General features: G+C 70.9%; 53 protein-coding genes and 1 pseudogene (1 of these 54 running past the window's edge). 29 read left to right on the top strand and 25 right to left on the bottom strand.

All coding sequences use genetic code 11. From position 1 onward, the window contains the following. Positions 1–340: 340 nt before the first annotated feature. Positions 341–637, bottom strand: coding sequence for a hypothetical protein (locus V6V89_RS08840; RefSeq protein WP_334618499.1), 297 nt, complete (start codon positions 635–637; stop codon positions 341–343). On the opposite strand from V6V89_RS08840, the gene V6V89_RS08835 reads away from it, so the two are divergent. Continuing rightward, positions 621–1,532 (top strand): hypothetical protein, encoded by a 912-nt coding sequence (locus V6V89_RS08835; RefSeq protein WP_334618498.1) that lies wholly within the window; start codon positions 621–623, stop codon positions 1,530–1,532. The genes V6V89_RS08840 and V6V89_RS08835 overlap by 17 nt on opposite strands. Positions 1,533–1,676: 144 nt before the next feature. On the opposite strand, the gene V6V89_RS08830 is transcribed toward V6V89_RS08835, so the two are convergent. The 9 genes from V6V89_RS08830 to V6V89_RS08790 all read right to left on the bottom strand — a co-directional run bounded on the left by V6V89_RS08830 (position 1,677) and on the right by V6V89_RS08790 (position 10,932). Further along, positions 1,677–2,051: a metalloregulator ArsR/SmtB family transcription factor gene (locus tag V6V89_RS08830; RefSeq protein ID WP_334618497.1), complete on the bottom strand. Its 375-nt coding sequence runs from the start codon at positions 2,049–2,051 to the stop codon at positions 1,677–1,679. Continuing rightward, complete coding sequence (locus tag V6V89_RS08825; protein ID WP_334618495.1) at positions 2,041–2,472, bottom strand: SRPBCC domain-containing protein; 432 nt, start codon at positions 2,470–2,472, stop codon at positions 2,041–2,043. Before V6V89_RS08825 ends, V6V89_RS08830 begins: the two co-directional genes overlap by 11 nt. A gap of 93 nt (positions 2,473–2,565) precedes the next feature. Further along, positions 2,566–3,396: a DUF899 domain-containing protein gene (locus tag V6V89_RS08820; protein WP_442935098.1), complete on the bottom strand. Its 831-nt coding sequence runs from the start codon at positions 3,394–3,396 to the stop codon at positions 2,566–2,568. Positions 3,397–3,454: 58 nt separating this feature from the next. Then, entirely contained in the window at positions 3,455–4,684 is a 1,230-nt protein-coding gene (locus V6V89_RS08815) for an MFS transporter (RefSeq protein ID WP_334618494.1), read from the bottom strand. Between the two features lie 46 nt (positions 4,685–4,730). Next, positions 4,731–4,925 (bottom strand): hypothetical protein, encoded by a 195-nt coding sequence (locus V6V89_RS08810; protein ID WP_334618493.1) that lies wholly within the window; start codon positions 4,923–4,925, stop codon positions 4,731–4,733. Between the two features lie 1,002 nt (positions 4,926–5,927). After that, a complete protein-coding gene (locus tag V6V89_RS08805; RefSeq protein WP_334618492.1) occupies positions 5,928–7,619 on the bottom strand; it encodes a cellulose-binding domain-containing protein in 1,692 nt (563 codons plus the stop codon). Between the two features lie 154 nt (positions 7,620–7,773). Next, positions 7,774–8,793, bottom strand: coding sequence for a LacI family DNA-binding transcriptional regulator (locus V6V89_RS08800; protein ID WP_334618491.1), 1,020 nt, complete (start codon positions 8,791–8,793; stop codon positions 7,774–7,776). After that, the gene (locus V6V89_RS08795) at positions 8,790–10,148 is read right to left on the bottom strand and encodes a GH1 family beta-glucosidase (protein WP_334618490.1); all 1,359 of its coding nucleotides are present in this window, start codon (positions 10,146–10,148) and stop codon (positions 8,790–8,792) included. Before V6V89_RS08795 ends, V6V89_RS08800 begins: the two co-directional genes overlap by 4 nt. Positions 10,149–10,164: 16 nt before the next feature. Further along, positions 10,165–10,932: a maleylpyruvate isomerase family mycothiol-dependent enzyme gene (locus V6V89_RS08790; protein ID WP_334618489.1), complete on the bottom strand. Its 768-nt coding sequence runs from the start codon at positions 10,930–10,932 to the stop codon at positions 10,165–10,167. Positions 10,933–11,073: 141 nt separating this feature from the next. Between V6V89_RS08790 and V6V89_RS08785 the strand changes: the two genes are divergently transcribed. Continuing rightward, positions 11,074–12,096 carry a UDP-N-acetylmuramate dehydrogenase gene (locus V6V89_RS08785; protein WP_334618510.1) on the top strand — a complete coding sequence of 341 codons (1,023 nt, stop codon included), beginning with the start codon at positions 11,074–11,076 and terminating at the stop codon, positions 12,094–12,096. Here the strand turns inward: V6V89_RS08785 and V6V89_RS08780 are convergent. Both V6V89_RS08780 and V6V89_RS41665 read right to left on the bottom strand, forming a co-directional pair. Then, positions 12,093–12,533 carry a CAP domain-containing protein gene (locus V6V89_RS08780; RefSeq protein ID WP_334618488.1) on the bottom strand — a complete coding sequence of 147 codons (441 nt, stop codon included), beginning with the start codon at positions 12,531–12,533 and terminating at the stop codon, positions 12,093–12,095. The two genes, V6V89_RS08785 and V6V89_RS08780, sit on opposite strands and share 4 nt — an antisense overlap. A 247-nt stretch (positions 12,534–12,780) precedes the next feature. Then, positions 12,781–12,984: a hypothetical protein gene (locus V6V89_RS41665; RefSeq protein WP_442935097.1), complete on the bottom strand. Its 204-nt coding sequence runs from the start codon at positions 12,982–12,984 to the stop codon at positions 12,781–12,783. A 10-nt stretch (positions 12,985–12,994) separates the two neighbouring features. Between V6V89_RS41665 and V6V89_RS41660 the strand changes: the two genes are divergently transcribed. Then, complete coding sequence (locus tag V6V89_RS41660) at positions 12,995–13,111, top strand: LPXTG cell wall anchor domain-containing protein (RefSeq protein ID WP_442935096.1); 117 nt, start codon at positions 12,995–12,997, stop codon at positions 13,109–13,111. A gap of 3 nt (positions 13,112–13,114) precedes the next feature. Here V6V89_RS41660 and V6V89_RS08770 read toward each other — a convergent pair whose 3' ends face one another. Beyond that, the gene (locus V6V89_RS08770; protein ID WP_334618486.1) at positions 13,115–13,900 is read right to left on the bottom strand and encodes a class I SAM-dependent methyltransferase; all 786 of its coding nucleotides are present in this window, start codon (positions 13,898–13,900) and stop codon (positions 13,115–13,117) included. Beyond that, positions 13,901–14,665 carry an SDR family oxidoreductase gene (locus tag V6V89_RS08765; protein WP_334618485.1) on the bottom strand — a complete coding sequence of 255 codons (765 nt, stop codon included), beginning with the start codon at positions 14,663–14,665 and terminating at the stop codon, positions 13,901–13,903. A gap of 232 nt (positions 14,666–14,897) precedes the next feature. Between V6V89_RS08765 and mshA the strand changes: the two genes are divergently transcribed. From mshA to V6V89_RS08750, 3 genes are all read left to right on the top strand, one after another. Continuing rightward, positions 14,898–16,253 carry a D-inositol-3-phosphate glycosyltransferase gene (mshA, locus tag V6V89_RS08760; protein ID WP_334618484.1) on the top strand — a complete coding sequence of 452 codons (1,356 nt, stop codon included), beginning with the start codon at positions 14,898–14,900 and terminating at the stop codon, positions 16,251–16,253. Then, positions 16,250–16,783, top strand: a complete 534-nt coding sequence (locus V6V89_RS08755) for a YbjN domain-containing protein (RefSeq protein WP_334618483.1) — start codon at positions 16,250–16,252, stop codon at positions 16,781–16,783. The genes mshA and V6V89_RS08755 overlap by 4 nt, the downstream gene beginning before the upstream one ends. Before the next feature lie 340 nt (positions 16,784–17,123). After that, positions 17,124–18,263, top strand: a complete 1,140-nt coding sequence (locus tag V6V89_RS08750) for a CaiB/BaiF CoA transferase family protein (protein ID WP_334618482.1) — start codon at positions 17,124–17,126, stop codon at positions 18,261–18,263. A gap of 68 nt (positions 18,264–18,331) precedes the next feature. On the opposite strand, the gene V6V89_RS08745 is transcribed toward V6V89_RS08750, so the two are convergent. Continuing rightward, positions 18,332–19,579, bottom strand: coding sequence for an MDR family MFS transporter (locus V6V89_RS08745; RefSeq protein WP_334618481.1), 1,248 nt, complete (start codon positions 19,577–19,579; stop codon positions 18,332–18,334). Positions 19,580–19,695: 116 nt separating this feature from the next. Here V6V89_RS08745 and V6V89_RS08740 point away from each other — a divergent pair, with 116 nt between their 5' ends. Continuing rightward, on the top strand, positions 19,696–20,445 hold the full coding sequence (locus V6V89_RS08740; protein ID WP_334618480.1) for a phosphoglyceromutase: 750 nt from the start codon (positions 19,696–19,698) through the stop codon (positions 20,443–20,445). Here V6V89_RS08740 and phoU read toward each other — a convergent pair whose 3' ends face one another. Further along, positions 20,446–21,093, bottom strand: coding sequence for a phosphate signaling complex protein PhoU (gene phoU / locus V6V89_RS08735; protein ID WP_334618479.1), 648 nt, complete (start codon positions 21,091–21,093; stop codon positions 20,446–20,448). Between the two features lie 134 nt (positions 21,094–21,227). On the opposite strand from phoU, the gene V6V89_RS08730 reads away from it, so the two are divergent. Both V6V89_RS08730 and V6V89_RS08725 read left to right on the top strand, forming a co-directional pair. Then, positions 21,228–22,523, top strand: coding sequence for a sensor histidine kinase (locus V6V89_RS08730; RefSeq protein WP_334618478.1), 1,296 nt, complete (start codon positions 21,228–21,230; stop codon positions 22,521–22,523). Between the two features lie 27 nt (positions 22,524–22,550). After that, positions 22,551–23,234 carry a response regulator transcription factor gene (locus tag V6V89_RS08725; protein WP_334618477.1) on the top strand — a complete coding sequence of 228 codons (684 nt, stop codon included), beginning with the start codon at positions 22,551–22,553 and terminating at the stop codon, positions 23,232–23,234. Here the strand turns inward: V6V89_RS08725 and V6V89_RS08720 are convergent. Then, a complete protein-coding gene (locus tag V6V89_RS08720; protein WP_334618476.1) occupies positions 23,231–24,046 on the bottom strand; it encodes a hypothetical protein in 816 nt (271 codons plus the stop codon). The two genes, V6V89_RS08725 and V6V89_RS08720, sit on opposite strands and share 4 nt — an antisense overlap. A gap of 39 nt (positions 24,047–24,085) precedes the next feature. On the opposite strand from V6V89_RS08720, the gene V6V89_RS08715 reads away from it, so the two are divergent. Continuing rightward, complete coding sequence (locus V6V89_RS08715; RefSeq protein WP_334618475.1) at positions 24,086–25,030, top strand: Ppx/GppA phosphatase family protein; 945 nt, start codon at positions 24,086–24,088, stop codon at positions 25,028–25,030. A gap of 46 nt (positions 25,031–25,076) precedes the next feature. Next, positions 25,077–25,883 carry a sugar phosphate isomerase/epimerase family protein gene (locus V6V89_RS08710; RefSeq protein WP_334618474.1) on the top strand — a complete coding sequence of 269 codons (807 nt, stop codon included), beginning with the start codon at positions 25,077–25,079 and terminating at the stop codon, positions 25,881–25,883. Here V6V89_RS08710 and V6V89_RS08705 read toward each other — a convergent pair. Further along, the gene (locus tag V6V89_RS08705) at positions 25,880–26,419 is read right to left on the bottom strand and encodes a CGNR zinc finger domain-containing protein (protein ID WP_334618473.1); all 540 of its coding nucleotides are present in this window, start codon (positions 26,417–26,419) and stop codon (positions 25,880–25,882) included. The genes V6V89_RS08710 and V6V89_RS08705 overlap by 4 nt on opposite strands. 131 nt (positions 26,420–26,550) lie before the next feature. On the opposite strand from V6V89_RS08705, the gene V6V89_RS08700 reads away from it, so the two are divergent. The 9 genes from V6V89_RS08700 (at position 26,551) to V6V89_RS08660 (ending at position 34,626) form a co-directional block, all read left to right on the top strand. Next, the gene (locus tag V6V89_RS08700) at positions 26,551–27,471 is read left to right on the top strand and encodes a proline dehydrogenase family protein (RefSeq protein WP_334618472.1); all 921 of its coding nucleotides are present in this window, start codon (positions 26,551–26,553) and stop codon (positions 27,469–27,471) included. 45 nt (positions 27,472–27,516) lie between these two features. Next, positions 27,517–28,800 (top strand): hypothetical protein, encoded by a 1,284-nt coding sequence (locus V6V89_RS08695; protein ID WP_334618470.1) that lies wholly within the window; start codon positions 27,517–27,519, stop codon positions 28,798–28,800. 1 nt (position 28,801) lies between these two features. Continuing rightward, entirely contained in the window at positions 28,802–30,142 is a 1,341-nt protein-coding gene (locus V6V89_RS08690; RefSeq protein WP_442935095.1) for an efflux RND transporter periplasmic adaptor subunit, read from the top strand. Beyond that, positions 30,139–30,807 carry an ABC transporter ATP-binding protein gene (locus tag V6V89_RS08685; protein ID WP_334618468.1) on the top strand — a complete coding sequence of 223 codons (669 nt, stop codon included), beginning with the start codon at positions 30,139–30,141 and terminating at the stop codon, positions 30,805–30,807. Before V6V89_RS08690 ends, V6V89_RS08685 begins: the two co-directional genes overlap by 4 nt. Further along, positions 30,804–31,988 (top strand): ABC transporter permease, encoded by a 1,185-nt coding sequence (locus V6V89_RS08680; RefSeq protein WP_334618467.1) that lies wholly within the window; start codon positions 30,804–30,806, stop codon positions 31,986–31,988. Before V6V89_RS08685 ends, V6V89_RS08680 begins: the two co-directional genes overlap by 4 nt. Before the next feature lie 204 nt (positions 31,989–32,192). Beyond that, positions 32,193–32,405, top strand: a complete 213-nt coding sequence (locus tag V6V89_RS08675; protein WP_265249796.1) for a helix-turn-helix domain-containing protein — start codon at positions 32,193–32,195, stop codon at positions 32,403–32,405. Positions 32,406–32,470: 65 nt separating this feature from the next. Continuing rightward, positions 32,471–32,572: a 30S ribosomal protein bS22 gene (locus V6V89_RS08670; RefSeq protein WP_007465623.1), complete on the top strand. Its 102-nt coding sequence runs from the start codon at positions 32,471–32,473 to the stop codon at positions 32,570–32,572. A 42-nt stretch (positions 32,573–32,614) separates the two neighbouring features. Beyond that, the gene (locus V6V89_RS08665) at positions 32,615–33,676 is read left to right on the top strand and encodes an NAD-dependent epimerase/dehydratase family protein (protein WP_442935094.1); all 1,062 of its coding nucleotides are present in this window, start codon (positions 32,615–32,617) and stop codon (positions 33,674–33,676) included. A gap of 137 nt (positions 33,677–33,813) precedes the next feature. Continuing rightward, a complete protein-coding gene (locus V6V89_RS08660; RefSeq protein WP_334618509.1) occupies positions 33,814–34,626 on the top strand; it encodes a lysophospholipid acyltransferase family protein in 813 nt (270 codons plus the stop codon). A 62-nt stretch (positions 34,627–34,688) separates the two neighbouring features. Here V6V89_RS08660 and V6V89_RS08655 read toward each other — a convergent pair whose 3' ends face one another. From V6V89_RS08655 to V6V89_RS08640, 4 genes are all read right to left on the bottom strand, one after another. Continuing rightward, positions 34,689–35,822: a hypothetical protein gene (locus tag V6V89_RS08655; RefSeq protein WP_334618464.1), complete on the bottom strand. Its 1,134-nt coding sequence runs from the start codon at positions 35,820–35,822 to the stop codon at positions 34,689–34,691. After that, positions 35,819–36,712, bottom strand: a complete 894-nt coding sequence (locus tag V6V89_RS08650) for an HAD family hydrolase (RefSeq protein WP_334618463.1) — start codon at positions 36,710–36,712, stop codon at positions 35,819–35,821. Before V6V89_RS08650 ends, V6V89_RS08655 begins: the two co-directional genes overlap by 4 nt. 110 nt (positions 36,713–36,822) lie before the next feature. After that, on the bottom strand, positions 36,823–37,890 hold the full coding sequence (locus V6V89_RS08645; protein ID WP_334618462.1) for a DUF5667 domain-containing protein: 1,068 nt from the start codon (positions 37,888–37,890) through the stop codon (positions 36,823–36,825). 190 nt (positions 37,891–38,080) lie between these two features. Next, positions 38,081–38,935 (bottom strand): ECF subfamily RNA polymerase sigma factor, BldN family, encoded by an 855-nt coding sequence (locus V6V89_RS08640; protein ID WP_334618508.1) that lies wholly within the window; start codon positions 38,933–38,935, stop codon positions 38,081–38,083. Positions 38,936–39,454: 519 nt separating this feature from the next. On the opposite strand from V6V89_RS08640, the gene V6V89_RS08635 reads away from it, so the two are divergent. Genes V6V89_RS08635 through V6V89_RS08625 form a run of 3 tightly spaced genes read left to right on the top strand, consistent with a single transcriptional unit; the run spans position 39,455 to position 41,925 of the window. Beyond that, complete coding sequence (locus tag V6V89_RS08635) at positions 39,455–41,011, top strand: AMP-binding protein (RefSeq protein ID WP_334618461.1); 1,557 nt, start codon at positions 39,455–39,457, stop codon at positions 41,009–41,011. Further along, entirely contained in the window at positions 41,004–41,252 is a 249-nt protein-coding gene (locus tag V6V89_RS08630) for a glutaredoxin family protein (RefSeq protein ID WP_334618460.1), read from the top strand. The genes V6V89_RS08635 and V6V89_RS08630 overlap by 8 nt, the downstream gene beginning before the upstream one ends. Before the next feature lie 31 nt (positions 41,253–41,283). Continuing rightward, complete coding sequence (locus tag V6V89_RS08625) at positions 41,284–41,925, top strand: HAD family hydrolase (protein WP_334618459.1); 642 nt, start codon at positions 41,284–41,286, stop codon at positions 41,923–41,925. On the opposite strand, the gene V6V89_RS08620 is transcribed toward V6V89_RS08625, so the two are convergent. After that, positions 41,914–42,558: a response regulator transcription factor gene (locus V6V89_RS08620; protein WP_334618507.1), complete on the bottom strand. Its 645-nt coding sequence runs from the start codon at positions 42,556–42,558 to the stop codon at positions 41,914–41,916. The genes V6V89_RS08625 and V6V89_RS08620 overlap by 12 nt on opposite strands. An 8-nt stretch (positions 42,559–42,566) precedes the next feature. Further along, positions 42,567–43,874 carry a sensor histidine kinase gene (locus tag V6V89_RS08615; RefSeq protein WP_334618458.1) on the bottom strand — a complete coding sequence of 436 codons (1,308 nt, stop codon included), beginning with the start codon at positions 43,872–43,874 and terminating at the stop codon, positions 42,567–42,569. 214 nt (positions 43,875–44,088) lie between these two features. Here V6V89_RS08615 and V6V89_RS08610 point away from each other — a divergent pair, with 214 nt between their 5' ends. The 6 genes from V6V89_RS08610 (at position 44,089) to V6V89_RS08585 (ending at position 50,502) form a co-directional block, all read left to right on the top strand. Next, positions 44,089–44,847 (top strand): redox-sensing transcriptional repressor Rex, encoded by a 759-nt coding sequence (locus V6V89_RS08610; RefSeq protein WP_334618456.1) that lies wholly within the window; start codon positions 44,089–44,091, stop codon positions 44,845–44,847. 52 nt (positions 44,848–44,899) lie between these two features. Beyond that, positions 44,900–46,255: a glutamyl-tRNA reductase gene (locus V6V89_RS08605; RefSeq protein WP_334618455.1), complete on the top strand. Its 1,356-nt coding sequence runs from the start codon at positions 44,900–44,902 to the stop codon at positions 46,253–46,255. Then, a complete protein-coding gene (gene hemC, locus V6V89_RS08600) occupies positions 46,252–47,181 on the top strand; it encodes a hydroxymethylbilane synthase (RefSeq protein WP_334618454.1) in 930 nt (309 codons plus the stop codon). The genes V6V89_RS08605 and hemC overlap by 4 nt, the downstream gene beginning before the upstream one ends. Then, positions 47,165–48,745, top strand: coding sequence for a uroporphyrinogen-III synthase (locus V6V89_RS08595; protein WP_334618453.1), 1,581 nt, complete (start codon positions 47,165–47,167; stop codon positions 48,743–48,745). The genes hemC and V6V89_RS08595 overlap by 17 nt, the downstream gene beginning before the upstream one ends. 13 nt (positions 48,746–48,758) lie before the next feature. After that, on the top strand, positions 48,759–49,742 hold the full coding sequence (gene hemB, locus V6V89_RS08590; RefSeq protein ID WP_334618452.1) for a porphobilinogen synthase: 984 nt from the start codon (positions 48,759–48,761) through the stop codon (positions 49,740–49,742). 250 nt (positions 49,743–49,992) lie between these two features. Further along, complete coding sequence (locus V6V89_RS08585; RefSeq protein ID WP_334618451.1) at positions 49,993–50,502, top strand: helix-turn-helix domain-containing protein; 510 nt, start codon at positions 49,993–49,995, stop codon at positions 50,500–50,502. 78 nt (positions 50,503–50,580) lie between these two features. On the opposite strand, the pseudogene V6V89_RS08580 reads toward V6V89_RS08585, so the two are convergent. Continuing rightward, positions 50,581–52,862: pseudogene (locus V6V89_RS08580) on the bottom strand (lamin tail domain-containing protein) (its annotated part continues 583 nt past the right edge of the window); the annotation flags it as partial.

Raw genomic sequence — 52,862 nt, 5'->3', positions numbered from 1 at the left:
CTGCCCCAAACCAGGTCAGACAGACGGCATTACCCGATCAACGTTCAAAGACGCGGCACTAGTAGCCAGTGACCTGGCCAAACGTGCCGGCAGCGGCTCACCGGTGACGGTGATGTGCGGTGTTCGCGGCGACGCGTCCGGCCCACGAGTGCGTCGCCGCGAGCCGGTCGCCAAGAGAGAACTCCGCCCCGACCGTTCGGTACTGCCGCGATCGGGGCGGTTGTGCATCTGCTGGCCACCGCCATCGAGGAAGGTCGGTGCCGACCCTCGATGAGCGGCGTGCCGGCCGGGGCCACCTACCGCTTGCTGCTGTCCTGACGGGCGGGGCCCCGGCCCGCGGCTAGCGCAGATGCCGGGCGAAGAACCCGGCCGCGTCCTCCCCTGCGAACTGCGGGACACCGGTGTGTCCGCCCATGTTGGCGTGCAGCGTTTTCTCCTTGGAGCCGAAGGCGTCGAACAGGTCCAGGGCGGCCTGCCGGTCGTTCCCTTCGTCATCCCACTGCAGCAGGACATGCAGCGGAATGGTGACCTGTCGGGCCTCCTCGAACATGGTGCGAGGCACGAAACTCCCGGCGAAGAAGCCGGCGGCCACGATGCGGGGCTCGACCACCGCAAGCCGGATGCCGACGGAGATCACTCCCCCCCGAGTACCCGACCGGGCCGCCGATCTCGGGCAGCGACAGGAGGGCATCCAGGGCTGCCTGCGATTCCGGGACCGCCTTGTTGACGAGCGGGAGGATGAGGGCGTCGATGATCTTGTCGCTGACCGGCTCGCCGGCCTCCAGCGCCCGGCGCAGGTCGGTGCGGGCCTGCTCGATGGCGGCCCAACGGGGCCGGTCACCGCTGCCGGGGAGCTCAATGGTGGCCGCGGCGAACCCCTCCGCTGCGGAGTGCCGGGCCCGAGCCACCAGACGGGGGTACATCTTGCGCAGTCCGAGCGGGGGATGGCCGAGCAGGATCAGCGGGACCGGTGCGGATGCGGATCCGGGCGTCCACAGGATGCCGGGGATCTCGCCGAGGGTGAATTCGCGTTCGAGGACGCCGGCATCGAGGCGCTGCTCAGTAGTGAATCGCATGGTCGTGCCTTTCGGGAGTGCTCGCTAACGGCGCTCCCGGACGACCTATCGCCCGACCATGACCCCAGAGGGGAGCACCCATGTCGAAACGTTCACGGGTACCACCTCCTCGGTCTCTCGCACGGCCTCCAGAAACTAGCAGCGGCCGCCGTGATCCGCCATCCTGCTGCTCTGACGTCACGCCGCCGGGCACCCTGGCGGGGTGGTCACCGCCGGATCTTCGGTATCAGCCGCGCCGGAAACGACCGGTCTTACCCGCGTAACGCGACGACGCGAGTCGGACGGCACTATTTCGGCACAAGGTCCATGACCGCGCGAACGGTCGCGAAATCCACCGGCAAGGAAACGTGCTCGTGGCTGATCAGCCATCCCTTGCCTGACCGCCCGCAGCAACTGGTCACCCGCGCCACGATCCGGCCTGACCGCCGTTTATCAGCGTTCCGCTTGCTCGGCTGAACCAGTGGGCCATCGCTGGGTCCCCGCTCACCATGATGGTCAGGTCGCGGACTTCGATGTCGATTCCGCCGCGCCAGCCGTCAAACCACCGCAGGAACCTGTCCCGCAGCGCGGCCGACCCGACGAACTGCCGGCGACGCGTAGTCATTTCGCGGTGTCGGGTAGCCGCGGGCCGCCGGCTTGCGTCCGTTGCTTGTTGAGGTGGTCGGTCAACGCGTCGAGGGGTTTGTCCCAGTCGCGGGCCAGCGCGGCCAGGAACTGCTGGGCCTGCTGCATCGGTGCGGACCGCAGCCGGTAGCGGACCCGGCGACGCTCTCCGGGTTCGGCGGTGACCAGGCCGGCGTCGGCCAGCAGGGTGAGGTGTTTGGCGATCGCCTGTCGGGTGATCGGTAGACGGCCAGCCAGGTCGGTGGCGGTGGCCGGTCCTCCCGCGGCGAGCGCGGCCAGGATGGTGCGCCGGGTTGGGTCGGCCAGGGCGACGAAGACCTGTTCGGCGACCGCTTCGATGTCAGACGGCATCGAGGTGCTCGACGAGTTCGCCAAGTTCGCTGGCCCAGCCCTCGGTGTGGGCGTCGTACGCCTTTTGGTAGGCGTCCGGCGGCAGTTGGGCGAAGCCGGTCTCGACAACCCGCAGCCGCGTGCCCGAACTGACCGGTTCGAGAGTGAACTCCACGTAGGTTCGGCGGGCATCGTCTTCGGGTAGCCCGTCTATTTGCCAGGTGAACCCGAACACGGTCGGCTCCTCGACACGTTCCACCCGCATGTTTTTGGTGGACCCGTCGGACCAGCGCATCCGGGCCGTCCCACCGGGGCGCAGGTCGATGGTTACCTCCTGGCCGAACCAGGCGGCCAGCCCTTCGGCCGTGGTGAGCGCCGACCACACGTTGGCCGGTGGGTGAGCGAGTTGGACCGTCCGCTCGATGCGATCGGGAAAACCCATGACAGCCTCCAACGAGCAGCAACCGGCAAGTTGCCATAGTATCAAGTTGCTCGAGTTCCGCTGCCGCGAGGCCGAAGCTCCGGCATCCTCGCGCTACGTCCCGGTCGGGTACTGGTCGTGGCGGTGCAGCCACGACATGGCGGCGCCGTCCGAACGGCCCACCGGCCGCTCCCAGTCCTCCTGCCGGCCCAGGGCGGTCAGGTCGAGCCAGTTGTACGTGCCGTAAAGAAGGTCGAAGCCCCGTCCGTACGTGGAGTAGGTGTGGAAGATCCGGCCACCGTTGGTGAGGAACGCGCTCACCCCGGGCTGTTCGCCGGTCCAGCCCTGCCAAGCCGGGTCGTCGGACATGTCGCGGTAGTTGTACTCGACGTGGCCGGAGGAGGCGTCGAAGGTGACGCCGAAGTCGAGGTTGAAGTCGCAGCGGCCCGAGGAGTACCAGTCGATATTCCAGCCCATCCGCTTCCGGTACGCCTGAAGGCGGTTCAGCGGTGCCCGGGAGACGACCGCGAGGGTGGTGCCGCGGGCGTTCAGGTGCGCCTGGTGTCCGACGTTGTCGATGACGTATGAGCAGGATGGGCAGCCCTCGGTCCAGTCCGGCTCGAACATGAAATGGTAGATCAGCAGTTGGCGCCGCTGCCGGAACAGGTCGGCGAGCCCCACCGGCCCGTCCGGGCTGTCGAAGACGTAGGGCTTGTCGACCTCGACCATCGGCAGCTCCCGCCGCGCGGCGTTCACCGCGTCCCGGTACCGGTTCAGCTGCTTCTCCTTGGCCAGCAGTTCCAGGCGCGCGGCCCGCCACGTCGCGGCGTCAACGATCTGCGGCAGGTCCATCGAGGCCGGGGGCGACGACGACGGTGACCCCACCGGCTGGCGGTCGGTGGTCGACGGCGTCGGCCGGGTGCGGTGCGTTGATTCATCGGTCATGGTCGTGTCCTCTCTGTGTGTCAATTTTGCTTGGCGTCGATTTTGTCTGGGTGGTCGATCAGGCCGGGATGCGGGCCGGTTCCGGCACCGCTGCCGGCGACGTGGCCGCGCCGACGGTCGGTGGCCGCAGGAAGCTGGCCGCCCAGGCCGCGGGGATGCCGAGCACGGCGATGACGAGTCCGGTGAGCACGGCTGTCGAGGCGGTGAAGGCGCCGATCGCCATGCCGCCGGCGAAGGAGCCGAGCGCGGTGCCCAGGCCGGCCGCGGAGGCGGGCAGCGACTGCGCCAAGGTATCGCCGGGGCCAGCCAGGCTGACGACGCGGTACTGCATGGACGGTGCCATGCCCATGGCGAACAGTCCCAGGGCCAGCAGCGCAACCGCCACCGGGACGGCGCTGGTGCCGGCGACGTACAGCATCAGCAGGCAGGCCGCGACGCCGGCGGTGCCGACGGTCAGGGTGCGTGCGGCGTTGGCGTCGGCGAAGCGACCGCCGCCGAATGAGCCGACTGCCGTGGCGACGCCGTACGCCAGCAGAAACACGCTTACCAGCGCGCCGGAGATGCCGGTGACGGACTGCAGGAACGGCACGATGTAGGTCAGCGGCGCGTACACCGCGGCGAACACCAGGACGGTCAGGCCGAGGACGGCCAGCACCCGGGGCGCGAACGCTGACCGCGCCTGGCGGACCGCGCCGTCGCCGGCTGACGGCGCGGACGGGACCAGCACCAGGGTGGCGACCAGCGCCGCCACGGCCACCCCGCCGACCGCGGTGAACGCGCCGCGCCAGCCCAGAGCCTGGCCGAGCAGCGTGCCCACTGGCGCGCCGAGCGCCCCCGACACTGCGGCACCCGAGATCACCACCGCCATCGCCCGGCCCGCGCGCGCCGGTGGGACGGCGGCGATCCCGGCCGCGAACGCGGCGGCGATGAACAGGCCCTCGAGCGCGCCAGTGACGGCGCGCGACGCCACGACGACTCCGTAGCTGGTGGTGAGCACCGTGATCAGGCTGCTCAGCACGAACAGCGCGAGCGCGCCGACCAGGACGGTGCGCCGGTTCAGGCGGATCGTCAGCGCTGTCAGGATCGGGCCGCCGATGGCCAGGCCCAGCGCGTACGCGGTGACCAGCGCTCCGGTCGCTGGGATGGAGACCCGCAGGTCGGCGGCGATGAGGTCGAGCAGGCCCACGACCAGAAGCTCGGTGCCGCCCATGACGAACATGCCGACAAACAGCGTGGCCAGGGCGAGATTCGCCCTGGTCGGGCTCAGTGATCCCTGGTGGGTACCCATGACTGAACGTCCTTCCGTTCGAATCGTTTGGTTCGCCTCGCCCCACTCAGGAGGACACCTGGCCGGCCACTCGCGAACTCGCGCGGGCGGTCCGGTCCAGCGCGGCGGCGACCGCCGAGCGAAGGGCGCGGGCGCGCGGCCGGCGCTCCACGTGCGGCACGATCGGGGCGCCCGGGCGGGCGCTGTACAGCTCGTCCCGCACGGCGTTCTGGGACATCACGAGCCCGACGGCCATCTGCATGGTGATCACTCCTTGGTCGAGTCATATAGCAACCGTTCAGTTGCCACTTTATGGCAACCGAATGGTTGCGTCAAGATAGCTCGGTGGAGGCTAGGGCCGGGCCGATTCAGTGCCAGTTGCTGATCAGGACCTCGCGCGGGTGTGGTGCGCCGGTGCCGGTCTCGACCAGCTGCTTGGGGCTGGTGGCTGCTGTGGTGGGCGCGGCGGTAGGCCCATGCCTTGGCCAGTGCGGTTCCTGCACCGGGCGGCAGCCGCCGGCAACTCCACGGCCGCCGCCAACCTCGGTGGACTGCTGATGATCGCCAGCGAGTTGGACAGGCCGAAATACGGTGCCGCCCGCCTTGTTGCCGCATGGCCGCATCTCCGGCGTCAGAACGGACGCACCCTCATCGGCAGATGTGGACGCCATCCAGCCGACCAGTTAGTTGCTCAGAGTGCATCGACGTCCTCTCGCCAATCGCGCTGACCGCAACTCTTTCCTCGTCGTCGTCACGATCGTGCTCGGCATTGCGATCAGAGCGTGGAGGACAACTCGGGCGGTGGACTCCGCAGCCTTCCTGGCCTGCTCGGGTAGCTTTGGAGGATCGTGTGCGCGTACTAGCGCGCCGACTGGCGGTCTCGACCCTCTCTGTGGCTGTTGCGGTGACGATGTTCGCCTCGCCGGCCCGCGCCGCGACGAACCCGTTCACCGCGGCGCAAGCCTGCAACAACGACTTCGCTGGCTCGTGGGCCTGGACGCCTGCGTCATGTACGTGGTGGGGGTACGCGTCGCAGGCGCGCACCGATCAAGGGGCATTGCATCGATCAAGGGCAAACGCACGTGGTTTTGAGATCGAACCACGTGCGTTTGCCCTTGATCGACGGGGAGAGCCGGCGAGCGGGGCGGGGCGGGCGAGCGGGGCGGGGCGGGCGAGCGGGGCGGGGCGGGCGAGCGGGGCGGGCGAACCCGGCGGGGCGGGCGAGCGGGGGCGGGGCGGGTGAGCGGGGGAGGGGGAGCGCGGTCTAGGTGAGGGGCATTACGCGGGCTATGCGGATTGACGTGTTGGTGGTGCCGGCCGCTGGGTAGGCGGTGCTGCCGTCGGCGTAGGGCTTGAAGGCCTGGTAGCTGTGGTCGGGCACGTTGATCGTGAACTGGCTGCCTACCGTCGTGCCGCTGCTCGCGTCATACACCTGCGCGGCCATCGAGGAGCCGGACTCCCAGGTCAGCAGCATCCGGCTGGCGCCGTAGCTGACCAGGTGGGGATGGCTCGATCGTGCGGCTGTCGTGATGGTGGTGTCGGAAGCGCCGGTGGTGAAGTGTTCGAGGCGGACCTGGCCGCCCTGGCTCCACGCGGTCCAGTAGCCGGGCTTGCTGGCCAGGACGAGATCGCCGCCGAACAGCGTGCCGTCGCAGGCACCGGCGGCCACCGTCCGGTACGGGTTCGGCTGAGCGATGCGGCAGGCGTTGTCAGTGGCGCAGACCATCGCGTACCGGCTGGTGCGTGGGTCCCACGCGATGCGTGACGTCCAACTGTGGCTGCACCCCACTTGGAAGCTGTCGCGGTGGTTGGAGACCAGTGTGCCGTTGGCGTCGACGACCTGCATGCGGTCGCCTTCGTGGATGTCGACGCAGTTGCCGTTCTGCACGGTGATGGCGACGCCGAAGTACGCGGCGAAGGTCTTGCCGTCGGACGCGAGCCGGCCGTGGTGCTGGTACCACCAGATGAACCGGGCGCCGTTGTCGTACCCGGAAAGGCTGTCGCTGAGGTTGGTGACCTGCCGCTCCCACACCTGCTGGCCGGAGTTGTCGAAGCGGATCATGTGCATGGTGTTGCACGGGCTGGACGAGCCGCCGCACAGGGGGCCTTCGCCGCACTCGCCGCGCCGGGTGAGCAGCAGGACTCCGCCGTTGGCGTCTGCCTGGACGTCCTGCAGGTCGATTCCCTCGAAGCTGGTTGGCGTGCCTACGAGCTTGTCGTCACAGTCGAGCTTGCCCAGGTAGACGCGGTTGTCGGTGCCCCGCCACGCCAGCCACGAGCCACCGGACGGCGTTGCTGCTATCGCCATGGGCAGCGGCTCGGTGTCGCCTTCCCGCCCGTACCCGGTCACCGGCACTCCGACGTTTACGTCGGTGACCTTCACGACCGGACCGGCGGCGGCCTGCCGCGCGCAGCCGTCCGACGACGACGCCGATGGCGTCGGGGAGGACGGTGAAGGAGAAGGTGATGAGGAAGGCGAAGGGGAAAGCGACGCGGAAGGCGACGACGAAGGCGAAGGCGGAGCTGTGGTCGCCGCCACCTGACCGGTGCAGAGCACGCCGTTGAGCGAGAAGTCGGTCGGGGTCGGGTTGCCCGAGCCGTTCCATGTGCCGTTGAAACCGAACGAGGCAGTGCGGTTCGTGCGGAGCGTGCCGTTCCACGACGCGCTGTTCGCGGTGACGGCAGTGCCGCTCTGGCTGACCGTCGCGCCCCATGCCTGCGTCACGGTCTGCCCAGCCGGGTAGGACCAGCGCACCGTCCAGCCCCGGACCGGATCGCCCACGTTGGTGACCGCCACGTTCGCGGAGAAGCCCGTGCCCCACTGCGACCGCACCGTGTAGCTGACCGAGCAACCGGTCGAGGCGGCGTGCGCGACCACAGCCGTGGCCGCGGCGGCAGCCACCGCGGCCGTACCAGCGGCTGCGAGCAGCACCGTGCGGATTCGTCGTTTGGGCATGGTCCGGGTCTCCTGTCGTGGACAAGGTCGAGCAGCCGCCCGATCCTATGGAGACCAATCGACCAGCGCAAATTTGCCTTAATAGACCATTAAGGGGACCAGAACGACGGGGAAGGTGTCGATTCCTATCCCGACGAGTGCGACGAATGAGAGATCAGGCGGATTCGCGGATGATTAGCTCGGTGGGCAGGATCAATGCGTCTTCGACGTCTTCGCCGGAGGCCTGTCGCAGCAACTGGCGCGCCATCTCGCGTCCGATCTGGACTATCGGCTGACGGACGGTCGTGAGCGGTGGATCGGTGTACTGGGCGATCTCGACGTCGTCGAAGCCGACCACGGCCACGTCGTCGGGCACCCGCCGGCCGGCTTCGCGCAGCGTGCGCAGGGCACCGTGTGCCATCAGGTCGGAGGCGGCGAACACGGCGTCGAGATGCGGGTCGTCCAGCAGCAGCTGGCGCATGGCCTGCGCACCGGACTCCCGGGTGAAGTCGCCGACGGCGACGATGGAGCGGCGGGCGGAGTCGCGCAGTTCGTTGCGGTATCCGGTGAGGCGGTCGACGCCGGCGACCATGTCCTGCGGGCCGGCGATGGTGGCGATGCGCTGCCGGCCGGTGTCGATCAGATGGCGTACCGCGTCGGCGGCGCCCCGGACGGAGTCGACGTCGACGTACGGCACGGTCGGGGTGATGCGTCCCAGGGGGCGGCCGCTGCACACGACGGGGATGCCGAGGCGGGCGAGGGTGCTCGGGAGCGGGTCGACGCCGTGCATCGAGGCGAACATGACGCCGTCGACGTGCCGGCCCGTGGTGTATCGCTCGACCCGGTCATAGCTTGCCGTCGAGCCGGCCATGATGAGCACGAGCTGCTTGTCGGCGGCCTCGAGCTCCTGGCTGACGCCGCGCACGATGCGAGGGAAGAACTGGTCGTCGGAGAACACCCGGGTGGCCGACTCGGGCAGGATCAGGGCGATCGAGTCGGTGCGCTGGGTGACGAGGCTGCGGGCGGCGAGGTTGGGGACGTACCCCATCTCCTCGACGGCCTGGCGCACGGCGTCGCGGATGGATTCGGCGACGGTGGTGGAGCCGTTGACGACGCGGGAGACCGTGGCGCGGGAGACGCCGGCGCGCCGCGCCACCGCCTCCAGCGTCGGCCGCTCCCGCGCCGCCCTGGTCATCGATCCTCGAGCCCGTTGCGCGCGATGACCGAGCGGTACCAGTGGGCGCTCTCCTTCAGCGTGCGGCGCTGTGTCTGGTAGTCGACGTGGACGATGCCGAAGCGCTTGGCGTATCCCTCGGCCCACTCGAAGTTGTCGAGGAACGACCACAGGAAGTATCCGCGTACGTCGACACCGCGTGAGATGGCGTCGTGCACCGCGCGCAGATGACCGTCTACGTAGGAGATCCGGTCGTGGTCGGGGCCGGTGTGGGGGAACGCCGCGCCGTTCTCCGTGATCATGATGGGAATGCCCGGGTAGTCGGCGTGGATCTGCTCCAGCAGCCCGGTGAGGCCGGCCGGCTCGATCTGCCAGCCCATGTCGGTCAGCGGGCCCGTCGGCGGCAGGAACTCGATGCCCTCGGTGCCCGGGTTGTTCGGGCCGCCGCCGGGGGAGCCCTTGCGCCCCGCCACGTAGGTGGGCGCGTAGTAGTTGACGCCGAGCAGGTCGATCGGTGCGGCGATGGTCTTGGCATCCTGGTCGTGGATGTGGCCGAGGCCGGCCAACGCTTCGATCAGCTCCATGGCCTCCGGCGGATAGGTGCCGGCCAGGATCGGGTCGTAGAAGATCCGGTTGCTGAGGGCGTGCACGACGCGCGCGGCCTCGACGTCCGCGGCATTGTCCGGGTCCGCCGGGCGCACCGCTGAGGGATTCAGCGTGATCCCGAGGGTCTGCGCACCCGCCGCGCGCAGCTCACCCACCGCGAGGCCATGGGCCAGGAGCAGATGGTGTACAGCTTTGAGCGCCGCCGCCGGGTCCTGGTGCCCGGGGGCGTGGATGCCCGAGGCATATCCCAGGAAGGCGGAGCACCACGGCTCGTTGAGCGTGGTCCACACCCGCACGCGGTCGCCCAGCCGCTGGTACACCGCCGCGGCGTACTCGGCGAACCAGGAGGCGGTCTCGCGCGCCGTCCAGCCGCCGCGGTCTTCCAGCGGCTGCGGCAGGTCCCAGTGGTACAGGGTCACCACCGGGTCGATGCCGCGCTCGTGCAGGGCGTCGACGAGCCGGTCGTAGAAGTCGAGCCCGCGCGGGTTGACCGGGCCGGTGCCGTCGGGCTTGATCCGCGGCCACGAGATCGAGAACCGGTACGACCGCAGCCCCACGTCGGCCATCAGGCCGATGTCGTCGGGGTACCGGTGGTAGTGGTCGCACGCCACGTCACCGGTGTGACCGGCGAACACCTTCCCCGGCGTACGCGAGAACGTGTCCCAGATCGACGGACCGCGGCCGTCGTCGCGGGCCGCGCCCTCGATCTGGTACGCCGCGGTCGCCGCACCCCATACGAATCCGTCCGGAAACCGCAGGCCTACCGTCATCCCCCAATACTAGGGATCAACCGGTGCGCAGGCAGTCCAGGAGCGTCGCGTCGCCGGTCACCTCGAGCACGTCGAACGGGACTCGCCCGAACAGGGCGAGCAGCAGGTCGCTCGCCGTGCCGGCCGCGTACACCCGGGCGTGGTGCTCGTCGCTGTCGAGCAGCGTGCCGGTGTCGAGCAGGGCGACGCCTTCGCCGCGCAGCCGCAGAAACCACTCCTGGCTGGCGTCGGTGGCCACGAGCTGCACCACGCCGTGGCGCGGGCCGGGCAGCTGGCGCCGGCCAGCGGGCAGCCAGGTGTCGAGCACCTCGCCAACGCCGTCGACCGCGAGCTTGGTCTCGACCGGCTCACCCGTGCCGATCGCCATCTGGGCGTCCCACCGGTGCACCGCCGTCTCTTGCGCCATTCGCCGGTGCCAGAAGCCGGCCTTCTTCGCCTGGGGCGCCCAGTTCCACGCGGGGAGTTCGGGGTCGAGCGCGTCGAGCGCCTCGACGAGCTGCTGGTACTCCTCCTGCCACCACTCGACGGCCGCCGGACCGGTCGGCAGGTCTTCCAGGAGGGGCGCCCGCCGCGACTCGGGTGGGGTGGTGACCCCTCGACCGGCGTGGCCGCGGACCCACCGGTACACGGAGCCCAGGTGGTGGACGAGGTCGGTGACGGTCCAGTCGGGGCAGGACGGGATCTCGGCGTCGGGCGGCGCCTCCGCGACCGCGGTGCGGAACGCCGGACCCTCGGCGCGCAGGCCGGCGATCCAGAAGTCTCTCGAGCCGTGCAGTCTGCTCATCACGATCCTCCCGACGCGACTAGACCGCCTCAAGGTGCACCACCGTAAGGTTGCCCAGTCTGCCTCCAGCCTAGGGTGAGTGGCGTGCGAGACGTTAGGGCGAAAGTGCCAGCCGCTACCGGTCCGACGGTTACCCGTTCGCTGGCCGCTTACACCACATTGGGCCTCGGCGGTCCCGCTGGTCACTTGATCACCGCTAGCAACGCGGAGGAACTAGTGCAAATCGGTCAGCGTACCGAGGAGCCGGTGTTCTTCTTGGCCGGCGGCAGCAACGTGGTGGTCGGAGACGCGGGGTTCCCCGGCACGGTTGTGCTGATCAGGTCACGAGGCGTGGCGGTGCGCTCCGAGGACGGCGGCACGGTAGACGTGACCGTCGAGGCGGGTGAGCCCTGGGACGACGTCGTGGCGGCCGCTGTCGACGCCGGGTGGTCGGGCCTGGAGTGCCTGTCCGGCATCCCGGGGTCCGCCGGTGCGACCCCGATCCAGAACGTCGGCGCGTACGGCCAAGAGGTCGCGGAGACGATCACGGCGGTGCGGGCGTACGACCGGGTGCGGGGTGAGCTGTGCACGATGACCAGCGATGAGTGCGGCTTCGCGTACCGGGCGAGCGTCTTCAAGCACAGCAGCCGCTGGCTGGTGATCTCGGTCGACTTCCGGCTGGTCAGGTCGCCGCTGTCCGGCCCGGTGCGGTACGCCGAGCTGGCTCGGGCGCTCGGCGTGGAGATCGGCGATCGGGTGCCGCTGGCAGACGCGCGCGCAGCCGTGCTTGCCCTTCGCGCCGGCAAGGGCATGGTGCTCGACCCGGCCGATCCGGACACCCGGTCGGTGGGGTCGTTCTTCACCAACCCCGTACTGGACCCGGCGGCGTACGCGGCGCTGCGGGAGCGAGCCGCCGGGATCGGCGAGCCGCCTTCCTGGCCGAGCCCGGACGGCGTGGTCAAGGTCAGCGCCGCCTGGCTGATCGACAAGGCGGGCTTCCAGAAGGGCCACCCGCGCACGGACGGCGTGGCGATCTCGTCAAAGCACACCCTGGCGCTGACCCACCGGGGCGGCGGCACGACGTCGGCGCTGCTCGCGCTCGCGGCCGAGATCCGCGATCGGGTTCACGACCGGTTCGGCGTGACCTTGCACCCCGAACCGGTGCTCGTGAACTGCGAAATCTAGACCCGACCGAAGTCCTGGGTCCAGAGAAGGGCGCCGTCGTGGGCCTTGGCCACTCCGATGCCGACCGCTTTGGCCGTGCAGTCGAGGATCGCGCTGCGGCGCGGCGCGCTGCCGAGCCAACCCTTGACCACGTCGGCGGCGGTCGGGTGGCCCTTCGCGATGTTCTCGCTCATCGCGTGGTCGTAGCCGGCCCGCTTGGCGCGGGTGCTGAAATCGCTCCCATCGCTGCCGGTATGGCTGAAGAAGTCGTTTGCCGCCATGTCGGCGCTGTGGCGGCGCGCGGCGGTCCTGAGCCGGCTGTCCTCGCGTACCGCCGGGCAGCCGTGGTCCGCCCGGGTGTCGTTCGTGAGGCGCACCACCTCGGACTCGGCGGATGCCGGCACGGCGAACCCGAGCACAGGGCTCGCGATGACCCCTACGGCAGCTGATTCGAACATCGCTGTCACCCCCATGAACTGCGTGCGGAGGGAATCCCGAAATTACCTATGAGTAAACAGCGTTGCCATTTCCCTTTATCCTCGTTGTCCGAAGTGTGTTGATCTCGACTAAAACGAGCGTCATTCGGCGCGTTTCGATAGCAGGTCTGCTCGTCGCCGGAATCACGACGGCCGTCGTCGCGTCGGCATCCGCCGTGCTGGCCGGCAATGGCGCGCCAAGTGTGGAGCGGACAAACGGCTACGGCGGTTACGGAACCCCGTCCGCGAGCGTGAGCGCGACCACCAGCCCGAGCCCGAGCGTGAGTTCCACGACGAGCCCCAGCCCCAGCGCCAGCCACACGAAGTCGCCCCGCCCAAGCCCGAGCGTGAGCACCACGTCGAGTCCGACGTCGAGCCCATCCGTCACGCCTTCCGCCACCACGTCGGTGACCGCCTCGGCGAGCCCGAGCAAGACGCCGGAGATGCCGCAGACCGGTAACGACGTCGCGCTGACCGCGGGGGCCGGCGCGGCCCTGCTGCTCGGTGGCGCGGGCGTACTGCTCCTCGCCCGGCGCAGGCGGAACCAGATCACGCCGTAGGTGTCAGGTGGCCGGCGCGACCGCCGGCCACGCCACCGTCACCTCACCCAGTCGCCAGCGGGCTGGCCGGTCGAGCACCGGCCAGCCCGCTTCGCGTACCGCCGACACGGCGCGCACCCACCGCTGGCGCGGGCCGAAGGTGGCGTAGGGCGCGGCGTCCCGCCAACCGCCGGACAGCGCGCCGACGAACTCGTGCACAGGCTCACCGGGCACGTTGTGGTGGATGAGCGCCTTGGGCAACCGCTCCGCGAGCGTGGCTGGCGTGTCGAGTGTGGACAGCTTCGCGGCCAGGGTCAGCGAGCGCGGGCCGGCGCCGTCGAGCAGTACCCACGACGCGAGGCGGCCCAATTCGTCGCAGGTGCCTTCGACGAGAACCCCGTCGGGCGCGAGCGCTGCGGTCATGGCGCGCCAGGCAGGGCCCACCGCCGCCTCGTCGTACTGCCGGAGCACGTTGAGAGCCCGCACGACGACCGGGCGCAGGCCAGCCAGCTCGAAGCCGCCCCGTAGGAAGTCGAGCCCCGGTGGATCGGCGGCAGGCGCGGCGGCGGCCACCCGGGCCGGATCGATCTCCAGCCCGACGACCCGTACGTCCGGCCGGACCGCGGTGGCCAGCCGGGCCCGCAGCTCCACTGTGGTCACCGGAGTCGCGCCGAAACCGAGGTCGATCACCAGCGGGTCCGGCGCGTCCCGGAGCAGGTCGCCGCAGTGGGCCGCGATCCAGTTGTCCACCCGGCGCAGCCGGTTGGGGTTCGTCGTACCGCGGGTGATGGCCCCGACCGGACGCGGCACCTACTTCACCCGGTGCACCTTGTGCTGCGCCGCCTGGGCGAGCGGCCGGACCACCAGCCGGTCGACGTTGACGTGGTGCGGCCGGGTGGCGGTCCACGCGATGCAGTCCGCGACGTCCTCGGCCACCAGCGGCTCGGCGACACCCTCGTAGACCGCCTCCGCCCGCGCCTCGTCGCCCCCGAAGCGGGTCAGCCCGAACTCGTCGGTCTTCACCATGCCCGGGTCGATCTCGACCACGCGGATCGGGTGCCCGCACAGCTCCAGCCGCAGCGTCTCGGCGAGCGCGGTCTGCGCGTGCTTTGCGGCCGCGTAGCCGCCCCCACCCTCGTACACGATCAAACCGGCGGTGGAGCTCAGCACGACGACGGTGCCCGCGCCCGACGCCTCCAGCGCGGGCAGCAGCGCCTGGGTCACCCGCAGCGTGCCGAGCACGTTCACGTCGTACATCCACTGCCAGTCTTCGACTCGCGCCGACCCGACCGGGTCCAGGCCGCGGGCGCCGCCGGCGTTGTTGACCAGCAGGGTGACGGGCTCGCCCAGCTCGGCCACGGCGGTCGCCAGCGCCGCCACCGACTCGTCGGACGTCACGTCGCAGGGCACAGCCGTGGCGATGCCGCCGGCCTCCGTGATCCCCTTGGCGAGCTCGTCGAGCCGGTCGACCCGCCGGGCGGCGACGACGACGTGGAACCCCTCGGTCGCCAGCCTGCGCGCGGTCGCCGCGCCGATGCCGCTGGACGCCCCGGTCACGATCGCAATCGGTGTCATGCGCCGCCTCCCGCAGCCGGCCCGGAGTCGAGGGAGCTGTGCCGGCGGCTTGCTAGCTCTGTCATGCCACCGATTCTCGCGCAGCCCCACATGTGATCGCCCCCACGTCCTGGACCTCGGAGTATGCGGGTATCGGACCAGAACGGGAAGATGGGGCACGACACGGGGGTTGATGTCTGAGGTTGCCTAGATGCAGCCGAGCGGTCACTCACCGTGGTGGAAGGAGCAAGGCGTGGCGCACACGCAGACAGGCGTGGTCCGGCAGCGACAGCCACAGCCGTGGCCCACGCCGCGGCGCATCGCCACCCTCTCAGTGCACACCTCGCCGCTGGACCAGCCGGGCACCGGCGACGCCGGCGGCATGAACGTCTACATCGTCGAGGTCGCCCGCCGTCTCGCCGATGCCGGCGTCGAGGTCGAGATCTTCACCCGCGCCACGTCGAGCGGCCTGCCTTCCCGGGTCGAGATGGCGCCTGGCGTGGTGGTGCGACACATCACATCGGGGCCGTTCGAAGGGCTGGCCAAGGAAGACCTGCCGGGCCAGATGTGCGGTTTCACGACCGGCGTCCTGCGCGCGGAGGCGGCGCACGCGCCCGGGTACTACGACATGATCCACTCGCACTACTGGCTGTCGGGCCAGGTGGGGTTGCTCGCCAAGGACCGGTGGGGCGTGCCGCTCGTGCACACCGCCCACACCCTTGCCAAGGTCAAGAACTGCCAGCTCGCCACCGGCGACCGCCCGGAGCCTCTGGGTCGGGTCGTGGGCGAGGAACAGGTCATCGGCGTCGCCGACCGCCTGGTCGCCAACACCCAGGTGGAGGCGCGCGACCTGATCGACCGTTACGACGCCGATTCGCAGCGGGTCTCGGTGGTCGAGCCCGGCGTCGACCTGGAGCGCTTCCGGCCCGCGACCGCCGGGCGCGAGGCCGCGGCGCGGCTCGCCGCCCGCCGTCACCTGGGCCTGCCGGAGCAGGGAAACATCGTCGCGTTCGTCGGGCGCATCCAGCCGCTCAAAGCCCCAGACGTACTACTGCGTGCCGTCGCCGCCCTTCGCGAGCGCGACCCGGCCCTGGCCAGTCAGGTCACCGTCGTCGTCTGCGGCGGGCCCAGCGGCAGCGGACTCGAAAGGCCGACCTCCCTGATCGAGTTGGCCGCCTCGCTCGGCGTCACCGACGCGGTGCGGTTCCTGCCACCGCTCACCGGTGACGCGCTGCCCGACCTGTACAGGGCCGCCGACCTGGTCGCGGTGCCGTCGTACAACGAGTCGTTCGGCCTCGTCGCGCTGGAGGCACAGGCCTGCGGCACGCCGGTGGTCGCCGCCGCCGTCGGTGGGCTCGTCACCGCGGTTCGCGACGGCGTGAGTGGCGTACTGGTCGACGGGCACGCGCCAGACGACTGGGCGCGGGTACTGGGAGCGCTGCTCCACGCGCCGGCACAACGGGAGGCGCTGGCACGCGGCGCGGTCGGACACGCCCACCGGTTCTCCTGGGAGCGCACCGCGTCCGGCCTGCTCGCCGTCTACCGTGACGTGATGACCGAGCACCGGGAGCAGATCGCTGCCGAACTCGCGCTCGTGGACTGCCTGTGAAACGGGCCGACATCGGGGCGCTCATCGAGCAGGTGTGCGCGGAGCGAGAGCTGCCCTGCGAGCCCACCGGCGAACTGTCGTACGCGGTGACTCTGCCCGGCACCCACAAGCTGAAGACGGTCTGCAACCTCATCGTGGGCGAGCACGCCCTGCGGGTCGAGGCGTTCGTGATGCGGCAGCCCGACGAGCGGCGGGAAGAGCTGTGGGCGTGGCTGTTGCAGCGCAACGCGCGCATGTACGGGGTCGCGTTCTCCATCGACAAGGTCGGCGACGTCTACCTGACCGGACGCGTGGGGCTCGCCGGCGTCGACGAGGACGAGCTCGACCGGTTGCTGGGTTCGGTGCTCACGTACGCCGACGAATCGTTCGACACGATGCTGGAGATTGGCTTCGGTACGGCGATCCGCCGCGAGTGGGAGTGGCGTGTCAAGCGCGGCGAGTCGGTGGCGAACCTCCAAGCCTTCGCCCATCTGAACCCGACGTTGCCACAGGGTAAACGCGCTGGTGATGTGATGGGCGAGACAGCCTAACCCGCTTGTGCCCTGAAAGCCTTGAGCCGTAACGTGATCAGCACGCGCCGCGCTTGGTGGGTTCGGGGGAACACCGGTCCGATTCGGACCGTGTACCGAGCGGGTGCCGGGGGATGGGTGGCACGTGGGGCCGTTGGGGGACGGTGCGGCCACCTGAAGACCGGCGGCGAATGCGGGCGACACTTACGGGGGTGAGTGTCGCCCGCCGCCGCCGGGCCGCAGCCCCGGCGGGGGTGAGTGTCGCGCAGTGCCCGTCACGAAGCCGCCGGGCCGCAGCCCCGGCGGGGGTGAGTGTCGCGCAGTGCTCGTCATAAAGCCGCCGGCCGCCTATTTTGGCCGCATGACTGGACCTCTGGCCGGGCTTACGGTTGTCGAGATCGCTGGGATCGGGCCCGCCCCCTTCGCCGGGATGGTGCTCGCCGACCTGGGTGCCACCGTCGTGCGGGTCGACCGGATCGGCGCCTCTTCGCTCCCGCTGCCGATACCGCCGCGGCACGACCTGCTGGGCCGGGGCAAGCGCTCCATCGGCGTCGACCTCAAACAGCCGCGCGGCGCCGCGCTCGTGCGCACCCTCGCCGCCCGCGCCGACGTGCTCATCGAGGGCTTCCGGCCCGGCGTAGCCGAACGCCTCGGCATCGGTCCCGCCGACTGCCACGCGGTCAACCCCAAGCTCGTATACGGCCGCATGACCGGCTGGGGACAGGACGGCCCGCTCGCGCCCACGGCCGGCCACGACCTGACGTATCTGGCCCGCACCGGCATCCTGCACGCGATCGGCCCCGCCGACGCCCCGATACCGCCGATCAACCTGCTCGGCGACTATGGCGGGGGCGGGATGCTGCTGGCTGCCGGGGTGCTGGCGGCGCTGTGGCACGCCGAGCGCACGGGCACCGGCCAGGTGGTCGACGCGGCCATCGTCGACGGCGCCGCGCTCCTGGCCACCCAGGTGTTCGGGATGCTCCATAGTGGAGCGTGGCAGGATCGGCGGGGCGCCAACCTGCTCGACGGCGGAGCCCCGTTCTACGGCGTCTACGAGACGGCCGACGGCAAGTTTCTCGCCGTGGGACCGCTGGAGCGCCGGTTCTATGCGCAGTTCGCCGAGCGGCTCGGCCTCGACCCGCACACCACGCCGGCCCAGCTCGACATCGCCTCCTGGCCGCGGCTGCGGGCTTTGATCGGCGCGCGCGTCGCCACCCGCACCCGGGACGAGTGGGTCGCGGTCTTCGAAGGCTCCGACGCCTGCGTGGCGCCCGTGCTGACGCTGGCCGAGGCCCCCACCGATCCGCACAACCAGGCGCGGGGCGCCTTCGTCGACGTGGACGGTGTCACCCAGCCCGCACCGGCTCCCCGCTTCTCCGGTACCCCGGCACCCACGCCGACGCTGCCGCCGCCGATTCCGGGCGAGCACACCCGGGAGATCCTCGCCGAGTACGAGATCGAGGACGCGGACACCCTCGTCGCCGACGCGGTCGTGGGCTGACCAGGCCCGTCACCACCGGATCGCCGCCTGGACCTCGCCTCGGCTCGACATGATCGACAGGACAGGGCCTAACCCGCGAGGGCTGGTTCGGGGGTCGTGACGGGCTCGCGAAGTGCCGCCGCGCGGCGCTCCCGCGCCGGCCCGGAGAGCAGGTGTCCCAGCCCGACTGCCACGCCGATCGCGGCGCAGCCCAGCCACAGCGCGGCGTTTCCCGCGTGCTGCATGACGAAGCCTCCCACGACCGGCGCCAGGAAGGCGGCCACCGACCAGGAGAGTGAGAAGACACCCTGGTACCGACCGCGAACGTCGGCGGGGGAGAGCTCGCCGATGAGCGTCGCGTTGGAGGGCGAGTTCAGCATCTCGCCGATGGTCCAGATCAGCACGGTCACCGCGTACAGGATGGCGGTGCCGGCGACCGCGGTGAGCCCGAAGCCCAGCCCGATGATCACCGAAGACAGTGCGAGCGTGTGCGAGCGGCTGCGCCCCTTTACCAGCCGCGGGATGAAGAGCTGCCCGAACACGATCAGCACGCCGTTGAGCGCGATCACGGTGCCGTATGTGGAGGGTCCCAGCCCGTCCTTGCCCATCGCGATCGGCAGCATCGAGATGTGCTGGAGGAAAACCATCGCGCTGAGCACGTTGAGCAGTACGAAGACCAGAAAGACCTTGTCGGAGAAGACCGTGCGCAGGCCGGCGGCGGGTGCGGCGGCGTCCCGTCGCCTCGCGAAGCCCTGCGGGCGCCGCACGTCGCGCACGCGCAGGAAGATGATCGTCGCGGTGATCAGCGTGGTGGCCGCGTCGACGACGAAGAGCAGCAGGAAGTCGGCCCGGGCGGCGAGACCCGCGAGCACGGCGGCGAACGCGAAGCCCAGGTTGATCGCCCAGTAGTTGAGCGTGAACGCGCGCAGCCGGTCGCGCTCGGGCACGACGTCGACCATCATCGCCTGGAACGGCGGGCGGACCGCGTCCATGAAGAAGCCCAGCGCGACCGCCGTGGCCATGATGGCCCACCGGTCGCGCACGAGGCCGAGCGTGAGCAGCAGCGCGGCCGTGCCGATATGTGCGGTGATCAGGGTCGGCCGGCGGCCCCACCGGTCGGCGAGCACGCCGCCGACTGTCACTCCCGCCGCGCTGCCCGCCCCGAAGAGGCCGATGACCAGGCCGGCCTGGGTCTCCGAGAAGCCGCGCTCGGTGGTCAGGTAGATGGCCATGAAGATCAGCACGAACGAGCCGAGTCGGTTGATCAGAGTGCCGGTCCACAAGTACCAGAACGTGGTGGGTAAACCACCGGTGGTATCCCGGAACCAGCTCCGCATCCCGTCCCCCGCGTAATGACCGGCCTACAAATCAACCCTTACCAACCTAGTGTGGTGGGTCATGTGGGGCATCCCGTTTTCCACGTGGTGGTCGTCACGGTGGCAGGATTGCGGCCATGAGTGTGGGGACGTTGGTGCTGCTACGGCACGGCGAGAGCGAGTGGAACGCGAAGAACCTCTTCACCGGCTGGGTCGACGTGGACCTGACCGCCAAGGGCGAGGCCGAGGCCAGGCGTGGCGGCGAGTTGCTGCGCGAGCAGGACCTGCTGCCCGATGTCATGCACACGAGCGTGATGCGGCGCGCGATCCGCACCGGTGAGCTGGCACTGCACGCGGCCGACCGGCACTGGATCGCGGTGCGCCGGTCGTGGCGGCTCAACGAGCGGCACTACGGCGCGCTCCAGGGCAAGAACAAGAAGCAGACCCTGGAGACGTACGGCGAGGAGCAGTTCATGCTCTGGCGCCGGTCGTACGACACCCCGCCGCCCCTGATCGCCGACGACGACGAATGGTCGCAGGTCGGCGACCCGCGCTACGCGACGCTGCCGCCGGAGCTTATGCCGCGCACCGAGTGCCTCAAGGACGTCGTGTCCCGGATGCTGCCGTACTGGTACGACGCGATCGTGCCGGACCTGCTCGCCGGTCGCACCGTACTGGTGGCGGCGCACGGCAACTCGCTGCGGGCCCTGGTCAAGCACCTCGACGGCATCTCCGACGAGGCGATCGCGGCGCTCAACATCCCCACGGGTATCCCCCTGCGGTACGACCTCGACGACCAGCTCCGCCCGGTCAAGGCCGGCGGCACGTACCTGGACCCGGAGGCCGCCGCCCAGGCAGCGGCCGCCGTAGCGAACCAGGGCCGGTAACTAGGAGGGCGTCGACTCGCCGGTCACCAGGTACACCACCTGGCGGCCGGCGTTTACCGCGTGGTCGGCGTACCGCTCGTAGAAGCGGCCCAGCAACGCGCCGTCGATCGCCGTCTCCGCCCCGTAGGGCCAGTCTTTGCCCAGCAGGATGCGGAAGAGCTCGCGCTCCAGGTCGTCCATCGCGTCGTCGTCGCCTTCCAGCTGCGCGGCGAGTTGGACGTTTTGCGTGGTGAGCACGAGGTTGATCTTTCCGGCGATCCGGTCGGCGACCTCCGCCATGCGGATGAACACCGGGCGCAGCTCGGCCGGCACCGCCGGAGATGGGTGCCGGCGCAGCGCGGTCTTCGCGACGTGTTCGGCGAGGTCGCCCATGCGCTCCAGGTCGATGGCCATCTGTAGGCCGGTGACCAGCAACCGCAGGTCGACCGCCACCGGCGACTGCCGAGCCAGGGTGTCGTAGACCCGCTCCTCGACCTGGCGGCGCAGGTCGTTTATCTCCGCGTCGCGCGCGATGACCGATTCGCAGGACTCCCGGTCGGCGGTCAGCAACCCGCTGGTGGCGCGGCTCATCGCGATGCGCGCAGCCTCCGCCATCGATACCAGCAGGCGGCCCACTTCGAGTAGGTCGGATCGCAGTTCCTCACGCATCACCCTTGATGCTAGGGCGGGCCCCTGCGCCCGAGTGAACGACGCTCAGCCGGATGGTGAACTTTCCTCGAACTGGGTGCGGTTTGTCCTATTGTGCGAATCGTACAGGTTAACAATGACCCTACGATCGCGACGTGGATTTGGCGGTCAGTGTCGGCGTGGTCGGCGGATTGGCGGCGGGCCTGCTGGCCGGCGCTACCGTCGGAGTGATCGCCGTACGAGGCCGCTGGCCCCGAGCGACGAGCAAGGGGCGCCCGCGAGCGAGTGCCCGCGACAACGGGAGGCCGGCGATCGGCAAGGAGCAGCACGGCTCACTCTCGGGGTTGGGCCGGAAGAGTCTCGACGCACTGCGGGTCGGGGTCGTGGTGCTGGACGCGGATGACGTACCCGTGCTGGTGAACCCGGCGGCGCGGGCGATGGGCCTGCTGCGCGCGGGCGCCGAGCCGGGCACCATCGCCGCGCACCCGCTGGTCCGCACGCTGGCCGGCCAGGTCCGGCGCACCGGGGTCCGGCGCGAGGTCGAGTTGGACCTGCCGCGCGGGCGCGAGGGCGGCCCGCAGTCCCCGTTGGGTGTGCACCTGCGAGCGGTGGCGATCGGCGGCAACTACGTCTCCGTCGAAGCCGCCGACGTGACCGAGTCGCACCGGGTCGACCGGGTGCGCCGCGACTTCGTGGCCAACGTCAGCCACGAGCTGAAGACGCCGATCGGCGCGCTTCAGCTGCTCGCCGAGGCGCTGCTCGACGCCACCGACCCGCACGCTGTGGCCACCGACCCGTCCGAAGACGTGGCCGCCGCCCGGCGCTTCGCCGAGCGCATCCAGACCGAGTCCACCAGGCTCGGCCGGCTCGTCAACGAGCTGCTGGAACTGACCCGCCTACAGGGGGCCGAGCCGCTGCCCGCGCCCGATCCGGTCTCCGTCGACTGGCTGGTGGCCGAGGTCGTCGACCGCACCCGCACGGCGGCCTCCGCGGGGAAGATCGAGGTGACCGTCACCGGGCTGCGCGGGCTGACCGTGTACGGCAGCGACAGCCAGATCGCGACCGCCGTGGCCAACCTGGTGGAGAACGCCATCGCGTACTCCGCCGCGGAGACCAAGGTCAGCGTCGCGACCAGCGCGGACGACGAGTGGGTCGAGATCGCGGTCACCGACCAGGGCATCGGCATCGGGCCGAGCGACCTGGACCGGATCTTCGAGCGCTTCTACCGGGCCGACCAGGCGCGCTCACGGGCGACCGGGGGCACGGGGCTCGGCCTTGCCATCGTCAAGCACATCGCGACCAACCATGGTGGCCGAGTGGGTGTCGCGAGCAAGCTGGGTGGCGGGTCGACGTTCACCCTTCGGCTGCCGGCCCGTCCGCCAGATGCCGTGCTGCCGCCACCAGAGTCGGTTGAGATCGAGGCCGGTCCGGTCCAGCTTCGGCGGACCTGACGGGGAAGAACAGGAAAGGACACTCAGTTGGCCCGCGTGCTTGTGGTCGAAGACGAGGAATCGTTCTCCGACGCACTGTCCTACATGCTCCGCAAGGAGGGGTTCGAAGTATCGGTCGCCGCGACCGGCACCTCGGCTCTGACCGAGTTCGACCGCACCGGTGCGGACATCGTCCTGCTCGACCTCATGCTGCCGGAAATGTCGGGCACCGAGGTGTGCCGCCAACTGCGGCAGCGCTCGCACGTGCCGATCATCATGGTCACCGCTCGCGACAGCGAGATCGACAAGGTCGTCGGCCTGGAGATCGGTGCCGACGACTACGTGACCAAGCCGTACTCGCCGCGCGAGCTCGTCGCCCGCATAAGGGCGGTGCTGCGCCGGCAGGGTGCCGAGGCGGTGGAGCTGTCGGCGCCGACGCTGGCCGCCGGCCCGGTCCGCATGGACGTCGAACGGCACGTGGTCACCGTCAGCGGATCTGCCGTGCAACTGCCGCTCAAGGAGTTCGAGCTGCTGGAGCTGTTGTTGCGCAACGCCGGCCGGGTGCTGACCCGGGGGCAGCTCATCGACCGGGTGTGGGGCGCCGACTACGTGGGCGACACCAAGACGCTCGACGTGCACGTCAAGCGGCTGCGGTCGAAGGTCGAGCCGGAGCCCAGCGCGCCACGATACATCGTGACCGTGCGCGGCCTGGGCTACAAGTTCGAGCCCTAGAGCTGAGCCTGAGCCTCGGTGGTGGCCGGGTGCTCGGCCACCAGGCCCTTTTCGATGCGCGCCGCGCACACCTCGGCCAGCTTGGCGTACGCCTTCTTGCCGACCAGCGCGGTCAGCTCCGGCTCGTACGACAGGTACATCGGCTCGGTGCCCACGTGTGCCTCCGGTGACGAGGTGCACCACCAGTCGAGGTCGTGACCGCCGGAGCCCCAGCCTCGCCGATCGAACTCGGCAAGCGTGGTCATCAGCACCTTGGTGCCGTCGGGGCGCTTGGTCCACTCTTGGTCGCGGCGCACCGGCAACTGCCAGCACACGTCGGGCTTGTACTCCAGTGGGTGCACGCCGTCGCGCAGCGCCTGCCCATGCAGGGCGCATCCGCCGCCCCCCGGGAAGTTCGCGTCGTTGAGGAAGACGCAGGGTCCTTCTTCGGACTGTGTCGCCGTGCGGCGGGCCGGGTTCTTGCCGTCGATGGAGTCCATCTCGGTGTAGTTCTTGAACCCGCGCCGGTAGTGCTGCCACGTGGCCGGCGTCAGCCGTTTGGCGGCAGCCTTGACCCGCTGCTCGTCGTCGTCATCGGTGAAGAACGCGCCGTGCGAGCAGCAGCCGTCGGCGGCGCGGCCGGCGATGATGCCGTGGCAGCCCTTGCCGAACACGCACGTCCACCGGGACAGCAGCCAGGTCAGGTCGGCGCGGATGACGTGCTTCGGGTCGTCGGGATCGGGGAACTCGATCCACTCCCGTGGAAAATCGAGACCGACTTCCCGGCTGCGGGGGTCACCCGGGTCATCGACGAGGACATGCAGGCTTGCCACCCGGCCAGCTTACGCGTGTGCTGCGCTTATGGTTTGCGTATGCGGTTGGGTGTTCTCGACGTTGGTTCAAACACTGTGCACCTCCTGGTCGTGGACGCCCACCATGGCGCCCACCCGTGGCCCGCCCATTCGGAAAAGGCGGTACTTCGCCTCGCCGAGCAGATCGGCAAGGACGGCGCGCTCACCAAGGCCGGTGCCGACGCTCTCGTCAAGACAGCGGCCGACGCGATGGCGTCCGCGGCCCGGCTCGTGACCGACGACCTGCTGGCTTTCGCGACGTCCGCGGTCCGCGACGCCACCAACTCCGCGGCGGTCCTGGCGCGCGTCCGCAACGAGACGGGGGTACGCCTTCAGGTGCTCTCCGGCGCGGACGAGGCGCGGATGACGTTCCTCGCGGTGCGCCGCTGGTTCGGGTGGTCGGCCGGGAGGCTGCTGGTGATGGACATCGGCGGCGGTTCGCTCGAACTGGCCGCCGGCATCGACGAGGACCCGGATATCGCGATGTCGCTGCCGCTCGGCGCTGGGCGGCTGAGCCGCGAGCGGCTGCGCCTCGACGGTCACACGTCCGCGCCGCCGCCGGCGCACCACGTGGAGGAGCTTCGCGAGTACGTCGAGGAGGCGCTCGACCCGGCGGTGGCGAAGCTCTCCGAGTTTGGCTGGGACCGGCCGGTGGCGACGTCGAAGACGTTCCGCACGCTGGCCCGGCTGACGGGCGCGGCGCCCTCGGCGGCTGGCCTTTGGGCGCCCCGGCGGCTGCACCGCGGCGGCCTGCGGCAGGTGCTCGGCTTCATCCGGCACATCCCGCCAAGCGAGTTGCCGAGCCTGGAGGGAGTCAGCGCGAGCCGCGCGCACCAACTGCTCGCCGGTGCGGTCGTTGCCGAGGCGACCATGAGACGGCTCGACATCGACTACGTCGACGTATGCCCGTGGGCGCTCCGCGAGGGCGTGATCCTGCGCCGCCTGGACCAACTAGAACCGGCATGATCGGGGATAAAAGGGACGACTCGGCGCCGTGCGATACGCTGAGGGCGTGAGTTCGCGCGTCCCCGTACTGCTGTCCAGCTCCTCGGTCTTCCCCGAGCCCACCGCGGCGGCTTTCGAGATGGCCGCCACCCTTGGTTACGACGGCGTCGAGGTCATGGTCTGGACCGATGCGGTCAGCCAGGACGCCGGCGCGCTGCGCGGGCTCGCGGCGCACTACGGCGTACCCGTGATGTCGGTGCACGCTCCCTGCCTGCTCGTCACCCAGCGGGTCTGGAGCTCCGACCCGTGGGAGCGGCTGCGGCGGGCGGCCGTGCTGGCCGAGACGCTGGGCGCGCCCACCGTGGTGGTGCACCCGCCGTTCACCTGGCAGCGTGACTACGCTCGGACGTTTCCGACCGGGCTGGCGCGGCTCGCCGCCAAGCACCCCGATGTGCGGTTCGCGGTGGAAAACATGTATCCGGTGCGCATGGCCGGACGCCAGTTCGTGCCGTACATGCCGGGCTGGGACCCGACCGACACCGGTTACGACGCGTACACCCTGGACCTGTCGCACTGCGCCGCGTCTCGCAGCGACGCGCTGGCCATGGCCGACACGATGGGCTCACGGCTCGCGCACGTGCACCTCGGCGACGGCACCGGCGAAGGGCGCGACGAGCACCTGGTGCCCGGCCGGGGCACCCAGCCCTGTGGTGAGCTGTTGGCGTCCCTAGCCGGGCGGGGCTTCACCGGCTCGGTGGCCGTCGAGGTGGCGACCCGCAAGGCGAGCAGCCGGGCCGTGCGCGAGGCCGACCTGCGCGAGTCGTTGCGCTTCGCGCGCCACCACCTCGCGGCACCGACGCACGCGCCGGCCTAGCTGACGGCGGCCAGCAGCTTTTCCTTCTTTCTGGCGCGGTGGGCGGCCACGTGGGAGCGCGTGGCGCAGCGCTCCGAGCAGAACCGCCGACAGCAGTTCGACGAGGTGTCGAGGTAGACGTTGCCGCAGCGTTCGTCGGCGCACACGCCGAACCGGGCGCTGCCGAATTCGCAGAGCCAGACGGAGAGGCCCCAGACGGCACCGGCGATGTACTCGGCGCTGACCGAGGCGCCGCGGCTGGTCACGTGCATGTGCCAGTCGCTCGCGTCGTGGCCGGAGATCCGCGGCTGGACCGGGAAGTGCTCCAGCAGCGCGTTGAGCTCGGCGACCGCTTGGACGTCGCGGCCGGTGGTGCCGAACTCGAAGACGTCTCGCAGGCGCTTCTGCGCCCTGCGGAAGATGGCCAGATCCCGCTCGACGACCTCGTCACGCATCCAGGAGTTCTCGTCGCCGAAAAGGCCCCTCAACCCGTCGAGCTCGTCCAGTGACGCGTTGACAAGGTCAACTGCGGTCCTGGCGTAGGCGTCGAAGTTCACGTGACAACCGTAGACGACGAGCGCCCCGCATGGCGTGTCCCGCCGTCGAGGGATAAATGGGGCGAAACACTTGGGTGCTGCTGGGCGGTCTCCAGCCAGCCTTCCGCCGGTGCGGGCGTTACGCTCGCCTCATGCTGCGATCGGTCATCCTCGCCGCGTCCCGGTCGTCCCGGATCGAACGGCTTGTCGAGACGGCTCCGCTGACCCGTGACGTGGTGCGCCGGTTCGTCGCCGGCAGCACCGTCGACGACGCCCTGCGGGTCACCACTGAGCTGGTCACCGACGGGTTGTCCGTGTCGCTGGACTACCTCGGAGAAGACACCGAGACACCCGAGCAGGCCACCACGACCCGCGACGAGTACCTGCGGCTGCTGTCGGCGCTGCGCGCCGGCGAGATGACCCCTGCCGCCGAGGTGAGCGTCAAGCTGTCGGCGCTGGGGCAGCGCTTCGACGAGAAGCTCGCGTTGGAGCACGCCCGCGCGATCTGCGTTGCCGCGACCGAGGCGGGCACCACGGTGACCCTCGACGCCGAAGATCACACGACCACCGACTCCACCCTGGACATCCTGACCAAGCTGCGGATCGACTTCCCGACCACCGGCGCGGTGCTCCAGGCGTACCTGCGGCGCACCGAGGCCGACTGCCGGGAGCTGGCGACCACCGGGTCCCGGGTGCGGTTGTGCAAAGGCGCGTACAAGGAGCCGGAGTCGGTCGCGTTCCAGTCCAACCTGGACGTCGACAAGTCGTTCGTGCGGTGCCTCAACGTCCTCATGTCCGGCGACGGGTACCCGATGATGGCCACGCACGACCCGCGACTGATCGCGATCGGTGAGGATCGCGCGCGCTGGTTCGACCGGGCACCGGACGAGTTCGAGTTCCAGCTCCTGTACGGCGTGCGCCCCGACGAGCAGGCCCGGCTGGCCGCCGAGGGATACACCGTGCGCGTCTATACGCCGTTCGGTGACCAGTGGTACGCGTACCTGATGCGCCGGTTGGCCGAGCGTCCGGCCAATGTGGCCTTCTTCGCACGCGCCCTGCGTTCTAAGGGCTGAACGGCCGATCCAGCCACGCGCCGATTATGCGTAATCTGCGCGATTGTGACTCAGGGGGAGGACACGCGTCGATGGTTGCTGTGGCTGGGTCTCGGACTCGCCGGCGCGTTGGTCGTGTGTTCGGTGCCGGTCGTGGTGGCCGTGGCGTTGCTGGATCGAGGTCCGGGCGCCGAGGCCAGCACCAGCCCGCGCCCGGTGAGCAGCCCGCTGCCGGGTGATCCGGAGGCGGTCGCCCAGCTCTGGCTGCGCGAGCGGATGACCGACGTGCTCAACCAGCAGGCCGCCGCGCTGCTCCGGGGCGACGAGCGCGGATTCCTCGCGGCCGCCGCCGCGAAGTCGCCGGCCGTGACGGTGCTACGCCGGCAGTACCGGTCGCTGCGCGCCCTTCGGGTGACGGTGTGGCAGCCGCGCATCTCCGACCTGCCCGCCCGCGACGGTGCCGAGTGGACAGTGGCCGTGTCGATCGGACACTGCTTCGCGGCGCCCGGCTGCCGGCCCGCCCCGGTGGCCATACCGACCCGGTGGGTGGAGAGCGCGGGAGTGCCCCGGCTGGTCGCCGTCGAGCCCTCACCGTCGGCACAGGACGGTCCCCGCCCGTGGGAGGTCAGCGACCTCGTCGTGGCAGCCGGACGCCGCACGGTCGTCGCCACGGCGGCCGCCCAGAAACCTCGGCTCGCCACGCTGCTGAACGAGGCCGAACAGGCGGCCACGGTGGCCGACCGCTACGCGGTCGACGGCACCCCGCCCGACCGGTACCTGATCTTCTACGCCGGCGACGCCGAGTGGAAGCGGTGGTACGGCGGCGGGCGTCCGGACTGGACGGCAGGCTACGCGGTACCGGTCGGCAGCGGGCACTTCGACGTGGTGCTGGGCGCCCGCGACCTGCACAGCACGATCCTCGACGACCTGCTGCGGCACGAGATGACGCACGCCTCCTCGCTGCCCGACGACGGGTACCGGACCGGCGCGAACTGGTGGCTCGTCGAGGGCGTCGCCGACCACGCCGCGGCAGGCGGGCGGCCGATCAGCCGGTACGAGAGCCTGCCCGACGTGCGGAGGCTCGTCGCGGGGAGCTGGCGCGGCCCGCTCGCCAGCGCCGAGCCGGGCGCGGGGGCCGCCGATTGGCAGGTCAGCGGCGCCTACGGGATCGGGTACCTCGCGGTGCGGCACCTCGTCGACCGATACGGGCTGGCGGACGTGCTGGCGTTCTTCAAGGCGGTCGTGCACGAGCGGCACTCGCTGGAGCAGGCGTCGACCGAGGTGTTCGGCGAAAAGTGGCAGGCGCTGCACGACGACTGCGTGTCGTACATCCGCGGCGCCGCCTCGTAGCATGGGCGGCGTGTCCCGGCCAGCACAGCTCGCCGCCGCCCTGGTAATCCTGCTCGGGGCGACCGCCGCGTCATGCGGCGACGACGATCCGGACGTCGCGCTCGGCTCCGCTTCACGCGCCACCGTCGCCGAGGTGGTCGACGCCCCGGCCGCCGTGACCGCCAAGTCGGCGGCCACGCTCAGCGCCGCCGCCGACGGCACCCTCGCCGAGATGCGGGTCGCGCCCGGTGATCAGGTGCGTAAGGGGCAGGTACTCGCGATCATCGATTCGCCCGCCTCCGAGTCCCGCCTCAAGCAGGCCAGGCAGGCGCTGGAAGCGGCACGCCGGGCCGGCGGCGGCTTCGGCGGCGGGGTCAACCTCTCCGGCGTACAGCGGGAGACCGACAAGGCGGCGGCCGCGGCATTCGCGGCGGCCCGCAAGGCGGCCGGCAAGATCACCGACCCCACCGCGCGCGCCGCGCTGCTCACGCACGTGGACTCGGCGGAACGGCAGTACGAGGTCGCCGCCCGCGCCGCCGGGCAGGCGGTCCGGGCGGTCCAGCGCGGCGTCGCCGGGCTCAGCTCCGCGATGAGCGCGCTCTCCGCCGCCCAGCGGCTCCAGGCACAGCAGGCGTACGACCTGGCGAAGTCGACCGTCGACGCGCTGACCCTGCGGGCGCCGATACCGGGGGTCGTCCAGTACGGCGGAACGGCGTCCTCGTCATCGGCGGCTTCGGCCCTGGGTGCACTCTCCGCGCTCGGCGCCTCGGCGCCGTCCCTGGGCGCGCCCCCTGACTCCCAGCCGGGCGTCGACGTGGCGATACCGGTCGGCGGGCAGGTAACCGCCGGCACCGCCGTACTGACCGTGGTCGACACGTCCGCCCTCGGGCTGGTCGCCGAGGTCGACGAGACCGACGTGCTGCTCGTACAGCCGGGGCAGAACGCCACTGTCGAGCTGGACGCGGCCACCGGTGCCACGTACACGGCGGCGGTGCGCTCCGTCGACGTGCTGCCCACCGCGTCGGCGCGCGGTGGCGTGGCGTACCGGGTCCGGCTCGCCCTCGGCACCGGCGAGTACACCGACGGCCGCGACGCGCCGGCGCCCCGCCCAGGCATGAGCGCGGTCGTCCACCTCCAGGTCCGCCAGGCCGACGACGCGGTGGCGGTACCGGCCGCTGCCGTCTTCTCCGCCGACGGCCGTGACGCCGTCTGGGTGGTCCGCGACGGGCGCGCCGAGCGGGTCGACGTGACCCTGGGTGTGCAGGGCCCCGACCTCGTACAGATCGTTTCCGGCGTCGAGGCGGGCCAGCAGGTCGTCGTGCGCGGCACCGACCTTGTGACATCCGGTCAAGAGTTCCCGTGACGATCACCGCCTCCGGCATCGCCCGCACGTACGAGCTGGACGGCGTGTCGGTGTCGGCGCTGCGGGGCGTCTCGCTCACCATCGACGCCGGCGACTACGTAGCGATCGTCGGGCCGTCCGGCTCCGGCAAGTCGACCCTGATGCACCTGCTTGGTGCGCTCGACCGGCCCACCGCTGGCCAGCTCGTGATCGGCGGGCGCGACGTGGCCACGCTCTCGGCACCCGAGATGGCCCGGCTGCGCAACGAGACCATCGGGTTCGTCTTCCAGTCGTTCCACCTGCTGCCGCGCACCTCCGCCGTCGACAACGTCGCGCTGCCGCTCGTGTACCGGGGACTCGGCGCGCGCCAGCGGCGGGCCCGAGCCGCCGCCATGCTCGAACGGGTCGGGCTCGGGCATCGGCTCCAGCACCGTCCCAACCAGCTATCCGGCGGTGAGCAGCAGCGGGTCGCCATCGCGCGGGCGCTGGTCACCGACCCGGAGGTGCTGCTCGCCGACGAGCCGACCGGCAACCTCGACACGGTCACCGGCGCCGCCGTGCTCGCGCTCCTGGAAGAGCTCAACGCCGAGTCGCAGGTGGCGGTCGTGCTGGTCACCCACGACCGCGACGTGGCCGCGCGAGCCCACCGGCAGATCGTGATGCGTGACGGGGTGATCGTCCAGTGAGACTCGCGGAGGCTTGGCGCGTCGCCCTCGACGCCCTGCGGGCCAACCGGCTCCGCAGCGGGCTCACCATGCTCGGCGTGGTGATAGGCGTCGCCGCCGTCGTCGTGCTGGTCGCCATCGGCACCGGCGCCAAGCGCGAGGTCGAGCAGCAGGTCGAAGGGCTCGGCTCCAACCTCCTGATCGTGGTGCCCGGCCGGCTCGACTTCAACTCTGCGCCGTCGGTGTCCCGGCTCTCCCTGTCCGATGTGGAGGCGGTCAGCCGGGTGGTCGGCGACCCCTCCCGAGTGGCGGTCACCGTGACGTCCGGAGAGACCGTGCGGGCGGGCACCCGTTCGACGTTCACCACCGTCCAGGGCGTACTGGAGACCACGCCCCAGGTGTTCGTGCGCTCCGTCGGGCGGGGCAGCTACCTCACCTCGTCCGATGTGGACACGGCGCGACGGGTCGCGGTGCTCGGCTCCACCGTCGCCCGCACCCTTTTCGGCGACCGCGACCCGATCGGGCGGCAGGTGTCGGTGGCGGGCGTGCGGTTCCGGGTGGTGGGAGTGTTCGCGCCGCTCGGGCAGAGCCTCGGCGTCGACCGGGACGACGAGGTGCACATCCCCGTCACCACCGCGCACCGCCTGTACGGCACCAATCGGATCGACGGCATCGCAGTCAAGGCACCCGACCGCGACCGCATCGACGAACTCGGCAACCGGATCGTGGCCGAACTGTCCGAGCGGCACCCCGACACCGAGTTCAGCGCGGTCACCCAGGAGCAGATTCTGGGTGTACTGGGCGACATCCTGGGCGTGCTGACCGGCGTGCTGGCCGCGATCGCCGGCATCTCCCTGCTCGTCGGCGGCGTGGGCGTCTCCAACATCATGCTCGTGTCGGTGCGCGAACGGACCCGGGAGATAGGCCTGCGCAAGGCGGTCGGTGCCCAGCCGCGCGACATCGGCGTGCAGTTCCTCCTGGAGGCGGTATTGCTGACCACGCTGGGCGGCGTGCTCGGGATGGCGGTAGGCATCGGAGCGGCGCTGCTGGTCGGCGCGTTCTCGCCGGTGCCGGCCGCGATCACCTGGTGGTCGTTGACGCTCGCCTTCGGCGTGTCGGCGGCGGTGGGCATCATCTTCGGCGTAGTCCCCGCCCAACGCGCCGGCCGCTTGGACCCCGTAGTCGCCCTCCGCACGGAGTAACCGGCGGTGAGGCGTAGGTGTCGCCCTTTGGGGGAAAATGAGCGGAGTGCGGCGTGTTGGCTTGACTGATCATGATCACTTGGCTGAAGGGATCGCGTCGGTCACAGGCGTCCCGGTACCGTACTAGTTACACGCGCGTTGCCCGCTGCGACGGGGACCGACCGCCGAGTGGCACGCGCCGGGGATGGGATGGGTTGGTGAGCCATGGCAGGATCACCACAGTCCGAGGGCAGGCTGTCGGAGGTCAAATTCCTGACCGTCGCAGAGGTGGCGACGCTTATGCGAGTTTCGAAGATGACCGTTTACCGACTGGTGCACTCCGGTGAGCTGACCGCGGTCCGAGTTGGCCGGTCGTTCCGCGTGCCCGAGCATGCGGTACACGAATATCTCCGGGGGGCGTTCCAGGAGTCCGCCTAGCACGGGCTACCCTGGTTGGCTGTCGTCACCAGGCGAGAATCGCAAAGGAACGGAAGGGCGTTCGTATGGGCTCGGTGGTCAAGAAGCGCCGCAAGCGCATGGCCAAGAAGAAGCACCGCAAGCTGCTGCGCAAGACCCGCGTCCAGCGTCGCCGTCTCGGCAAGTAGCGGCGTCCGGTCCTCTCGGCCGGACGTGGACCGAAACGTGAGGTGGCGGTGACCGCCGCCGTGAGTGTCGTCGTCGTGACCGGCGTCAGCCGGTACCTCGGCGCACATGTCGCTGCCCGCCTCGCGGCCGATGTTCGGGTCGGTCGCGTGGTGGGGCTGGACCCTGACCAGCCGCCGGCAGAGCTGGCTGAGCTGTTGAGCGACGTTGAGCACATCCCGGTCGACGCCACGTCGGCCGGTTCCGTGCTGGCCGAGCTCGATGCCGAGTGCGTCGTGCACTTGGCGCTCGTCACCGCCCCCGAGCGGCAGGGCGGTCGCGGAGCGATGAAAGAGCAGAACGTCATCGGCACCATGCAGCTGCTCGCCGCCTGCCAGCGGGCGCCCCGGCTGCGCAAGCTGGTGATGCGCTCGTCGACGGCCGCGTACGGAGCGTCGTTCCGCGACCCGGCCGTCTTCACCGAAGACACCGAGCCGCGCCAGGTGCCGCGTGGTGGGTTCGCGCGCGACATCCTCGACGTCGAGGGATACCTGCGCGGGTTCCGCCGGCGCCGGCCCGACGTCAGCGCGACCGTGTTGCGGTTCGCGCCGTTCATCGGCTCGACCGCCAACACCACGATCACGCGGTACTTCGCGCAGCCGGTCGTGCCGACGGTCCTCGGCCGAGACCCGCGGTTGCAGTTCCTGCACGTCGACGACGCCCTCGAGGTGCTGCACCGGTCGGTCGTCGAAGATCACCCGGGCACGTTCAACGTGGCCGGTGCGGGCGTGCTCGCCCTGTCGCAGGCAATCCGCCGTGCGGGCCGGATCGCGGTGCCGGTGTTGGAGCCAGGGCTGTCGGCCGCCGCCATGCTGGCGGGCGGGCTGCGGTTCGGGCGGTATGGGCTAGACCAGCTCGACCTTTTCGTGCACGGCCGGGTGGTCGACACCACGCGGTTGATCCAGGAGTACGGCTTCGAGCCGCGTTCGACGCAGGCCGCGTTCGACGACTTCATCCGCGGTCACCCTGGGCGCAGGGTGGTCAACCCCGATCATCTCGCCACTGCCGAGCAGGCGATTCTCGATGGCATCCGGCGGGTGCGCGCCGCGGCTCAGGAGCGTTCGTGAAAGACCAGAAGCGGTTCGCTGTACCCGATCCCGCACCAGCCGACGACCTGGATCGGCCGGTGCGGCGCAACGGGCACGCACCCAAGCCCGCCGTCGCGGATCGGCCCGGTGACGCCTGGGATCGTCGCGTGGCCGGCATGCTGGCGTTCGCGCGCCGCCGGCTGTCCGGTCAGTACGAGGTGGACGAGTTCGGCTTCGACCGCGAGCTGACCGAGGGGCTCTTCCACCCGGTGCTGCGGCTGCTGTATCGCGAATGGTTCCGCACCGAGGTCTTCGGCGTGGAGCACCTGCCCGAGGAGGGTGCCGGGCTCGTCGTCGGCAACCACTCCGGCACCGTGGCGGTCGACGCGCTCATGCTGTCTGTGGCGCTGCACGACCAGCACCCCCTTCAGCGGCATCTGCGCCTGCTGGGCGCCGACCTGGTGTTCCGGGTGCCCGTGCTGTCCGAGCTGGCGCGCAAGTCGGGCGGGACGGTGGCCTGCAACCCCGACGCCGAGCGCCTGCTGCGCACCGGTGAGCTGGTCGGCGTCTTTCCCGAGGGCTTCAAGGGGGTCGGCAAGCACTACCGCGACCGGTACAAGCTGCAGCGCTTCGGCCGCGGCGGCTTCGTGTCGGCGGCGCTGCGCACCGGCACGCCGATCATCCCGGTCGCGATCGTCGGCGCCGAGGAGATCTTTCCGATCCTGGCTGACATCAAGCCGCTCGCGCGCCTGCTCAAGCTGCCCTACTTCCCCGTCACGCCGACGTTTCCGTGGCTCGGGCCACTGGGGTTGGTGCCGCTGCCGAGCAAGTGGCTGATCGAGTTCTGCCCGCCGATCCCGACGGCGCACCTGACGGAGCACGCCGACGACCCGATGGTCATCTTCAACCTGGCCGACCAGGTGCGCGAGACCATCCAGCAGACCCTGCACCAGCTCCTGGAACGCCGTCCGGACCCGTTCGGCCCGTAGCGGCCGCCTTGCCGGACGCCGCCTGGGCCTCGCCTCGCTCCGGCCCTCACTTCGACGCGGGCCTAGGCCAGGGAGCGGAGGTCCAGGGTGTACCAGGTTGCCGCCTGGGTGTCGCCTGTCGACCACCACAGCAGGCCGCCGCGGGCGAGGACCATGCCGGCGCCGTCGGCCACGACCGTGCTCTCCTTCGAGCGCAGGTCGTAGAGGAGCAGTCGCTGGGTGGTGAGGTCGGTGCCCTGCGACAGCACCTCGAACCGGTCGAGCAGCGCCACGTCGATCACTGATGCGGTTGCCGCGCCGTCCGCGACCGGCCGCCGGTCGGCGCCGTCGGGTCGCACCAGGTCGATGCGGGCCGGGCCGTTGCCGGCGAGCACGAGCACGCGGCACCACTCGGGGCTGCACGTGACCAGTTCCGCGGCGGTGGCCGCGACCGTGGTGACCTTGCCGCTGCCGAGGTCGCGCAGCTCGACGGGGCCGCTCTGCCCGCTGCCCGCGCTGACCAGCCACGGCCACGCCGACAGGGCCCACGCGCCGGGCTCGGTGCGCACCGTGACCTCGCCGCCGGCCAACGGCACCGAGCGCACCTCCGTCACCTGATCCTGGCCGGGTGCGACGGCCACCCAGTACAGGCGGCCGGCGTCGATCACCATGTCGTACTGGGAGTTGAAGAAGACCACGTCACCCGTGTCGCCCGTGATCTTGCGAGCCGCGCCGCCAGTCGCGTTGGCGATCCACATCTCGGTGCGGGCGGCGCCGCCGTCCGTGGTGACCGACTCGGCCCACACCAGCTCGTCGCCGGCCCGCGTGAAGCCGCTGTACTGCGGGCTCCCACCGGCCGGCAGCCGGCGCAGCTCGCGCACCGTGCCGGCGGCGTCGCGCAGCACCAGCCGGAGCACGCCGCCGCCCGGGTCGGTGGCGGTGCCTATCGAGGTGCCCGCGTCCAGCAGGTAAGCGGGGCTGTACGGCGCGCCGTCCGGCAGTACGCCGGGTATGTCGGCGCGCTTCGCGTCCGGCCAGGCCTGGTCGACCGTGCGGACCCGCGGCGGCCCGGCCGGCTCGGAGCCGTTCGGTGAGAGCGCGAGCAGGGTACCCGCCGCGGCGAGCGCGGCGACCAAGGCGATCACGCCGCCGAGCGGCGCACGGGATCGCTTCGGCGCGGGTGGCATGAGCATCGGCGGTCCGGAGACCAAAGTCATGGACGAGACTTCCGCCGGCGCATCGCGAGGCCAGCGGTGATGGCGCCGGCGAGCACGCCGGTCGCCAGCGTCGCGGGTACCGCGATCTTGGCGGCCTTCCGACCGGTGCGGAAGTCGCGCACGTCCCAGCCGCGGGTGCGGGCCTCGGCGCGCAGCGCGGTGTCGGGGTTGACGGCGACCGCGTGCCCGACCGCCGAGAGCATCGGGATGTCGTTGGATGAGTCGCTGTATGCGGTGCATCGGCTCAGGTCGAGCCCTTCGACCTGAGCGAGCTGGGCGATAGCGTCCGCTTTTGCCGGACCGTGCATCAGGTCGCCGACGAGGCGGCCGGTGTAAGCGCCCTCGCGCACCTCGGCGACGGTGCCGATCGCGCCGGTGAGGCCGAGCCGCTGGGCGATCACCCGGCCGAGCTCGACCGGGGCGGCGGTGACCAGCCAGACCCGCTGGCCGGCGTCGAGGTGCAACTGGGCGAGGGCTCGCGTGCCGGTCCAGATGCGCTCGGCCATCAGCTCGTCGAAGATCTCCTCGCTGAGCCGTTCCATGTCGTCGACCCGCCAGCCCTCGACGAACGCCAGGGCCGCGTTCTTGGCCTGCGACATCGAGCCGTGGTTTTCCCGCGCCATGAGCCGAAACTTGGCCTGCTGCCATCCGTACCGGACGAGGTCGCCGGTGGTCAGGTAATTGCGGGCGGCCAGCCCGCGGGCGAACCAGTAGATCGAGGCGCCCTGCATCATCGTGTTGTCGACGTCGAAGAACGCGGCGGCCGACTGGTCGGGCGGCACTGTGAGGGCCGCTTCCAGATCGGTCGCGGCCCAGCCTGCGGTGTGTCCGTGCGCGTCGGTGCTGACGGTCACCTTGTGGTTACCGGCAGCCCTGCGGATGCGGGGCACGCGCGAACCTCCCTCTGCGTCGCTTTATGCGAGGGTAACGGGCAAGCCTGTGTCGGTTCGATATTGATCAGGGGCCGCCCAGATGGACGGCCCCTGAAATGCATGTTCGGTCAGCCGAGAAGGTCATCCAGCATCCGGCCGAACCCGTCGACGATGCCGCCCTCGTCGGACGCGGACGGGCTCGGGTCGGTCTGTGCCGGCGCCGACCCGGACGGGGTCGCGCCCGGCTGTGCCGGCCCCGCACCCGGTGCCGTGGACGGGTCGTTCTCGGTGCGGGGGGGAGCCGGCTGCCCGCCGTCCCGCTCGCCGGTCTGGGAGCCGCGTCCCGACTCGCCTGTGCCGGGGCCCGAGGCGGACATGCACGACGCCGGCTTCGGGCCGAGCCCGTCGGTGTCCTCGCCGGCCGTCGCTCCGCAGGAGAGCGTGGTGCGCAGCCCCTTGGAACGCTGGCTCACGTCGCCGAGCAGGTCGAGTGACGACACCACCCGCTCGCGCTCGGCGCCGGACGCCTTCGCGAGCACGCCGGTCAGGTCGCCGCGTTGCTGGCTGACGAAGGTGTCGATCGCGTCGAGCGCCACCTCGTCGCCGCGCCGCACGGCCGACGTGGTGAGCAGCCTGACGCCGTCGCGGGTGTCGGCGTCCATGTCGCCGAGCGCGCCCGCGAAGCCGGCCGCGTCACCCCGCACCGCCGCGGCTTCCGCGACCCGGGTGCGGGCGAAGCTGAGCAGCAGTTGGCCACGCGTCACGTCGGAACGGGCGAGCGCGAGCTGCGTACGCTCCGTCGACCGCTTGACGCCGTACAGCGCGTCGCCGGGCATCGCCCGCTCGCTGGCTGCCGAGGCGCCGGAGACGGTCACGATGCCGATGGCCACCCCGACGATCACCAGCCGCGGCGCGCGGCGGCGCCAGACGGCGCGGCGCTGCTGCCGGGATTCTTGCTCTTCGGGCTCGACCGCGGTGCTGCCGATGCCGTCCCGTTCGGCCGTGGCGACCAGCATGGCGCGCAGGCCGGTGCGGAACTCCGGATCGATCTCGACGGACGGCTGGAGCGCGGTCAGCCGATCGCGCACCGCGACGAACCGGGCGAGCTCGCCATCGGCGTTCTCGACGCCGTTGGTCTCGTCGAGGAGCTGCGCGAAGCGCTCGGCGCGCCGGCGGTTGAAGACATTGGTGGTCACCGCGGGCACCTCCCTTCGCTGGTCACGACTGCGCGGCCGGCGTTCTCGCCGGCCGGGGCGACGGCAGCGGAATCCTCGGATCGAGCCAGGGGGGAGGCCAGGGCCGTCGCCGGTCGCATCCTGACAAACGCGGTTCTGCGACGATGGGTTACGGGCTTGGCCGTCTGACAATTACCAACCGTGATCGGCGTCACGGCTGAAACCCGTCCGGCAGCAGCCGGGCAAGGGCGCGTACCGCACGGTACTGGAGTGCCTTGATGGCGCCCTCGTTCTTGCCCATCGCCCGGGCGGTCTCGGCGACCGAGAACCCCTGCAGGAAGCGGAGCACGATGCACTCCTGCTGCTCGGGGTTGAGCTGTTTGACGGCGGTGAGAAGGGCGACGTTGGTGATGTGGTCGACGACGGCCGCCTCGGGGCTGCCCTCGGGACCGCGATCTTCGCGATCCGCGTCGAGCACGTCACCCGTCGTGACCTCCAGGCGGTATCGGCCGGATTTGAAGTGGTCGGCGACGAGGTTGCGCGCGATCGTCACGAGCCAGGCGCCGAGGTCGCGGCCCTGCCACGTGAAGGAGCCGATGCGTTTGAGGGCACGCAGGAACGTGTCGGAGGTCAGGTCTTCGGCGAGCTGCCGGTTGCCGACCCGGAAGTAGACGAACCGGAAGACGGTGTCCACGTACCGGTCGTAGATCAGCCCGAACGCCTCGGCCTCGCCCGCCTGGGCGCGCTCGACCAGCGCCCACACCTCGGCGGCCGCGTCGGTGGGGTCTGGACGATCCGGGTATCGGGTGGGCGCGCCGTTGCCGGTGCCGGCGGAGTCACCGGGACGCACGACCGGCAGTACCGCCGTGTCGGAGTCGGTGGAGCGCGCGCCGGGGTCGGCGGGGTTGTGCCCGGGGGCCGGCTGCGCCGGCATGGTGGGCCGGCCGGGGGCGGAGACGCCGCCGCGCATCGGCTTGGCGTTGGTGCCCGAGGGCGTGTGCCGGCCGGGAACCTCGTTGAGCGGGGGACGGTTGCGGGTGCGCCGCGTGCCCATGTCGCTCTTCATGGTGTTGTCGCTCTTGATGATGTTGCGCAGCGCGCGCAGGCCGTCGGCGAGTGCAATTTGCGCGGCGTGCTCCTCACGGCTCACCAGCCGGCCGGCGTACACGTATGCCGTCACTGCCCCTCCTCCGTTACCGCGCACAGCGTCATCATCGGGTGTGTGTCCGGTCCGGCGCGTCTGTCCGCGGATCGGACAGGGCCCACCATCACTGGGCACGCCATCAGGCGACACACACCCGTGAGGTGCTGATGCGGTGCGTTATCGGGCACAGCGGCCTCCTCGGGGTGAGGGGTGTCGACTCACGGCAAAAGGGGTGAGCCGACCCAGAGATAATAGGGCCAACATCACCCACGTGTGCGGAGTCCGTTACACAGAGCGGAATTATTTGCAGATCGTGGCCAGATAAGTCGCACACACTGTGCGTCGTCGCGTTCCTGACAGGCGGCGATGCCTCGTTCGGGGGAACAACACGAGTTGAGCCGCGACACGCCCGAATGGGCTGGGTCACATTACCCTGTGACGGTGCAAGCACCTGCGAACTTGTCCGGCTACGTCCGCCGGGCCGCCGAGGCGGGGCCGGAGCGCCCGGCCCTAATCTGGCATGACCAGGTCGTGACCTGGGGCGATCTCGACGCGCGTATCGACGCGGCCGCCAGCGGTCTGGCCGCGCTCGCACCGGCGCCCACCGCCGGGTACCCCGCGCGGGTGGCGATTGCGTTGCCGAATACACCCGATTTCGCGGTCGCGTTCTTCGGTGCCTTACGCGCTGGGCTGGTTGCCGTGCCGGTCAATCCGGAATTCACCGCGCGAGAACTGCGACACGTGCTCGCCGACTCGGCGGCTGCGATCTTGCTTTGCAGTGAGCAGGTCGGGGAGACCGTGGGCGGTATCCATCAGGAATTGCCGGCGTTGTCGACGGTACAAACGAGCGTGTCGGACTGGCGCCATGCCGCACCGGCGCACGAAGCCGGCGGTGACGACCTGGCCGTGCTGCTTTATACGTCCGGCACCGAGGGGCAGCCGAAGGGTGCCATGCTGTCGCACCGCGCGCTGATCGCGAACCATGAGCAGGTCGCGCACGTGGCGCCGACCGTGGTCGGCCCCGACGACGTGTTGCTGCTCGCGGTGCCGCTCTTCCACGCGTACGGGTTGAACTCCGGCCTGGGTGCGGTGGCGTTCCACGGCGCGTGCGGCGTGCTGATGGAGCGTTTCGACCCGGCGGCGGCGCTGGAGACCATCGCCCGCACGCACGTCACAGCCGTGATCGGTGTGCCGTCGATGTACGTCGGCTGGTCGCTGCTGCCCGACCTGGGTGAGTCGATGGAGTCGGTGCGCTTCGCGGCGTGCGGGGCGGCGCCGCTGGAGGCGACGACGGCGGCCCGGTTCACCGAGGCGACCCGGCATCCGGTCTTCGTCGGGTACGGGTTGACCGAGACCGCTCCGGTGCTGACGTCGACGCTGGTGAGCCCGGTGCCGAAGGTGGGTTCGATCGGACAGCCGATCCCCGGGGTCGAGCTGCGGCTGGTCGGCGCGGGTGGGGAAGATCTGTGGCACGACGGCGCGGTGGATCCCGAGGCCGAGGACGAGCTTGAGCTTGGTTTGGAGTCGCCGGGCACCGACCCCGGCGAGATCGTGGTGCGCGGCGCCAACCTCTTCTCCGGGTACTGGCCGGACGGGCGGGACGGTCCGGACGCCGACGGCTGGTGGGCCACCGGCGATGTCGCGTACGCCGACGCGGACGGCGACCTCTTCCTGGTGGACCGACTCGGCGAGCTGATCCTGGTGAGCGGCTTCAACGTGTATCCCCACGAGGTCGAGCAGGTGCTCGCCGCACACCCGGCTGTCGCGGAGGCCGCGGTGATCGGCGCTCCGCATCCGTACACCGGCCAGACGGTCCGGGCGTACGTCGTGCGGGCGCCCGGCGCCGAACCGACGGTCGACGACCTGCTGCGGCACTGTGAGCGCAACCTGGCCCGGTTCAAGTGCCCGACCGCCGTCGAGTTCGTCGAGGAGTTGCCGCATTCGCCCACGGGTAAGGTTCGGAAGACGCTGCTGAGATCGGAGCACGGCCGTGTCTGAACCACGCCTCACCTTGATCACCCGTCCCGGGTGCCACCTGTGCGACGTCGCCAAGGAGGCGATCGAGCGGGTGGCCGCGCAGACCGGAACGCAATGGGTCGAGGTCGACCTAACGGGTGACCGGGAGCTTGAGGCGGAGTACGGCGACCGGGTGCCGGTGACGCTGCTGGACGGCAAGGAACACGGCTTCTGGCGGGTCGAGGAGCAACGGCTGATCCGGGATTTGAGCAAATCGAGCTGACCTTGTCGGGGGTCGCACGTATTGTGCTCCGATGACTCGCGAACACCTCGTCTGGGATTGGAACGGCACGCTGCTCGACGACCTTTCGCTGGTCGTTTCCTCGACGAATGTGGCGTTCGCGAGCGTCGACGGGCCCGTGGTGACGGCCGACGAGCACCGCCGCGACTTCCGGCGCCCGGTGGTCGACTACTACGTGGGGGTCCTGGGGCGGCCGGTCGACGAGGCCGAGTTCGCGCGGCTCGACAAGATCTTCCACGACAACTACCGGGTGGGCCTTGCCACCTGCGGGTTGACCGCCGACGCGCGGGCCGCGATGAGCGCCTGGATGGGCACGCAGTCGCTGCTGTCCATGTGGTTCCACGAAGAGCTGGTGCCGACGATCGAGACGTACGGCCTGACTCCGATGTTCCGGCGGGTCGACGGGTTGCGCGGCACCGTCGGCGGTGACCTCAAGGCCAGCCACCTGCGGCGCCACCTGGCCGAGTTGGGCATCGCGGGCGAGTCCGTGGTGCTGATCGGCGATTCGGTCGACGACGCGCACGCGGCCGCGTCGGTCGGCGCCGGGTGCGTGCTCTACACCGGCGGGTTCACCGACCCTGAGCGTCTGCGCACGGTCGGCGTGCCGGTCGCCGAGACGCTCACGGAAGCGGTCGCGCTCGCGTCAGCCGCGTAGGTAGGCCAGCACCGCCAGCACCCGCCGGTGCTGCTCCTCGTCCGGTGGGAGCTGGAGCTTGGTGAAGATGTTGCGCACGTGCTTTTCCACCGCACCGTCGCTCACCACGAGTGTGCGGGCGATCGCGGTGTTCGACCGGCCCTCCGCCATCAGCGACAGCACTTCGCGCTCGCGCGGGGTCAGCTCGCGCAGCGGGTCGTCGCGGCGCCGGCGCACCAGAAGTTGGCTCACGACCTCGGGGTCGAGCACGGTGCCGCCGCTCGCCACCCGCGCTATCGCGTCGAGAAACTCGGCAATCGCGGCGACCCGGTCCTTGAGCAGGTAGCCGACCGCGCCGGCGCGGTCGGCGAGCAGGTCGTCCGCGTACGAGACCTCGACGTACTGGGAGAGCACGAGGATCGGTGTGCGGGGCACCCGTTCGCGGGCGGTCACCGCGGCACGCAGCCCTTCGTCGGTGTGCGACGGGGGCATCCGCACGTCGACGATCGAGATGTCGGGCTTGTGCTGCTCGATCGCGGTGACCAGGCTGTCGCCGTCGCCCACCGCCGCGACAACCTCGTGTCCCTGCTCGGTCAGGAGCCGGACGAGGCCCTCCCGTAGGAGGACCGCGTCGTCGGCGATCACCACGCGCATGCTGTTGTCTAGCACGGAAGCTCTGCCTTGATCTCCGTCGGGCCGCCTACCGGGCTGACTACGTCGAGCGCGCCGCCGGCCGCGCGGATCCGGTCGGCGATGCCGGCCAGGCCGTGGCCCTTGGACACGTGGGCGCCGCCCTCGCCGTCGTCGATCACCGCGATCTCCAGCCGGTCACCGGTGCGCTTGACGCTGACCCAGCACTCGGTCGCCCGGCTGTGCTTGGCGACGTTGGTCAGGGCCTCGGCCACCACGAAGTACGCCGCGTTCTCCAGGGCCGGGTCGAGGCGGCCGCCGGGGGTCCCGAGCGTGGGGTCGACGGTGAGGTCGATGGGTACCACGCCGCGGCCGGCGAGCGCGGCGAGCGCGCTGGGCAGCCCGCGGTCGACCAGGATCGGCGGTGCGATGCCGCGGGAGAGTGCCCGCAGCTCGTTGAGCGTGTCGCGGGTCTGTGCGAGGGCCTCGTCGATGGTGCGCCGGACCGCCTCGGGGTCGGTGTCGAGCTGCTGTTGGGCCCGGCCCAGGTCCATGGCCAGCCGCACGAGGCGCTGCTGGGGTCCGTCGTGGATGTCGCGCTCGAGCCGGCGCAGGGCGGTCGCCTCGGCGGACACGGCGGCCCGCTTCTGCTCCTCCAGCACGGTGATCCGGTTGCGCATCTCAGCCATGCCGGTGAGCAGGGCACGGCCGAGGGATGCCTCCAGGGCCGCGCAGCCGCGCACCACGACGGGCAGGGTGACCAGGAAGAAGAGTCCCATCGCCGTGTGCAAGCCGATCCGGGCACCGGTCGAGTCGCCGAGGCCGAGCAGCTGGGGCAGGTCCTCGTCGCCCCCGCCGCGTGGCAGCGCCCAGTCGTACGCCCAGTACATCGAGCCGCCGAGCGCGCCCGCCCACCAGGTCACGGTGACCACGAACGCGAAGATGCCGACCGGAAAGCGGATCACCGCGTGCGCGAGGTCGAGCCACGACTGCGTGTCGGCGATAGGGGTCACGACCCGGCGCCAGACGTTGGCCTCCGGCTTCGATGCCTTGTACTGCGGGCGGACCCGGGGCTGTCGCAGCACGGCCGGCATCCGGAGCCGTTCGATGTCAGCGAACGCACGGGCGATGAGGAGGGCGCCGGCCAGGATGGGGAGGCCGATGAGCGTGACGCCGAGGCCGACACCCAGCGCAAGACCGACCACAACCACTATGAAACCGGCCACCGCGAGAGGAAAATTGGTGATGACATAGCTGGAGTCGGTCATGAGCTGCCGGAACATGCCAGGGTGCGGGTACGGGTCGACGCCGGCGTTCGCTGAGGCGGTGGTCGTGGTCATGTCATCGACGCTAGGCATCGGCGTGGTGCACTCCCATCCCGTCGGCTGGCCTTTTCACGGTAGGGCTGGCCCTACTCGGAGTCGATCTGCTTCCGACGGTGAGTCGATCGCGAACGGGCGATAGATCAAGATCGCGATTTGTGCACGACTTCACAAGCGCCTACTCTGTTTACCCGTAGCGCTCTGCTAGCACAACCGGCCCCGGTTGTCGACAGTGGGGCCCCCACGAGCACGGAGAAACATGAGCCAGCAGGTCCCTGCCCTCCCGGATCTTCCGGAAGCGACGGTCGCCCGGCTCCCCGAGTACCTGCGTGCACTGCATCATCTCGCGGAGTCTGGTAACGACACGGTATCCAGCGAGGCCCTTGCGGGCGCCGCCGGAGTCAACTCGGCCAAGCTCCGCAAGGACCTGTCGCACCTCGGTTCCTACGGCACGCGCGGAGTGGGCTACGACGTCGCGCTCCTCATCGATCAGATCGAGTACGTGCTGGGGCTCACTCACCGCAGGGCGGTCGCCCTGGTCGGCGTGGGTAATCTTGGTCACGCTCTGGCGGGATACGCGGGCTTCGGCAGCCGCGGGTTCCGCATAGCGGCCCTCTTCGACGCCGACCCCGCCCGGGTCGGCGAGCACATCAATGGCCTGGTAGTGCGGCACATCGAGGAGCTGCCGGAGATCGCCGAGGCCGAGTCGATCGCGATCGGGGTGATCGCCACCCCGGCCACGGCCGCGCAGAGTGTCGCCGATCGCCTGGTCGCCGCCGGCGTGACGAGCATCCTCAACTTCGCTCCCTGCGTACTCTCGGTACCGGACGGTGTCGACGTGCGGAAGGTCGACCTGGCCATCGAGCTGCAAATACTCTCGTTCCACGAGCACCGCAAGGCGTCGCTGATAGCGCTGCCGGCGGCTGGCGGCCTCACCGCGCTGCCGGGCGGGCTCGCGGCGACAGGCACCGAGGAGGCGGTCGGTTCATGAAGCACCCCACGAAGCTGCTGTGCTCCGCTCCGCACCTCCGCGGGGGCCCCGCATGACGTTGATCGTCGTTGGCGCGTCCCACCGCACCGCACCGGTCGCTGTGCTGGAGCGGCTGGCCGTCGCGCCGGCCGACCTTAGTGGCACGCTCGACCGGCTGGTCGCCCAGCAGTACGTCAGCGAGGCCGTCGTCCTCTCCACCTGCAACCGCGTCGAGGTGTACGCCGCGGTCGGCGCCTTCCACGGTGGGCTCTCCGAGATCTGCGGCATCCTCGCCGCCCGGGCCGGCTGCACGCCGAACGAGCTGGCCAGCCACCTGTACGTGCACTACGACGGCGCCGCGGTCGAGCACACCTTCAGGGTCGCCGCCGGGCTCGAGTCCATGGTCGTCGGCGAGGCCCAGATCCTCGGCCAGCTCCGTGACGCGTACCACGCCGCCACCGAGCGCGACGCAACCGGGCGGCTGCTGCACGAGCTGATGCAGCAGGCGTTGCGGGTGGGCAAGCGCGCACACACCGAGACCGGCATCGACCGGGCCGGCCAGAGCGTCGTCACGGCCGCTCTCGCGGTCGCCGGCTCCGTCCTCGACGGCAGCCACGACTGCCTGTTCGACGCCGACTGCGAGCACGACCACCCGGCCAGCCTGGCGGGTCGGCCCGCCCTTGTGGTGGGCGCCGGGGCGATGGGCGCGCTGTCGCTGGCCACCCTCTCCCGGGCGGGCGCCGGGCCGCTGTCAGTGACCAACCGCGGCGCCGACCGGGCCGAGCGGCTCGCCGCGGCGTACGGCGCGAATCCGGTGCCGTTCGACGACCTATCCGCGGCGCTGGCCAGCGCCGACCTCGTGGCCAGCGCCACCGCCTCCACCGAGCATGTGCTGAGCCGCGACGTGATCGCCCGCGCCATCGACGGCCGCGACCGGCCGCTGGTCATCCTCGACCTGGCGGTGCCGCGCGACGTCGAGCCCGCCGCGGCAGACCTGCCCGGCGTGGTGGTCGTCGACATCGACCGTCTCGCGCACACGCTGCGTTCCGGCCCGGCCGCCGTCGACCAGGCCGCTGTCGAGGAGATCGTCGCCACCGAAGTCGAGGCGTTCCTCACCTGGCTGCGCGGCTCCGAGGTGGCGCCCACCGTCGCCGCCCTGCGCAACCGGGCCGACGACGTGGTGACCGCCGAGCTGCGCCGGCTCGCCCAGCGCCGGCCGGACCTCAGCGACGAGCAGCGCGCCGACGTCGCGCACACCGTGCACCGGGTCGTGCAGCGGCTGCTGCACTCGCCGACCGTACGGGTGCGCCAGCTTGCCGCCGAGCCTGGTGGTGACCAGTACGCGGCCCTGCTGCGGGAGCTTTTCGACCTGGATGTGCCGCACACAGCGCAGGCTGACGAGGTGCCCGAGATCGGGGGCGACCGGTGACCCTCCGGCTCGGCACGCGCGGCAGCGCGCTGGCTCTGGCCCAGTCTCAGCACGTCGCCGACGCGGTGCGCGCCGCAACGGGCCGCGACGTGCAGCTCGTCGAGATCGTCACGCCCGGCGACCGCTCCTCGGCGCCCGTGCAGCGGCTCGGCGTCGGCGTCTTCGTCTCCGCCCTGCGAGACGCGCTGGTCGCCAAGGAGATCGACTTCGCCGTCCACTCGTACAAGGACCTGCCCACCGCGCCACAGGACGGGCTGTGCGTAGCGGCGGTACCCCCTCGCGAAGACCCGCGCGACGCGCTCGTGGCCGGCGGTGGCCGCACGCTCGCGGAGCTGCCGCCCGGCGCCCGGATCGGCACCGGCGCGCTGCGCCGGATCGCGCAGATCCATGCGCTCGGGTTGCAGCTCGAGGTGGTGCCGATCCGCGGCAACGTCGACACCCGGCTGCGCAAGGTGTACGACGGCGAGCTCGACGCCGTGGTGCTGGCCCGTGCCGGCATCGCCCGCCTCGGCCGCACCGGTGAGATCACCGAGACCCTCGACCCGATGCTGATGCTGCCCGCCCCCGCACAGGGTGCGCTGGCAGTGGAGTGCCGGGCTGATGACCATGACCTGGTCGAGCTGCTGGGGAGGCTCGACCACGCATCGACTCGCGCCGCGGTCATCGCGGAACGATCGATGCTGGCCACCCTGGAGGCCGGGTGCAGTGCCCCGGTGGCCGCCTTCGCCGAAGTCGCAGAGGGTGACGACGGCGAGGAGATCTACTTGCGCGGTGCGGTGATCAGCACGGATGGCGCCCGTGACATCCGGCTGTCGCGCACCGGTACGCCCGCCGACGCGGTGGAGATCGGCCGAAAGCTGGCCGCCGATCTCCTCGACGCCGGCGCCGACACCCTATTGGGAGCACAGAATGACCCGCACCCGTAAGCCCGCAGGCCGCATCGCGTTCGTCGGGGCCGGTCCCGGCGACCCTGGCTTGCTGACCCGCCGGGCGCACGACGCCCTGGTCGATGCCGACCAGGTCATCTACGACCGCAGCGTCCCCGAGGCACTGCTCGACGTGATCCGTGCCGAGGCGAAGCACGACACCCAGTTCACTCCGGCCGAGGGGGCACCCGGCGACGTCGCCAAGGTGCTGATCTCCGCGGCCCGGTCCGGCCAGCACGCGGTGCACCTCGTCGCAGGCGACCCGTTCGGGCACGACGCGGTGATCAAGGAGGTGCAGGCGGTCGCGCGTACGGCCGCGCACTTCGAGGTCGTGCCCGGCGTGAGCCAGGCCGAGGGCGTGTCCACGTACGCCGGGGTGCCACTGCCCGGGCTGCGCACCGCCGCCGACGTCGACGACGTGTCCGCGCTCGACTTCGAGGCGCTCGCCACCGCGATCGCCCGCGGTTCGCTGGCGTTGGCGGTCGACGCGGGCGACCTGGCCGCCGTCCGCGACGGGCTGCTCGCGGCCGGAGTCGACGGCACCACGGCGGTCGGCGTGACCGGCGACGGCACCGGCGAGACGCAGTACACCACCACGTCGACCGTCGACAGCTTCGTCGCGGCGGCGCTCGGCTTCACCGGCCGGGTCGTGCTCACCCTCGGTGTGGGCGTCACCCACCGCGACAAGCTGAGCTGGTGGGAGAACCGTCCGCTGTACGGGTGGAAGGTGCTGGTGCCGCGCACCAAGGAGCAGGCCGGGGTGATGAGCGAGCAGCTCCGGGCGTACGGCGCGATCCCCTGCGAGGTGCCGACCATCGCTGTCGAGCCGCCGCGCACGCCGGCCCAGATGGAGCGCGCGGTCAAGGGCCTGGTCGACGGCCGGTACGCCTGGGTGGTCTTCACCTCGGTCAACGCGGTCCGCGCGGTGTGGGAGAAGTTCGGCGAGCACGGACTGGACGCCCGTCACTTCGGCGGCGTCAAGATCGCCTGTATCGGCGAGGCGACCGCGGACGCGGTGCGCGCGTTCGGCATCCAGCCGGAGCTGGTCCCCGCGGGCGAGCAGTCCAGCGAGGGCCTGCTGGCCGAGTTCTCGCCGCACGACGAGGTGCTCGACCCGGTCGGCCGGGTGCTGCTGCCACGCGCCGACATCGCCACCGAGACGCTCGCCGCCGGGCTCATCGAGCGCGGCTGGGAGGTCGACGACGTCACGGCGTACAGGACCGTGCGCGCGGCCCCGCCGCCCGCCGAGATCCGGGACGCGATCAAATCGGGCGGCTTCGATGCGGTGCTCTTCACGTCATCCTCGACCGTGCGTAACCTGGTCGGTATCGCAGGCAAGCCGCACGCCCGCACCGTGGTCGCCGTGATCGGCCCGAAGACGGCCGAGACAGCCAACGAGTTCGGACTGCGCGTCGACGTCCAGCCCGGCCACTCCTCGGTGCCCGACCTGGTCGAGGCGCTGGCCACGTACGCCGTCGAGCTGCGCGAGAAGCTGGCCGCCATGCCGGCCAAGCAGCGCCGCGGCTCGAAGGTCCAGGGTCCGACCGCACTCCGCTTCCGTTAAAGGGGCTTCGCCCATGTCGTATCCCGATGTACGGCCGCGCCGCCTTCGCCGCACCCCGGCGATGCGCCGGCTGGTCGAAGAGACCAAGGTCGCGCCGTCCGAGCTGATCCTGCCGATGTTCGTCAAGGAAGGGCTGGCCGAGCCTCGGCCGATCGGCACGATGCCGGGCGTCGTGCAGCACTCCCGCGACTCGCTGCGCAAGGCGGTGGTCGACGCCGTACAGGCAGGCGTCGGCGGCATCATGCTCTTCGGCGTGCCCGCCCGGAAGGATGCGACCGGGTCAGGCGGCACCGACCCTGAGGGCATCCTCAACGCCGCTCTGCGGGACGTGGTGGCGGAGGTCGGCGACGCCACCGTGGTGATGAGCGACCTGTGCCTCGACGAGTTCACCTCGCACGGGCACTGCGGCCTGCTCGCGCCCGACGGGACGGTGGACAACGACGCCACGCTGGCCGCGTACGCGGAGATGGCCGTGGCGCAGGCGGCCGCCGGTGCCGGTGTCGTGGGGCCGTCCGGGATGATGGACGGCCAGGTCGGCGTGGTCCGGCGGGCGCTCGACGCGGCCGGGTACGCCGACGTGGCGATCCTGGCGTACGCGGTCAAGTACGCGTCCGCTTTCTACGGCCCCTTCCGGGAGGCCGTGGAGTCGTCACTGGTGGGCGACCGCCGCACCTACCAGCAGGACCCGCCCAACCTGCGCGAGGCGCTGCGTGAGGTGGCGCTCGACGTGGCCGAGGGCGCAGACATCGTGATGGTCAAGCCGGCCCTGCCGTACCTCGACGTGGTCTCCGCTGTCCGCGAGGCGGTCGACACCCCGGTAGCGGCTTACCAGATCTCCGGCGAGTACGCGATGGTCGAGGCGGCCGCCGCCAACGGCTGGCTGAACCGCGACGCGGCGATCCTGGAGACCCTCACGTCGATCCGCCGGGCCGGCGCCCAGGTCATCCTGACCTACTGGGCCGTCGAGGCCGCCCGCTTGTTGCGCGCCCGCTACTGACCCGCGTCGTTGACCTTCGCCGGCGTGTAGCCGGCGGGGTCGATGGTGTGGTTGCGACGTGCTTTGCTCTGCTTCCGCGGAGGAAACACCTGGCGTCCGGATATCGGACCACGAGTGTTTCCTTTAGGGAAGCAGAGCAAAGCACGGTGACAACAATGGGTGGGCCCGGCCAGGCTGGGTTATCCACAACCTTTTCCACAGCCCTCAAGTGCTGCTTGAGGGCTGTGGAAGCCGCTGGCAACCTGAGCGCATGCCTTCCGCGCTGGATCCGCCGCCACCTGAGCTTCGCGTGGGCCAGTATCCGGTGGCGGGCCTGGTGCGGCGAGCCCGCCGGATCGCTGATCTGAGCCAGCGGCAGATGGCCCGGTCCGCGAAGGTCGCACCGTCGACGGTGGGCAAGGTAGAGGCGGGCGTCATGGTGCCCAGTGTCGACGTGCTGGAGCGGCTTCTGGCCGCCGCCGGGCTCTTCCTGGCCGTCGTCGATCAGGATGGCCGCGTCGTGACGCCGATGGAGGACTGGGACGACACGCGCGACGGCGCCGAGCGGCGATACCCGTCGCATCTCGACACGATTCTCGACCCGAGGCTGGGTGAGTGGTGGGCCGACACCTACGGTCTCGCGCGCCCGCCGGAGACGTTTCACCGCAGCCGTGCGCGGCGCGACGCCATGCGGCGACGGAGCCAGTGGGAGGTGCGCGTCAAGCAGCACCGCCACGATCCGCCGCCGAGCGGGGGAGACTACGGCCTCGACGCCTACTAAGTAAATCGGGCCGTGCCCCCGCCGCGCGTTCCCGGCGGGGGCACGGCGGGGGCATCAGAGATCAGGGAGCGATCAGGGGCGGGAGCGGAAGCGGGCCACCTGCGGGTCGTGGTCGCTGGAGCCGCGCGAGCCATCCCCGTCGTGGTCGGCTGCCCAGTCCGCGTTGATGTGCGCGGCCCGCATCTGCACGAGCTGGTCGTACAGCGCGTCGGTTACGAAGAGGTGGTCAAGCGTCTGCGCTTGGCCCTGGAACACGTACGAGTACGCCGAGTTCGGCACATCGGCGGCCAGGTCCTCCCACAGGTTGTGCAGGCCCGCGTCGTACAGCGGCGCGAGCTGGTCGGAGACCGGCAGCACCGGGTCGTCGGGGCGCGGGAAGACGTTCAGGTCACCGCCGTACACGACGCGTGCTCCGTAGCCGATGGCAGACACGATCGCAGCGCCGTACGCGGCCTGCTCCCGCCGCTGGCCGACGCGCGCCTGCGGCGTGGACGAGTAGTGGTTGCTCACCGCCCACAGGGTGGTCTGCCCGTCCAGGATGAACTTGCCGACCTGCGGCGCCCGGGTGTAGACGTCGGAGCCGTCGACACCGGTCGAGGTGTCCACATCAGACGGCAGGTCGGCGTTGAGCGCCTTCGGGTTCTGCACGTCGGCGTTGTAGTCGAGACCGGCTGCCCGGTACGACACCGTCGGGGCGGAGCCGAGGACCGGGTCGTCGGCGGTAGGCGCCGCAAGCGCGACCCGGTCGGTGCGGAAGAGGAACGCGGCCGTGATGCCACGGTCGTCGGCGCCGTCGCGGTCGTAGGCCGCCGTGTACGCCGGTCCACCGTCACTTGCGATCCGCAGCGCCAGTTCCTGGAGCGTGTCGGGCGCCCCATCCGCGTTGTCGACCGCGCCGCAGGCCAGCGAACCGCCGGACACTGAGCAGATGTCCTGGTCTTCGGCCTCCTGCACGAGGATCAGGTCGGGCGCGTGCAGGTCGTTCGTGATCTGGTCGGCGAGGTTGCCGAGCTGCGCCTGGTACGCCGCCTCGCTCGCCGGCACGTAGTCGAACGGCGGGCTGACCCCGGTGCAGCCGGAGTTGCCGGTGAAGTCGCATCCGTCGAACGGGTCGTCGCGGTAGTCGTACAGGTTCTCCACGTTGTAGGTCGCCACCGCGAACTGCCGGTCGCGCCGCGCGGGCTGCGGCGGGTGGTTGGCGGACGGGTCGGCGCCGCCGCCGAAGGCCGCGCTCGCCGCCTGTACCCCGTACTTCTCGAACGAGAAGTAGAGGCCACCCACGGCGTCGGCGGTCAACGTGTCGAAGGTGTGCGCGGGTGGCAGCAGCGTGGTGTTGTCCTGGGCGGTCCACTTGACACCCATGCTGCCCAGCATGATCCGCATGCCGTTGCCGTCGTCGAAGAGTTCCTTGACGTTGTTGTCGCGCGGGTGCGGGTCACGGAACACCCGGCGGCCGTACTCGTTTGGCCGGTCCAGCAGGCCACTGTCGCGGTCGACCAGCCAGATCTCGGAGTCTGCGGTGGAGGCGAAGACGTCGCGCCCGCTCACCGCGCCGCTGCCCGCTCGAACCCGGATCTGCATGCCCTCGTGTCGCTCCCAGAACCGGTCGGCGGCCGCCAGGTCGACCGGCGGCGTCGCGTTGGTGACCACCACGTCGGTGACGCCGGTGTCGAGCGTGCGCACGAGCGAGGCGCTGGAGAGCTGGGTCAGGTTGAAGAACTCGGAGACCCGCGCGCGCAGCACCACCTCGTCGCCGACGACGGGCACGTACCCGCCGATCAGCGACGTGAAGGAGCCCATGAACACGAAGATGCCGTCGGATGTGGTCGGATCGCCGTCGTCGGTGCCGGCGCGGCTCTGCAGGAAGAAGCCGTACTGGTTGGCGCCGGACGAGCTGCGGGCCAGGGTGCGCTGCGTGATGACGCCGCGCACGTCGAACAGCGAGCTGCTGGTGCCGGTGCCGGACGCCGGGGCGAATGGCGAGCGGTCGGCTCTGCCCTGCTCGGTGTCGAGGGTCTGGCCCTGGATCTCGCCCACCGTGCGCACCGTGGTCACCTCGACGGTGAACGTGCAGGTCGCAGTCGTGCCGTCGGTGTCGGTCGAGGTCACGGTTACCGGGTAGGACCCCGCCGGCAGGTCGCCCGCCGCCGTGACGACCGCGGTTGCTGTGCCGCCGGTCGTGGTCGCGGGCGTGAAGGAGGTGCGGGAGATCGAGGTCGTGGTCGCGCTGACCGCGAGGTCGACGACCGTGTCGTCGGGATCGGTCGCGGTGACGGAGCGTGTGGCCGCGGTGCCCGCCTCGGTGGTGAGCGTGCCGCCGCAGGCCAGGACGGCTGGCTGGTCACCGCCCTCGGTCGTGT

Origin of the sequence: Micromonospora sp. CPCC 206061, assembly GCF_036906915.1 — a bacterium.
Classification (GTDB): domain Bacteria; phylum Actinomycetota; class Actinomycetes; order Mycobacteriales; family Micromonosporaceae; genus Phytohabitans.
The sequence above is the reverse complement of the archived record's forward strand: the minus strand, read 5'-3'. Positions and strand labels throughout refer to the sequence as shown.

What these genes read in the sequence shown, in the direction of transcription:
- V6V89_RS08700 (WP_334618472.1), top strand. Translation starts at nt 26,551, where the DNA reads ATGCTGCGATCGGTCATCCTCGCCGCGTCCCGGTCGTCCCGGATCGAA.
- V6V89_RS08615 (WP_334618458.1), bottom strand. Translation starts at nt 43,874, where the DNA reads ATGACCACGACCACCGCCTCAGCGAACGCCGGCGTCGACCCGTACCCG.
- V6V89_RS08660 (WP_334618509.1), top strand. Translation starts at nt 33,814, where the DNA reads ATGCTGGCGTTCGCGCGCCGCCGGCTGTCCGGTCAGTACGAGGTGGAC.
- phoU (WP_334618479.1), bottom strand. Translation starts at nt 21,093, where the DNA reads ATGCGTGAGGAACTGCGATCCGACCTACTCGAAGTGGGCCGCCTGCTG.
- V6V89_RS08625 (WP_334618459.1), top strand. Translation starts at nt 41,284, where the DNA reads ATGACTCGCGAACACCTCGTCTGGGATTGGAACGGCACGCTGCTCGAC.
- V6V89_RS08765 (WP_334618485.1), bottom strand. Translation starts at nt 14,665, where the DNA reads ATGACACCGATTGCGATCGTGACCGGGGCGTCCAGCGGCATCGGCGCG.
- V6V89_RS08750 (WP_334618482.1), top strand. Translation starts at nt 17,124, where the DNA reads ATGACTGGACCTCTGGCCGGGCTTACGGTTGTCGAGATCGCTGGGATC.
- V6V89_RS08595 (WP_334618453.1), top strand. Translation starts at nt 47,165, where the DNA reads ATGACCCGCACCCGTAAGCCCGCAGGCCGCATCGCGTTCGTCGGGGCC.
- V6V89_RS08810 (WP_334618493.1), bottom strand. Translation starts at nt 4,925, where the DNA reads ATGCAGATGGCCGTCGGGCTCGTGATGTCCCAGAACGCCGTGCGGGAC.
- V6V89_RS08800 (WP_334618491.1), bottom strand. Translation starts at nt 8,793, where the DNA reads ATGACCAGGGCGGCGCGGGAGCGGCCGACGCTGGAGGCGGTGGCGCGG.
- V6V89_RS08835 (WP_334618498.1), top strand. Translation starts at nt 621, where the DNA reads ATGCCGACGGAGATCACTCCCCCCCGAGTACCCGACCGGGCCGCCGAT.
- V6V89_RS08745 (WP_334618481.1), bottom strand. Translation starts at nt 19,579, where the DNA reads ATGCGGAGCTGGTTCCGGGATACCACCGGTGGTTTACCCACCACGTTC.
- V6V89_RS08715 (WP_334618475.1), top strand. Translation starts at nt 24,086, where the DNA reads ATGCGGTTGGGTGTTCTCGACGTTGGTTCAAACACTGTGCACCTCCTG.
- V6V89_RS08585 (WP_334618451.1), top strand. Translation starts at nt 49,993, where the DNA reads ATGCCTTCCGCGCTGGATCCGCCGCCACCTGAGCTTCGCGTGGGCCAG.
- V6V89_RS08830 (WP_334618497.1), bottom strand. Translation starts at nt 2,051, where the DNA reads ATGCCGTCTGACATCGAAGCGGTCGCCGAACAGGTCTTCGTCGCCCTG.
- V6V89_RS08790 (WP_334618489.1), bottom strand. Translation starts at nt 10,932, where the DNA reads ATGAGCAGACTGCACGGCTCGAGAGACTTCTGGATCGCCGGCCTGCGC.
- V6V89_RS08820 (WP_442935098.1), bottom strand. Translation starts at nt 3,396, where the DNA reads ATGACCGATGAATCAACGCACCGCACCCGGCCGACGCCGTCGACCACC.
- V6V89_RS08675 (WP_265249796.1), top strand. Translation starts at nt 32,193, where the DNA reads ATGGCAGGATCACCACAGTCCGAGGGCAGGCTGTCGGAGGTCAAATTC.
- V6V89_RS08605 (WP_334618455.1), top strand. Translation starts at nt 44,900, where the DNA reads ATGACGTTGATCGTCGTTGGCGCGTCCCACCGCACCGCACCGGTCGCT.
- V6V89_RS08805 (WP_334618492.1), bottom strand. Translation starts at nt 7,619, where the DNA reads ATGCCCAAACGACGAATCCGCACGGTGCTGCTCGCAGCCGCTGGTACG.
- V6V89_RS08640 (WP_334618508.1), bottom strand. Translation starts at nt 38,935, where the DNA reads ATGAAGAGCGACATGGGCACGCGGCGCACCCGCAACCGTCCCCCGCTC.
- V6V89_RS08655 (WP_334618464.1), bottom strand. Translation starts at nt 35,822, where the DNA reads ATGACTTTGGTCTCCGGACCGCCGATGCTCATGCCACCCGCGCCGAAG.
- V6V89_RS08690 (WP_442935095.1), top strand. Translation starts at nt 28,802, where the DNA reads ATGGGCGGCGTGTCCCGGCCAGCACAGCTCGCCGCCGCCCTGGTAATC.
- V6V89_RS08740 (WP_334618480.1), top strand. Translation starts at nt 19,696, where the DNA reads ATGAGTGTGGGGACGTTGGTGCTGCTACGGCACGGCGAGAGCGAGTGG.
- V6V89_RS08670 (WP_007465623.1), top strand. Translation starts at nt 32,471, where the DNA reads ATGGGCTCGGTGGTCAAGAAGCGCCGCAAGCGCATGGCCAAGAAGAAG.
- V6V89_RS08825 (WP_334618495.1), bottom strand. Translation starts at nt 2,472, where the DNA reads ATGGGTTTTCCCGATCGCATCGAGCGGACGGTCCAACTCGCTCACCCA.
- V6V89_RS08620 (WP_334618507.1), bottom strand. Translation starts at nt 42,558, where the DNA reads ATGCGCGTGGTGATCGCCGACGACGCGGTCCTCCTACGGGAGGGCCTC.
- hemB (WP_334618452.1), top strand. Translation starts at nt 48,759, where the DNA reads ATGTCGTATCCCGATGTACGGCCGCGCCGCCTTCGCCGCACCCCGGCG.
- V6V89_RS41660 (WP_442935096.1), top strand. Translation starts at nt 12,995, where the DNA reads ATGCCGCAGACCGGTAACGACGTCGCGCTGACCGCGGGGGCCGGCGCG.
- V6V89_RS08780 (WP_334618488.1), bottom strand. Translation starts at nt 12,533, where the DNA reads ATGTTCGAATCAGCTGCCGTAGGGGTCATCGCGAGCCCTGTGCTCGGG.
- V6V89_RS08815 (WP_334618494.1), bottom strand. Translation starts at nt 4,684, where the DNA reads ATGGGTACCCACCAGGGATCACTGAGCCCGACCAGGGCGAATCTCGCC.
- V6V89_RS08795 (WP_334618490.1), bottom strand. Translation starts at nt 10,148, where the DNA reads ATGACGGTAGGCCTGCGGTTTCCGGACGGATTCGTATGGGGTGCGGCG.